This window comes from Dysgonomonas sp. 25 (genome assembly GCF_010501075.1).
GTDB lineage: Bacteria > Bacteroidota > Bacteroidia > Bacteroidales > Dysgonomonadaceae > Dysgonomonas.
On the sequence record NZ_QVMN01000005.1, the window covers coordinates 67385 to 125055 of the forward strand.

The 57671-nt window shown below is 44.8% G+C and carries 61 protein-coding genes, 1 pseudogene and 1 CRISPR repeat array (2 of these 63 running past the window's edge); of the genes and pseudogenes, 44 read left to right on the plus strand and 18 right to left on the minus strand.

Translation table 11 applies throughout. The annotated features are described in order from the left end of the window. The 3 genes from rpoC to D0T66_RS09325 form a co-directional block, all read left to right on the plus strand. Positions 1 to 882, plus strand: partial view of a DNA-directed RNA polymerase subunit beta' gene (gene rpoC, locus D0T66_RS09315; protein ID WP_163357013.1) — the end only. 3402 nt of this gene lie to the left of the window's left edge; the window shows 882 of its 4284 coding nt (coding positions 3403-4284); the start codon falls outside the window, past its left edge; its stop codon occupies positions 880 to 882. Positions 883 to 1071: 189 nt separating this feature from the next. Beyond that, entirely contained in the window at positions 1072 to 2340 is a 1269-nt protein-coding gene (locus tag D0T66_RS09320; protein WP_163357014.1) for a hypothetical protein, read from the plus strand. A 50-nt stretch (positions 2341 to 2390) separates the two neighbouring features. After that, a complete protein-coding gene (locus D0T66_RS09325; protein WP_221412203.1) occupies positions 2391 to 2759 on the plus strand; it encodes a TM2 domain-containing protein in 369 nt (122 codons plus the stop codon). 61 nt (positions 2760 to 2820) lie between these two features. On the opposite strand, the gene D0T66_RS09330 is transcribed toward D0T66_RS09325, so the two are convergent. After that, positions 2821 to 3702 carry a CPBP family intramembrane glutamic endopeptidase gene (locus D0T66_RS09330; RefSeq protein ID WP_255489784.1) on the minus strand — a complete coding sequence of 294 codons (882 nt, stop codon included), beginning with the start codon at positions 3700 to 3702 and terminating at the stop codon, positions 2821 to 2823. Positions 3703 to 3800: 98 nt separating this feature from the next. After that, positions 3801 to 4793, minus strand: a complete 993-nt coding sequence (gene trpS, locus D0T66_RS09335; protein ID WP_163357015.1) for a tryptophan--tRNA ligase — start codon at positions 4791 to 4793, stop codon at positions 3801 to 3803. Between the two features lie 224 nt (positions 4794 to 5017). Here trpS and ybeY point away from each other — a divergent pair, with 224 nt between their 5' ends. From ybeY to D0T66_RS09395, 12 genes are all read left to right on the plus strand, one after another. Then, positions 5018 to 5446: an rRNA maturation RNase YbeY gene (gene ybeY / locus D0T66_RS09340; protein ID WP_163357016.1), complete on the plus strand. Its 429-nt coding sequence runs from the start codon at positions 5018 to 5020 to the stop codon at positions 5444 to 5446. Positions 5447 to 5457: 11 nt separating this feature from the next. After that, positions 5458 to 6324 (plus strand): tetratricopeptide repeat protein, encoded by an 867-nt coding sequence (locus D0T66_RS09345; RefSeq protein ID WP_163357017.1) that lies wholly within the window; start codon positions 5458 to 5460, stop codon positions 6322 to 6324. Between the two features lie 14 nt (positions 6325 to 6338). Further along, a complete protein-coding gene (locus D0T66_RS09350; protein WP_163357018.1) occupies positions 6339 to 6665 on the plus strand; it encodes a hypothetical protein in 327 nt (108 codons plus the stop codon). Between the two features lie 199 nt (positions 6666 to 6864). Then, on the plus strand, positions 6865 to 7647 hold the full coding sequence (locus D0T66_RS09355; protein ID WP_163357019.1) for a sulfide/dihydroorotate dehydrogenase-like FAD/NAD-binding protein: 783 nt from the start codon (positions 6865 to 6867) through the stop codon (positions 7645 to 7647). 18 nt (positions 7648 to 7665) lie between these two features. Continuing rightward, positions 7666 to 9144 (plus strand): NADPH-dependent glutamate synthase, encoded by a 1479-nt coding sequence (gene gltA, locus D0T66_RS09360; RefSeq protein WP_163357020.1) that lies wholly within the window; start codon positions 7666 to 7668, stop codon positions 9142 to 9144. 99 nt (positions 9145 to 9243) lie between these two features. Further along, on the plus strand, positions 9244 to 10938 hold the full coding sequence (locus D0T66_RS09365; protein ID WP_163357021.1) for a glycosyltransferase family 39 protein: 1695 nt from the start codon (positions 9244 to 9246) through the stop codon (positions 10936 to 10938). A 100-nt stretch (positions 10939 to 11038) separates the two neighbouring features. Continuing rightward, entirely contained in the window at positions 11039 to 11374 is a 336-nt protein-coding gene (locus D0T66_RS09370) for a carboxypeptidase-like regulatory domain-containing protein (RefSeq protein WP_163357022.1), read from the plus strand. Positions 11375 to 11494: 120 nt separating this feature from the next. Then, a CRISPR array of direct repeats spans positions 11495 to 11858; the repeat unit is 36 nt; unit sequence GTTGTATATCCTCACAGGATGAAAGCTAATTACAAC. Between the two features lie 180 nt (positions 11859 to 12038). Next, a complete protein-coding gene (locus D0T66_RS09375) occupies positions 12039 to 12731 on the plus strand; it encodes a hypothetical protein (protein ID WP_163357023.1) in 693 nt (230 codons plus the stop codon). Positions 12732 to 12990: 259 nt separating this feature from the next. Next, positions 12991 to 14775, plus strand: a complete 1785-nt coding sequence (locus D0T66_RS09380; RefSeq protein WP_163357024.1) for a biotin/lipoyl-containing protein — start codon at positions 12991 to 12993, stop codon at positions 14773 to 14775. Between the two features lie 182 nt (positions 14776 to 14957). Then, a complete protein-coding gene (locus D0T66_RS09385) occupies positions 14958 to 15509 on the plus strand; it encodes a lipocalin family protein (protein ID WP_163357025.1) in 552 nt (183 codons plus the stop codon). Between the two features lie 93 nt (positions 15510 to 15602). Continuing rightward, positions 15603 to 16637, plus strand: coding sequence for a hypothetical protein (locus tag D0T66_RS09390; RefSeq protein WP_163357026.1), 1035 nt, complete (start codon positions 15603 to 15605; stop codon positions 16635 to 16637). Between the two features lie 93 nt (positions 16638 to 16730). Next, positions 16731 to 17354 (plus strand): 4'-phosphopantetheinyl transferase superfamily protein, encoded by a 624-nt coding sequence (locus D0T66_RS09395; protein ID WP_163357027.1) that lies wholly within the window; start codon positions 16731 to 16733, stop codon positions 17352 to 17354. Here D0T66_RS09395 and D0T66_RS09400 read toward each other — a convergent pair whose 3' ends face one another. The 4 genes from D0T66_RS09400 to D0T66_RS09415 form a co-directional block, all read right to left on the minus strand. Next, on the minus strand, positions 17355 to 18023 hold the full coding sequence (locus D0T66_RS09400) for a DNA alkylation repair protein (RefSeq protein WP_163357028.1): 669 nt from the start codon (positions 18021 to 18023) through the stop codon (positions 17355 to 17357). Continuing rightward, a complete protein-coding gene (locus tag D0T66_RS09405; protein WP_163357029.1) occupies positions 18020 to 18319 on the minus strand; it encodes a Dabb family protein in 300 nt (99 codons plus the stop codon). The genes D0T66_RS09400 and D0T66_RS09405 overlap by 4 nt, the downstream gene beginning before the upstream one ends. Before the next feature lie 79 nt (positions 18320 to 18398). Further along, the gene (gene gap, locus D0T66_RS09410; protein ID WP_163357030.1) at positions 18399 to 19403 is read right to left on the minus strand and encodes a type I glyceraldehyde-3-phosphate dehydrogenase; all 1005 of its coding nucleotides are present in this window, start codon (positions 19401 to 19403) and stop codon (positions 18399 to 18401) included. A 295-nt stretch (positions 19404 to 19698) separates the two neighbouring features. Further along, on the minus strand, positions 19699 to 20718 hold the full coding sequence (locus D0T66_RS09415; RefSeq protein ID WP_163357031.1) for an NAD(P)-dependent oxidoreductase: 1020 nt from the start codon (positions 20716 to 20718) through the stop codon (positions 19699 to 19701). 231 nt (positions 20719 to 20949) lie between these two features. Here D0T66_RS09415 and rpmB point away from each other — a divergent pair, with 231 nt between their 5' ends. From rpmB to D0T66_RS09455, 8 genes are all read left to right on the plus strand, one after another. Next, entirely contained in the window at positions 20950 to 21201 is a 252-nt protein-coding gene (gene rpmB / locus D0T66_RS09420) for a 50S ribosomal protein L28 (protein WP_163357032.1), read from the plus strand. A gap of 20 nt (positions 21202 to 21221) precedes the next feature. Then, positions 21222 to 21410, plus strand: a complete 189-nt coding sequence (gene rpmG, locus D0T66_RS09425) for a 50S ribosomal protein L33 (RefSeq protein ID WP_163357033.1) — start codon at positions 21222 to 21224, stop codon at positions 21408 to 21410. A gap of 15 nt (positions 21411 to 21425) precedes the next feature. Beyond that, positions 21426 to 21587: a DUF4295 domain-containing protein gene (locus tag D0T66_RS09430; RefSeq protein ID WP_163357034.1), complete on the plus strand. Its 162-nt coding sequence runs from the start codon at positions 21426 to 21428 to the stop codon at positions 21585 to 21587. Between the two features lie 164 nt (positions 21588 to 21751). Next, entirely contained in the window at positions 21752 to 22705 is a 954-nt protein-coding gene (gene ftsY, locus D0T66_RS09435) for a signal recognition particle-docking protein FtsY (protein WP_163357035.1), read from the plus strand. Positions 22706 to 22713: 8 nt separating this feature from the next. Continuing rightward, positions 22714 to 24018: a 30S ribosomal protein S12 methylthiotransferase RimO gene (gene rimO / locus D0T66_RS09440; RefSeq protein ID WP_163357036.1), complete on the plus strand. Its 1305-nt coding sequence runs from the start codon at positions 22714 to 22716 to the stop codon at positions 24016 to 24018. Positions 24019 to 24042: 24 nt separating this feature from the next. Then, complete coding sequence (locus tag D0T66_RS09445; protein ID WP_163357037.1) at positions 24043 to 24333, plus strand: HU family DNA-binding protein; 291 nt, start codon at positions 24043 to 24045, stop codon at positions 24331 to 24333. Continuing rightward, entirely contained in the window at positions 24326 to 25516 is a 1191-nt protein-coding gene (locus tag D0T66_RS09450; protein WP_163357038.1) for an HU family DNA-binding protein, read from the plus strand. Before D0T66_RS09445 ends, D0T66_RS09450 begins: the two co-directional genes overlap by 8 nt. Positions 25517 to 25522: 6 nt before the next feature. After that, entirely contained in the window at positions 25523 to 25747 is a 225-nt protein-coding gene (locus D0T66_RS09455) for a hypothetical protein (protein WP_163357039.1), read from the plus strand. Between the two features lie 6 nt (positions 25748 to 25753). Here the strand turns inward: D0T66_RS09455 and D0T66_RS09460 are convergent, their stop codons facing one another. The 3 genes from D0T66_RS09460 to D0T66_RS09470 are packed head-to-tail and all read right to left on the minus strand — an operon-like array spanning position 25754 to position 29014. Next, the gene (locus D0T66_RS09460; RefSeq protein WP_163357040.1) at positions 25754 to 26566 is read right to left on the minus strand and encodes a phosphorylcholine transferase LicD; all 813 of its coding nucleotides are present in this window, start codon (positions 26564 to 26566) and stop codon (positions 25754 to 25756) included. Positions 26567 to 26570: 4 nt separating this feature from the next. After that, the gene (locus tag D0T66_RS09465; protein ID WP_163357041.1) at positions 26571 to 27551 is read right to left on the minus strand and encodes a glycosyltransferase family A protein; all 981 of its coding nucleotides are present in this window, start codon (positions 27549 to 27551) and stop codon (positions 26571 to 26573) included. After that, a complete protein-coding gene (locus tag D0T66_RS09470; protein WP_163357042.1) occupies positions 27548 to 29014 on the minus strand; it encodes a lipopolysaccharide biosynthesis protein in 1467 nt (488 codons plus the stop codon). Before D0T66_RS09470 ends, D0T66_RS09465 begins: the two co-directional genes overlap by 4 nt. A gap of 261 nt (positions 29015 to 29275) precedes the next feature. On the opposite strand from D0T66_RS09470, the gene D0T66_RS09475 reads away from it, so the two are divergent. Together D0T66_RS09475 and D0T66_RS09480 are read left to right on the plus strand one after the other, a co-directional pair. Next, positions 29276 to 30511 (plus strand): MFS transporter, encoded by a 1236-nt coding sequence (locus D0T66_RS09475; protein WP_163357043.1) that lies wholly within the window; start codon positions 29276 to 29278, stop codon positions 30509 to 30511. 36 nt (positions 30512 to 30547) lie between these two features. Beyond that, positions 30548 to 30838 carry a DUF4884 domain-containing protein gene (locus D0T66_RS09480; RefSeq protein WP_163357044.1) on the plus strand — a complete coding sequence of 97 codons (291 nt, stop codon included), beginning with the start codon at positions 30548 to 30550 and terminating at the stop codon, positions 30836 to 30838. A gap of 51 nt (positions 30839 to 30889) precedes the next feature. On the opposite strand, the gene D0T66_RS09485 is transcribed toward D0T66_RS09480, so the two are convergent. From D0T66_RS09485 to D0T66_RS09500, 4 genes are all read right to left on the minus strand, one after another. Continuing rightward, positions 30890 to 31285: a hypothetical protein gene (locus tag D0T66_RS09485; RefSeq protein WP_163357045.1), complete on the minus strand. Its 396-nt coding sequence runs from the start codon at positions 31283 to 31285 to the stop codon at positions 30890 to 30892. Beyond that, the gene (locus D0T66_RS09490) at positions 31272 to 31655 is read right to left on the minus strand and encodes a hypothetical protein (RefSeq protein ID WP_163357046.1); all 384 of its coding nucleotides are present in this window, start codon (positions 31653 to 31655) and stop codon (positions 31272 to 31274) included. Before D0T66_RS09490 ends, D0T66_RS09485 begins: the two co-directional genes overlap by 14 nt. After that, positions 31642 to 31878, minus strand: a complete 237-nt coding sequence (locus D0T66_RS09495) for a YtxH domain-containing protein (RefSeq protein WP_163357047.1) — start codon at positions 31876 to 31878, stop codon at positions 31642 to 31644. Before D0T66_RS09495 ends, D0T66_RS09490 begins: the two co-directional genes overlap by 14 nt. A gap of 151 nt (positions 31879 to 32029) precedes the next feature. Continuing rightward, positions 32030 to 33283, minus strand: coding sequence for a DUF1080 domain-containing protein (locus D0T66_RS09500; RefSeq protein WP_370520789.1), 1254 nt, complete (start codon positions 33281 to 33283; stop codon positions 32030 to 32032). Between the two features lie 640 nt (positions 33284 to 33923). Between D0T66_RS09500 and D0T66_RS09505 the strand changes: the two genes are divergently transcribed. Continuing rightward, positions 33924 to 36083, plus strand: a complete 2160-nt coding sequence (locus D0T66_RS09505; protein WP_163357049.1) for a translation factor GTPase family protein — start codon at positions 33924 to 33926, stop codon at positions 36081 to 36083. A gap of 288 nt (positions 36084 to 36371) precedes the next feature. Here D0T66_RS09505 and D0T66_RS09510 read toward each other — a convergent pair whose 3' ends face one another. Continuing rightward, a complete protein-coding gene (locus D0T66_RS09510) occupies positions 36372 to 37031 on the minus strand; it encodes a DUF4328 domain-containing protein (protein ID WP_163357050.1) in 660 nt (219 codons plus the stop codon). Positions 37032 to 37259: 228 nt separating this feature from the next. On the opposite strand from D0T66_RS09510, the gene D0T66_RS09515 reads away from it, so the two are divergent. The 11 genes and pseudogenes from D0T66_RS09515 (at position 37260) to D0T66_RS09565 (ending at position 47712) form a co-directional block, all read left to right on the plus strand. Further along, positions 37260 to 38252 (plus strand): MoxR family ATPase, encoded by a 993-nt coding sequence (locus D0T66_RS09515; protein ID WP_221412204.1) that lies wholly within the window; start codon positions 37260 to 37262, stop codon positions 38250 to 38252. A gap of 180 nt (positions 38253 to 38432) precedes the next feature. Further along, positions 38433 to 38729 (plus strand): annotated as a pseudogene (locus tag D0T66_RS09520) (four helix bundle protein); the annotation flags it as partial. Between the two features lie 23 nt (positions 38730 to 38752). Then, on the plus strand, positions 38753 to 39622 hold the full coding sequence (locus D0T66_RS09525) for a DUF58 domain-containing protein (RefSeq protein WP_163357051.1): 870 nt from the start codon (positions 38753 to 38755) through the stop codon (positions 39620 to 39622). An 86-nt stretch (positions 39623 to 39708) separates the two neighbouring features. Further along, entirely contained in the window at positions 39709 to 40791 is a 1083-nt protein-coding gene (locus tag D0T66_RS09530) for a hypothetical protein (RefSeq protein ID WP_163357052.1), read from the plus strand. Then, positions 40792 to 41769, plus strand: a complete 978-nt coding sequence (locus tag D0T66_RS09535; protein WP_163357053.1) for a VWA domain-containing protein — start codon at positions 40792 to 40794, stop codon at positions 41767 to 41769. A 138-nt stretch (positions 41770 to 41907) separates the two neighbouring features. Continuing rightward, positions 41908 to 42930, plus strand: a complete 1023-nt coding sequence (locus D0T66_RS09540; protein ID WP_163357054.1) for a VWA domain-containing protein — start codon at positions 41908 to 41910, stop codon at positions 42928 to 42930. A 19-nt stretch (positions 42931 to 42949) separates the two neighbouring features. Beyond that, complete coding sequence (locus D0T66_RS09545) at positions 42950 to 43822, plus strand: tetratricopeptide repeat protein (RefSeq protein WP_221412205.1); 873 nt, start codon at positions 42950 to 42952, stop codon at positions 43820 to 43822. Positions 43823 to 43826: 4 nt separating this feature from the next. Next, on the plus strand, positions 43827 to 44729 hold the full coding sequence (locus D0T66_RS09550) for a BatD family protein (RefSeq protein ID WP_163357055.1): 903 nt from the start codon (positions 43827 to 43829) through the stop codon (positions 44727 to 44729). 25 nt (positions 44730 to 44754) lie between these two features. After that, positions 44755 to 45366 (plus strand): PASTA domain-containing protein, encoded by a 612-nt coding sequence (locus D0T66_RS09555; protein ID WP_163357056.1) that lies wholly within the window; start codon positions 44755 to 44757, stop codon positions 45364 to 45366. Next, complete coding sequence (locus D0T66_RS09560; RefSeq protein WP_163357057.1) at positions 45367 to 46449, plus strand: RluA family pseudouridine synthase; 1083 nt, start codon at positions 45367 to 45369, stop codon at positions 46447 to 46449. It abuts the gene before it with no gap. A gap of 96 nt (positions 46450 to 46545) precedes the next feature. Continuing rightward, the gene (locus D0T66_RS09565; RefSeq protein WP_163357058.1) at positions 46546 to 47712 is read left to right on the plus strand and encodes a 1-acyl-sn-glycerol-3-phosphate acyltransferase; all 1167 of its coding nucleotides are present in this window, start codon (positions 46546 to 46548) and stop codon (positions 47710 to 47712) included. Between the two features lie 71 nt (positions 47713 to 47783). On the opposite strand, the gene D0T66_RS09570 is transcribed toward D0T66_RS09565, so the two are convergent. The 4 genes from D0T66_RS09570 to D0T66_RS09585 all read right to left on the minus strand — a co-directional run bounded on the left by D0T66_RS09570 (position 47784) and on the right by D0T66_RS09585 (position 50699). Continuing rightward, on the minus strand, positions 47784 to 48362 hold the full coding sequence (locus D0T66_RS09570; RefSeq protein ID WP_163357059.1) for a DNA-3-methyladenine glycosylase I: 579 nt from the start codon (positions 48360 to 48362) through the stop codon (positions 47784 to 47786). A 106-nt stretch (positions 48363 to 48468) separates the two neighbouring features. Beyond that, positions 48469 to 48933 carry an Lrp/AsnC family transcriptional regulator gene (locus D0T66_RS09575; protein ID WP_163357060.1) on the minus strand — a complete coding sequence of 155 codons (465 nt, stop codon included), beginning with the start codon at positions 48931 to 48933 and terminating at the stop codon, positions 48469 to 48471. A gap of 120 nt (positions 48934 to 49053) precedes the next feature. Next, on the minus strand, positions 49054 to 50073 hold the full coding sequence (locus D0T66_RS09580; protein WP_163357061.1) for an FKBP-type peptidyl-prolyl cis-trans isomerase: 1020 nt from the start codon (positions 50071 to 50073) through the stop codon (positions 49054 to 49056). A gap of 41 nt (positions 50074 to 50114) precedes the next feature. Then, complete coding sequence (locus tag D0T66_RS09585; RefSeq protein WP_163357062.1) at positions 50115 to 50699, minus strand: FKBP-type peptidyl-prolyl cis-trans isomerase; 585 nt, start codon at positions 50697 to 50699, stop codon at positions 50115 to 50117. A gap of 128 nt (positions 50700 to 50827) precedes the next feature. Between D0T66_RS09585 and D0T66_RS09590 the strand changes: the two genes are divergently transcribed. The 7 genes from D0T66_RS09590 to D0T66_RS09620 form a co-directional block, all read left to right on the plus strand. Further along, a complete protein-coding gene (locus D0T66_RS09590; protein WP_163357063.1) occupies positions 50828 to 51520 on the plus strand; it encodes an NAD-dependent deacylase in 693 nt (230 codons plus the stop codon). Between the two features lie 163 nt (positions 51521 to 51683). After that, positions 51684 to 52262 carry an imm11 family protein gene (locus tag D0T66_RS09595; protein WP_163357064.1) on the plus strand — a complete coding sequence of 193 codons (579 nt, stop codon included), beginning with the start codon at positions 51684 to 51686 and terminating at the stop codon, positions 52260 to 52262. A gap of 450 nt (positions 52263 to 52712) precedes the next feature. Then, positions 52713 to 53870 carry a hypothetical protein gene (locus tag D0T66_RS09600; protein WP_163357065.1) on the plus strand — a complete coding sequence of 386 codons (1158 nt, stop codon included), beginning with the start codon at positions 52713 to 52715 and terminating at the stop codon, positions 53868 to 53870. 7 nt (positions 53871 to 53877) lie between these two features. Next, positions 53878 to 54057 (plus strand): hypothetical protein, encoded by a 180-nt coding sequence (locus D0T66_RS09605; protein WP_163357066.1) that lies wholly within the window; start codon positions 53878 to 53880, stop codon positions 54055 to 54057. Positions 54058 to 54212: 155 nt separating this feature from the next. After that, positions 54213 to 56516, plus strand: a complete 2304-nt coding sequence (locus tag D0T66_RS09610) for a transglycosylase domain-containing protein (RefSeq protein ID WP_255489799.1) — start codon at positions 54213 to 54215, stop codon at positions 56514 to 56516. Positions 56517 to 56534: 18 nt separating this feature from the next. Then, a complete protein-coding gene (locus D0T66_RS09615) occupies positions 56535 to 57296 on the plus strand; it encodes a hypothetical protein (protein ID WP_163357068.1) in 762 nt (253 codons plus the stop codon). A gap of 42 nt (positions 57297 to 57338) precedes the next feature. After that, positions 57339 to 57671 carry the start of an SGNH/GDSL hydrolase family protein gene (locus D0T66_RS09620; RefSeq protein WP_163357069.1) on the plus strand. The gene runs 354 nt beyond the window's last position, so 333 of the gene's 687 nt are visible here — the first part of the coding sequence; the start codon lies at positions 57339 to 57341; its stop codon lies beyond the right edge, outside the window.

Below are 57671 nucleotides of genomic sequence, written 5' to 3' on the forward strand. Positions count from 1 at the left end.
ACCGAGTTGTTCGAAGCTCGTAACCCGTCTAACCCTGCTGTAGTATCTGAAATAGATGGTGAGGTATCATTTGGCAAAATCAAACGTGGTAACCGCGAAATCATTGTTACCTCGAAATTGGGTGAAGTGAAGAAATACCTTGTTCCGCTATCGAAGCAAATCCTTGTACAGGAAAACGACTTTGTGCGTGCCGGTATGCCGCTTTCGGACGGAGCTATCACGCCATCGGATATTCTTGCTATCATGGGGCCTACTGCGGTTCAGGAATATATCGTGAACGAAGTTCAGGATGTATACCGCCTGCAAGGGGTGAAAATCAACGACAAGCACTTCGAAGTAATTGTACGTCAGATGATGCGCAAGGTAGAAGTGATCGATCCGGGAGACACTCGCTTCCTGGAACAGCAAATCGTTGACAAATACGATGTGATGGAAGAAAACGACCGTATCTGGGGTAAAAAGGTTGTTATCGATGCCGGAGATTCTGCCGTGTTCGAAGCCGGACAGATTGTTACTGCCCGCAAACTGCGCGACGAAAACTCTATGCTGAAACGTAGAGACTTGCGTCCTGTTGAAGTGCGCGATGCAGTTCCTGCAACAGCCAACCAGATATTGCAAGGTATCACCCGTGCAGCATTGCAGACAACAAGCTTCATGTCGGCAGCTTCGTTCCAGGAAACAACGAAAGTGTTGAACGATGCAGCTATCAACGCGAAATCAGACAGATTGGAAGGTTTGAAAGAGAACGTTATTTGCGGTCACTTGATACCTGCCGGTACAGGTCAGCGCGATTTCGACAAAATCATCGTCGGTACGAAAGAAGATTTTGAACGAATGAATGCGAATCGCCGTACAGTAGTCGATTTCGACGCAGTTGAGTAAGATTGAACTTATATAATTTGGTAAAGGGAGTAAATGATTATTTGCTCCCTTTATTTTTGTTTGTTAACTATTAGTTAATACCTTTGCGAATAATTAAAATAGCAACCAGCTTAGCACAAAGTAATACACTCACATATTTAATTCTTTGTCGGTTGATTCTGTTAATACTCACTTGATTACAAAATGATTATGAAAAAAGCAACACTTCTTTTGACATTTTTTGCCTGTATGGCAATGTTATTTACCGCCTGTTCGGATGATGATAAAACATCTGAATATGCTATTACCCTAACTGCAAATAATGATGGCACCGTTTCAACGAATATTGGCGGAACTGTAGATGCAGAAAAAGCTAAGGCAGGGGACGCTATAACCCTTACTGCGACAGCGGCTGATGGTTACAAATTTTCCCGTTGGGTAGTGACCAGTGCTAATCTGACATTGGAAGATGCAACGGCTAACCCGTTAACTTTTACCATGCCTGCTTCGGATGTAGCTATCCGTGCCGAATTTGCTGAAGAAAATTATACAGTATATATAGCCGGATCGGATTATGATGGCTCTAAACATTATCCATGTATATGGGTGGATGGCGTGAAACAAAGACTGCCTTCTGCCGGCATTTCTACAGCAGCTTATGCTGTTTATGTGTCGGATAATAAGGTCTATGTAGCAGGAGACGACCGTGAAGCAACAGGTAAGGTTGCCTGTTTGTGGGTCGATGGCGTTAAACAGGTTTTACCGTCGAATGGTACTGATGCAACAGCCAATTCGGTTTTTGTTTCAGACGGAAAGGTTTATGTTGCCGGTTGTGACCTTGGTCAGCCATGTCTGTGGGTGGATGGCGTGAAGCAAACGCTTCCTTCTACAGTGGCGATGTTTGGTAGCCAGGCTTATAAAGTGTCTGTTCTGGACGGAAAAGTTTATGTAGTCGGAGACGCTTATGACGGAGCCGTTTGGAGAGCATGCCTTTGGGTAGATGGTGTGGCGCAAGTACTTCCTTCATCATCTGCATTGTCTGCTTCTGCTATTTCTGTATCTGTTGTAGATGGCAAAGTATATGTAGTAGGAGAAGAAAGTGATATGTATACAGCTATTGCCTGCTTGTGGGTAGATGGCGTGAAAGAGGACCTTGACTCGGATGGTTGGGCAGTAGCTTATTCAGGTTATGCTTCTAACAATAAGTTCTATATAGCAGGTGGAACTACTTCTACTTCGGGGTATAATCCATGCTTATGGGTTGATGGTGTGAGACAGATGCTTCCTGTAGAGGGAACTTTTTACAGTGCAGTCGCAACAGATGTTTGCGTTGCCGGAGGAAAAGTTTATGCGGTGGGAGATGTAGAAGTAAATTCCCATTCGGTATCAGCTTGTCTATGGGTCGACGGAGTGAAGCAAGATCTTCCTTCGGAGCAAAGAGCGTATGCTTATTCTATATTTGTAACTCCTGCACAATAAGATATATGAATTTTCTTTATCTTTGAACATTACTAAATTCAAAGAAGAAAATGGAAACGAATACCCCCAATACGAAGATGTGTCCTCGCTGCGGAGAGGAAGTGGATTTGAACGCTCAGTTTTGTCCTAAGTGCGGATTTGCTTTTTATCAACAACAATATCAGCAACCGCAGCAACCTCCTTATGCGCCGCCCTACGATCCTACGAGATCGGACAAGGACTTCCTCACAACGTTGCTCTTAGCTATATTTCTGGGGTATCTGGGTGTCCATCGCTTCTATACCAACAATACGGCTATCGGGGTTATCCAGTTGGTGACCTTGGGCGGTTGTGGAGTATGGGTGCTTATAGATATTATCATGCTTGTCACCGGCAGCTATAAAGACGGTGACGGCAAAATTGTGAAAAACGACAGGTAAGATATAGACTGAAATATAATAGAAACCCCGAGAGCCTGAACAGCTTTCGGGGTTTTCTTCTTTATAGTGGCGATAGCATTGCTTCTTTCGGCTTTTTCTTTTCGTAATAGGCAATTATAGCCAATGTGCCTATGATGCAAAGGACGGAGCAGATAACCGAGCCTTCGAACCCGAAAGCGCCTCCGTTGAGGATATTATTCTCGGGATAAGAGAGGCTCAGGATAGGCGTATTTTGTGTCCCGCTCACATTGTAACCCAATACCGGCCCTTGAACGAAGTTCCAGAACAGGTGCATACCCACCGGCAGCCACAGGTTGCGTGTGTACATATATGCCGCACCCAATAGCAATCCGGCTAAGAATAAATTAAGCATAGGCAGCATTCCTAAATTCGGATTAAACAAGTGCATGGCTGCGAAGAATGCAGAGCTAATAATCAACGCAGTAAATTTGTTGGTTACCTTCATCAGGCTGCCGAGCATATAGCCGCGACATAAGATTTCTTCCGATAGCGATACCAGAATGAACAAGATAAAATAACCTATAAACTCGGAGGGTACGAACTGTGTAGATTCTATGACGATGTTGTTTGTCAATAAAAGCACTACGAAGCCGATTCCCATTACGGCGGCAGCAATCAGGCTGCCTGCCCAGAACTCCGAAATATGGCCTTTCAGCTTGAAGCCGAGCGATAGCATACTCTGCTTATCCCAAAGCCTCCAGAAGAGGAACACCAGGGCCAAAGTAGTTAGCAATGATGCGGCGGTCATTGCGATATGCAGCCATACAGATTCGGTACTGGTATTTAAAGCAGCCAGATCTACAGTTCCGGTGGTAATAACTGAATGTAATATATATATCCCCCCTTGGATAAAAGAGGAAATAATAATGAACCCGATAAGAAACAGGATAATTTTTCCAAGTGCGATTAATAGCTTTTTCATAGTCATAATAATTGAATGTTGTTAAATCATGTTTATTCTATATGACGACAAGTGATCGCTAAAAATCACACAAAAGATTAAAATATGTAAAAAAAAAATTAGAACGGTTTGAATCCCATAATCTGACGCACCTCTTTCACTATCTTAGACGCACTCTCGCGAGCTTTTTCCGCACCCATCTTAGTTACCTTATGCAAGTATGCTTCGTCGTTCTGAATGTCGATAATGCGTTCGCGGATAGGGTTCGTCGTCTTAATCATATCCTCGGCAAGCTGTTTTTTGAGGTCGCCGTAGCGGATTTCGCACGTATTCCATTTCTCTTCGAAGTGGTCGACAACTTCTTGCGTAGAAACAACCTTTAGCAAGGTGAACAGGTTTTCGATATAATCGGGCTTTTCCGAATTAGGAGCTTTCGGCCCTTCGTCGGTCAGTGCGCGCTTTACTTTCTTTTCTATTGTTTTGGGATCGTCAATCAGGTAGATACAGTTTCCTTCCGATTTTCCCATTTTGCCGCTTCCGTCCAATCCGGGTATCTTGATCAATTCCTGTCCTTCTTCCACGTACACCTTCGGCTCTTTGAAAAGCTCCACATTGTACAGGTTGTTGAAACGGCGTGCAAATTTGCGCGTCATCTCCAAGTGTTGCTCCTGGTCTTTTCCCACTGGCACGCGGTCGGCATTGTGCATCAGTATGTCGGCAGCCATCAGTGTAGGGTAGGTGAGCAGCCCGGCATTGACATTTTCCGGATTCTTACGTGCCTTATCTTTGAACGAAGCCGTTTTCGACAACTCGCCCATATAAGCATGCATATTCAACAGCAGGTAGAGTTCGCACACCTCAGGCACGTCGCTTTGCACATAGATGGTCGATATTTCGGGATCGATTCCGGCAGCCAGATACTCGGTCAGTACATTCTTAACGTTCCCGTGAAGCATTTTCGGATCAGGATGCGTCGTAAGCGAATGATAATCGGCAATGAAGAAGAAGCAATTGTTCTCCTTTTGCATCTTAACGAAATTGCGCAAAGCTCCGTAATAATTTCCCAAGTGAAGGTTTCCTGTCGAGCGGATACCGCTAACTACTGTTTCCATATGTTGTTTTCTTTATTATTCAGTTGTCTAAAAAATTGAAGAACAAAGATAATGAAAAATACACGAAAGCATGGAAACGGAAGTTTTTAATATATATAACATGCTAAATTGACATTTGCATTGTATATGGAATAATATTTAGACTAATTAATGCAATAATCTCGGTATTTCTTACAAAGAATAAACTATCTTTGTACTCCGGTACCATTACTCAACTAAATATCATGGCAATTATCTATCAGGCGGAAGACGTAAAGATGCCGCCATTGAAAAAACGCGAAACAACTAACTGGATAAAATCCGTCGCTGCTTCTTATGGCAAGAAAGTAGGCGACGTAGCTTACATATTCTGTTCCGATGCCAAGATATTGGAAGTAAATAACCAGTATTTGCAGCACGATTATTATACCGATATCATTACGTTCGACTATACGGAAGGCGATACCATTTCGGGCGATATTTTCATCAGCCTCGATACGGTGAAGAGCAATTCCGAACAGTTCAATACGGATTATATCGACGAACTGCATCGCATCATCATCCACGGAGTCCTGCACCTGTGCGGTATAAATGACAAATCTGCCGGCGAGCGCAAACAGATGACCGAATGCGAAAATAAGGCGCTGGCGATGTTAGGCGGTTTAGCTAAATAAAATAACAATAGATGAAAGTGTTGCGTATTTTTTATATGGCTTTTTCCTTTCTGCTTGCCGTCCTTGTATCGGCATGCAGCACGACGGCTTCGTTCAAAGGGCATGCATATAGAGGCGACAATGCCGCGTCTGTTAAAGAGGCAATGCGAGCCTCCTTACGTAATACTTCTCTGTCCGAAGGGTTCGGGATTCTTGGGGAATGGCAGGAATATATAGAAACGACCGGAACGATTAAACCGGAATATAAACCTTTCATTCAATCGGAGGTTTTCCGCTATCGGGGAGATTTATATACAGCCGGAGCGGATTATATGCAGGCGTGGGACAATTATAATACGGCAATCTCGTTGGATGCGAATAATATAAATGCCCTCAGCAACAGGGTAGCCTTATATGCCAACAACCTGAAAGAATATGAATGGGCAAAGGAGGGTTTGAAGGATATTTTGAAAAAAAGGCCGGATTTTGCTGATGCTTATTTTGCTATGGGGCAGATTCATGACGAACAGAAACAATATAAGGAGGCTATATCTTATTACCATAAGGCAATAGCCCTCGATGGCAAGAATGAGCAATATAAAGCCAATAAGAGTGGAGCTTATGCCCGTTTATACCAATTCGAAACCGTAAGGGAAGATGCGGAAGAGCTTGTAGGGAAATATCCCGGAGACATAGATGCTTATAAGCTCAGGGCTACTTTTTATTATACGGATGGAAAGTATCAGGAAGCTATCGACGATTATACCGAGGCGATAAATGTCTTCAAGCTTCCGGAATATTATGAGAAGCGCGCCGGAGCATATCGCAAATCAGGAGACGAAGAAAAAGCAGCAGAAGATGAGAAGCTTGCTGTTGCAGAGAGAGATAAGATGAAATGATACATTCCTTGTTCGTGGAAGAAAAAGAGATAAAAAAGAAGGTAGATTATGATGTCGTTGCGATTCTGAAAACAGCAGGTATTTTGTTTTTAGTACTTGTGGTAGAATTTATATGTATCAGTTTTATCACTTCGCGTAGTTCCGAACTTTGGTTTTATGGCTGGCTATTTGCCGTTCCGAGCATTTTATTACTTATGATTATCATTTCCTTTTTTGCCCAAAAAGGTACCGGTTATCGTATTTTTTATAGATGGGCAGGTTTTATCTTATTGCTGTTATATCTAATAACTCTGCCGGTTACTTTCATCATGCTCGTCATGGCTTCTCCTCCCTATCGTTGATAGGCAGGTTGGTGGCTTTTCAGTGAAATAATAATGGAAAATAGAATAATTGTATCAACTAATAAAAACGCAAGAGATATATCGAAATATGGACATAAAGGCTAAGGAAAGCATAAATGTTGTAGTTTTTGCTTACTTTTGTTTTTTTGGTTGTATTATGTTAGAAAATTTCAGATTGCAGGAGAAATTTATTAAGTAAATGAATAAAATTGTAGACAAAGAGTACTTTTCGGCGAATGTGGTGAAATTCGAAGTAGAAGCGCCGCTAATAGCCAAAAGCCGTAAGGCCGGGCACTTTGTGATTGTCCGTGTCGGTCAGAAGGGAGAACGTATCCCGTTGACGATTGCGTCATCCAATATCGAAAAAGGGACGATAACCATCGTTATACAGGCAGTTGGAGCTTCATCGAAGAAGATTTGCGACCTCAACATCGGCGATTACATCGACGATGTTGTCGGCCCGTTGGGACAAGCCACGCATATCGAAAAATACGGAACTGTTATCTGTGCCGGCGGAGGGGTGGGCGTTGCGCCCATGTTGCCTATCATCGAAGCGATGAAGAAAGCCGGAAACCGTGTGATTTCCGTATTGGCCGCCCGTACCAAGGATTTGGTCATACTCGAAGAGCAGGTAGCCGAATATTCGGATGAGGTGGTAGTGATGACCGACGACGGTTCGTACGGCAAGCAAGGCTTGATAACAAACGGTATAGAAGACGTTATTAACCGCGAGAAGGTAGACCTTTGCGTGACCATAGGGCCTGCCATTATGATGAAATTCGTATCTATCCTGACGAAGAAATACAATATCCCTACAATGGCATCCCTCAACACCATCATGGTAGACGGAACGGGGATGTGCGGCGCATGCCGCATAACCGTAGGCGGACAAACAAAATTCGTTTGTGTAGACGGGCCTGAATTCAATGCCCACGAAGTGGACTTCGACGAAATGTTGATGAGATTGAAGGCATACAACTAACCAGCTAAAGAAAGAACAATGGAAGAACAAGATAAAATCAAAGAACGCCGCAACGAGGCTTGGCGCGACGAATTGCGCCGCAGCATGAAGGCGAAAGAGCGTACCGACCGCCCCCGGGTGCATATGCCGGAATTAGACCCCGAATACCGTAGCCACGAGCTGAAAAAAGAGGTGAATCTGGGATTGAGCGACGAGCAGGCTGTTTACGAGGCTGCCCGCTGTCTGGATTGCCCTACGCCGACGTGTATGAGCGGTTGCCCGGTGAGCATTAATATTCCGACGTTTATCAAAAATATCGAGCGAGGCGAATTCCTCGAAGCAGCTAAGGTATTGAAGGAAACAAGCGCATTGCCTGCCGTGTGTGGACGTGTTTGCCCACAGGAGAAACAGTGCGAAGCGCAATGTATTTATACCTTGAAAATGAAGAAAGAGCCGGTAGCTATCGGCTATCTCGAACGCTTTGCTGCCGACTACGAACGCTTATCGGGAAATGTTTCTATCCCCGAATTAGCTCCTGCCAACGGTATCAAAATTGCTGTTGTGGGTTCAGGCCCAGCCGGATTGACTTTTGCAGTGGATATGGCTAAAAAAGGCTATGATATTACCGTTTTCGAAGCATTGCACGAAATAGGCGGTGTGTTGAAATATGGTATTCCCGAATTCCGTTTGCCAAACGAAATCGTAGAAACTGAAATCGACGTCCTTCGCAAGATGGGTGTGAAATTCGAAAAAGATTGTATCGTCGGTAAAACCATTTCGCAGGAAGACTTGCACGAAGAAGGCTTCAAAGGCATCTTTGTTGCCAGCGGAGCAGGATTGCCGAACTTTATGAATATACCGGGCGAAAACCTGATAGGGGTCATGTCCTGCAACGAATTCCTGACACGTGTCAACCTGATGGATGCTGCAAGCGACGACAGCGATACGCCTGTTCAGAAAGGGAAGAAAGTAGCCGTTATCGGTGCCGGAAATACCGCTATGGATGCTGTGCGTACTGCCCGCCGTCTGGGTGCGGAAAAAGCGATTATCGTTTACCGCCGCTCCGAAGAAGAAATGCCTGCCCGTATCGAAGAAGTGAAACATGCCAAAGAAGAAGGTGTCGACTTCCTTACATTGCATAACCCGCTGAAATATGAAGGCGACGAAAACGGACGTGTACAGCGTATGCTCCTCCAGAAGATGGAATTGGGAGAACCTGATGCTTCGGGGCGTCGCAAGCCGGTGCCTATCGAAGGTGCTACCGAATGGGTAGACGTCGATCAGGTGATTGTCAGTGTGGGCGTGTCGCCGAATCCGCTTATCCCTTCATCCTTCAACGGGTTGCAGGTAAGCAAATGGGGTACGATTATCGTCAACCAAGATACAATGCAAAGCGATTTGCCGGAAGTTTACGCCGGGGGAGACATTGTGCGCGGAGGTGCAACGGTTATTCTCGCCATGGGTGACGGACGCCGTGCTGCCGCTGCTATGGACAAGGCATTGCAAGAGAATAAATAATCTACTATATGATTTTAGGAAAGAGGTGTCGTTAGCGATGCCTCTTTTTGTATATTTGCGGTAGACAACGAATCGGATTATCGGAAAAGGCTGATACCAATGAATAAAAGAATAACCGTAAGTATCTTAAAATACGGGCTGATACTTATCTGCCTTTTGCTGTTTGTGGCAATCGGCGGATTGCTGATTGTCGGCTATGATACATTCTTTGGCTCACTGATAAATAAGATAGCCCTCCCCGAAAGCAAACATGTCGATTTGAAGCTCTTATTATCTCCCGAACGGAAATTGGCTGTCTGGGGAATCCTCATTGCTTCATTTGCAGCTTCTGCTATTGCCTTGTATTTCAGGGATAAATTGAGTGACTTTTTAATTCGTTTCGGGCGTGATGTGAAGCAGGCATTCCGGCATATATTCTCCGACGTCTGCACCGCTAAGGGGTTGGCTATTATGCTGATATCGTTTTCCTTGTCGGTCTATCTCGGCTTGACGGTTCCCGTCTCGTACGACGAAGCGTATACCTATCTGACCTTTGTCAACAAGCCGTTTTATTACAGTGCTACGTTCTACCCGAGCCCGAATAATCATGTCTTGTATTCCCTTCTCGCCAACGCAACAGAAATGCTTCCGTTCTTATCCGAACTGTTTTGTTTGCGTTTGCCTGCTATCCTGCTCTCTCTATTGAGTTGGATAGTTATCTATTCTTTTATAAAGCGAGATTTCGCCGAATCGTTGTCGGTGTTGGCGACTGGTATTGTTTCCGTCCTGTTCATGTCTGTTTATTATAGCTTTATGGCGAGGGGCTACAGCTGCGTAGTCTTGCTATTCGTCGTGTGCTTCTGGGCATCGTATAATATTATAAACAAAGGCAGCCGGACGAAAGACTGGATGTTTTTTATGATAAGCAGCATATTGGGCGTTTACACAGTACCCTCGTTCGTCTATCCGTTAATATCGCTCAATGCCCTGATTCTGATATGTAATTATCGGAATATCAGGCAGCAAATAGCCTATAATCTGGTGGCAGTTGCGAGTGTAGGTATGCTCTATGCCCCTATAATCCTATTGCAGAAACAAGGATTGGCCGCCATTACGAATAATCGCTTTGTTGCGCCTATTGACAGGTTCGAGGTAATTGAGAGGCTTCCGTCTTTTATCGCTAATACCATTTTCGAGATATTCGGCATACCGTCTCTCATCATTGGTGGAGTTGTTATCGTAGCTTTTGTGATGACATGCATACGGAAAAATAAGCAACTGATACTGACATGGATTGTATTCCTTGCCTCGCCCGTGTTATTGTTAATATTACATTCGGTAATACCTTTCCCTCGGACTTTTATTTACTACGGCTTTGTGTTGGTCTTTTTAATATGCCTATCGTTTCGCCCTTATATCGAGAAGCTGAAAACTACTTATCTACTTATTGCTGTCATTATTATACAGGTGGCTGCTGCGATAAATTTTACGAACAAAATAGATGCATACGAGGGGTATAATACGGCAGCCAAGCAAGTGAATGAATATGTATTGAAAGGGGAAGGTAAAAAATATTATCTGGCAAATTCTTTGTGTAACATTCATTTCGAATACGAATACTCGATTCGAGGCTACGATTCTGCAAATGTTAAATATGACAGCTATACTGTTATCAATGCCGACACTATCTCGGGTTATGATTATGTTATCATTGACAAAGGCAACGATGCAACGATGCATAAAACCCCTCTATACGAGAATGCATATCAGGTTGTTTACTCCGGCGAGGTGGCAGTAACCGAGACCGTCCGTTAACCAGTGTATCCCCTCCGCAAATGAAAGCTAATCACAACTTAATTCTTCTCATATCAATAATTTATTTTATTGATATTTTCATTAACTTTACAAAAAAAGCATGAAGAAAAATATAATAATATATTTAGTGTTGGCTGTTGCTATTTTTAGTTTTCCATCGTGTGATGTTTGGTTGGGAGTACGGGGTACAGTTGTTGATTCTGAAACAAGCGAACCCCTAAAAGGTGTAAAAGTTTTTATAAATAATGAGAAAGGATTTACTACCACTGATTCAATTGGAAACTTTTATATTTTAAGTGAAAAAAATTATGCTTTTAAAAAGGTAAAGAATGCTTCTTTAGAACTTAGATTTGAGTTAGATGATTATAAACTTTTAGATAGGAATATGTTTGTAAATAAAAAAGATAGTATTTTTTATCTCGAAAAAATAAAATAAAAGCAGGTAATGAATCTGCTTAACTTCTTCAATATTTATGTATGATATTCAATTATAATCTATAATGGTTGTACCTCACACATAGTGTTCGGACATCTTGATGTCCTTCCCATATCCGCTGTTGTATATCCTCACAGGATGAAAGCTAATTACAACGTCTATTTGAAGTGAATCTATTTGATACGAGTTGTATATCCTCACAGGATGAAAGCTAATTACAACTCGAGCTGTGAGCCTTGTAGCCTGTTGTCGGTTGTATATCCTCACAGGATGAAAGCTAATTACAACGTCGTTGCGGAGAATGTTCGCGGACTTATTGTTGTATATCCTCACAGGATGCAAGCTAATCACAACGTCTATTTGAAGTGAATCTATTTGATACGGTTGTATATCCTCACAGGATGCAAGCTAATCACAACTCGCACGAGAATGACGCCGCAGAAGACTAGTTGTATATCCTCACAGAATGAAAGTTGCCCATAACGGCTCGCTTGCCGTCCGATACGACAAATACCTGTCTCTCGCTGCTAATATACAAATTTAGAATGGAGAATTATATAATCTTCCCGAAGGATTTTTATCTATAATCCTGCTTTATTCGGATATAAAGTTTAAATTTACAAGTAATAAAAGTAGTATACAAACACATTAAAACACACACAAAATGAAAGCAATGAATTTATTAAAGGCTTCACTCGCCCTTTTTTCTGCATTTCTTATCGCTTGCGGAGGGAATGATTCTCACCAGAAAGTAGATACGCCGAAGGTTTCGGAGCCGCTTGCAGAAACAAAAACAACACAAGAGACACAAGAAACACCGCCGCCTGCTTCTGTTAATGGCGTTGTAAACTATCTCGGCGCGCAAGCATCTATCACTTTCGACGGAGTAGCCTATAAACTGGCTTGGAGTAATCCGCCACAGATGAAAGGAATGTATTATATTCAGGAGTATATGCCTGCCGGACAGACGATAGAGCAGTACGAAGATATCTTTATACTCGATCTGTATAGAAATCCGGAAACGACGATAGTAGATGAGGTAAAAAAAAAGGTTACCTTTCTCCAAAACCGCAAAAAGACAGACCCTACTACAACTTATAAAGTTTTTCAGAATGAAGAAGTTAACGAATATATGGTAGACATTATCGTAAGTGACGGGAATGTTGTCGAATGGAATGTTATCCGCTATACTGCTTACGAAGAGGATGGTCAATTTGCCGGCGTTAAGTCATTCACAATGAGTAAGCGAGGGTATAACGGCATGAGTGCTTTTGTAGATAAAATGCACCCAGTTAAATCCAAATTGAAAAAAGAATTTTTGTCACTTCCTTTTCCAGAGGTTAAGCCGCAAAAATAAAAGCTGTATTTGGACGGTAAAATTGCTCACTTTTCGTCTGAATGTGCAGTATTTAGGCGAATGAATCATAAAAAAAACGAACTTATTTTTTTTTATGTCAAAATGCTATTTTTTCCTGTAGGAATATTCTGTTTTTTCGAATTTAAAAGGCTAAATTTGTGAGGAAATAGAATAAATTATTGACGAAATTAACCGATTTGCAAAATGTGAGGGGGCGAAAAACCCTTATTTTTTGAGACTTACAAGATACAATTAAACTATGGGAAAAGAAATTAAATTTAGCCTTGTCTACCGTGATATGTGGCAATCTTCGGGTAAATACCAGCCGCGTGTTGACCAGTTAGTCCGGATTGCACCTGTTATCGTCGATATGGGATGTTTTGCCCGCGTCGAGACAAACGGAGGTGCTTTTGAGCAGGTAAACCTAATGTACGGAGAAAATCCGAACGCATCGGTACGCCAATGGACTGATCCTTTTAATAAGGTGGGTATTCAGACACATATGCTCGAACGAGGCTTGAATGCATTGCGTATGTTCCCCGTGCCGAAGGATGTGCGCCAATTGATGTTTAAAGTGAAGAAGGCACAAGGGACAGATATTTCCCGCTCGTTCGACGGATTGAACGATGCCCGCAACCTCGAGTTGTCGGTTAAATACGCCAAAGAGGCCGGTATGATTTCCCAGACAGCCCTTTGTATAACACATTCGCCAATCCACACCGTAGATTATTATGTGAACTTTGCAGACAAGTTGGTCGATTTCGGTGCCGACGAATTTTGCTTGAAAGATATGGCGGGTATCGGCCGTCCGGCTTTCTTAGGTAAGCTGGTAAAAGCCCTGAAAGACCGTCACCCGAATATACCGGTTGAATATCACGGACATACAGGACCGGGATTTTCGGTAGCTTCTATGCTGGAAGTTGCCCGTGCCGGAGCCGACTACCTCGATGCGGCCATCGAACCGCTGGCGTGGGGTATGGTGCATCCCGATATTATCACGTTGCAGGCTATGCTCAAAGACGCAGGCTTCAGCGTGCCGGACATCAACATGAAAGCTTATATGGAAGCCCGTGCGCTGACACAGGAGTTTATAGACGACTTCCTGGGCTACTTTATCGACCCGTCCAACAAATTCCTGAACTCGCTGCTTGTCGGTTGCGGATTACCGGGAGGTATGATGGGGTCGATGATGGCCGACTTGCGCACCATGCATCCGGCTATCAATATGGCGCTTCGCAATAACGGAAAAGCGGAAGTTTCGCTGGATGAGTTAGTCGTTCAATTGTTCGAAGAAGTAGAATATATCTGGCCTAAGCTCGGTTATCCACCATTGGTGACGCCGTTCAGCCAGTATACGAAAAATATCGCCTTGATGAATATCTTTGCTATGGCGCAGGGACAACCTCGCTTCTCGAATATCGACAAGGACAGCTGGGGTATGATTCTCGGCCGTTCGGGACAATTGCCGGGTAAACTGGATGACGAAATTATCGAACTGGCTAAATCGAAAGGCTTCGAATTCTATACAGGTAACCCGCAAGACGAATATCCTGATGCCCTCGACCAATACCGTAAGGAAATGGACGAGCTCGGATGGGAGTATGGCGAAGATGACGAAGAACTCTTCGAATTTGCTATGCACGACCGTCAGTATCGCGACTATAAATCGGGCTTGGCGAAAGAGCGCTTCAATAAAGAACTGGAAGCAGCTAAAGAAAAGGCGGGAGCACCTATCATCGTTCAACGCGAAATAGTTGAAGTTCCGCGCTTCGATGCAGAGGCTATCCAGCAGAAATATCCTGATGCATTGTCATTGCAGGCTACTGTCAGCGGGCAGTTAATATGGCAGATAGATGTAGCAGACCCTTCTACGGCACCGGTTATCGGTACGAAAGTCGAAGAAGGTGATGTAATATGTCACATCCAGACATACTACGGCATCGAGGATGTGAAAGCGCTTGCTTCGGGAACAATTGTTCAGACCGAAGTGAAACAAGGCGAAATGGTTCAGAAGAATCAGGTATTAGCTTATATAAACAAATAAGATCAGCTATTTATTATATGTGAAAGGGAAAGGGGTTTGTATACTCTTTCCCTTTTTGCTATGCTTTGGAGTCTTATTGAAGGAAAAGGCGGATAAAATAATTTGTGGATGTTAATTATTCTGTTATCTTTGCGGCAGATTAACTTATTTTTAATTTTATTAATCAACAAACTTTAAAACTTATGAAATTAAACAAACTTTTCTTTATTCTTTTATCAGTAGCCTTGATGGCAGGTTTTTCTTCTTGTAGTGATGATGATGATTATTCAGCAAATGATTTAGTAGGTACATGGAAATGTATAGAAAATGCAGAAAGAGTTACAACAAGTAATAGTAAGGCGACAGCATTAGTTAATGCTCTACTTATGGTTGATGATAACGATGATGATGATCGTATTACATTTAATGAAGATCTTACCTTTGTAGATGAAGAGTCTTCTACATATCAAAGTGGAGGAACATATCGCGTAAGTGGGAATAAAATATATTTGAAATATACAGGAGAGTCAGAAGGAGAGCCAGTTAAGATTACTTCTCTTTCTAAAACGAATTTTAGCATTCTGTTTACTGCAGACTTGAATGAGACTCTTGTTGATTATTTGAATTACAATTTTTCATCAAGAGTAGTTGATGAATTAACGGCTTCATTACAGGCTGTAGGAGTAGATATTACTACTATTACTGTGAAAAGTGTGAAATACACTTCTACTTACACCAAAGTAACTGCTCAATAATATTTTTTGCAGAAATATAAAGAAAGCAAACTCCATCGTGGGTTTGCTTTTCTTAGCATATTGAATACTATTTAAAAACAAAATCAAACCCTTATGAAATTAAACAAACTTTTCTTTATTCTTTTGTCCGTAGCCTTGATGGCTGGTTTTGCATCTTGTAGTAGCGACGATGATGATCTTTCACAAGAATCGATTGTTGGAGCTTGGATAGAAACTTCTTCCGAAGTGGAATACAAAACAAGCAACAGCACAATAACATCGCTTATAAACGATTTCTTCAAAGAAAATGGAGGTGTAGAAGAAGGCGATGAAGAGATTTATAAATTTGATGTGAATGGTACTTATATAAAAGCATATGGGGTTGACGACATTTATCCCGGAAGTGGTATTTATACGATTTCAGGAAGCAAACTTACATTAACCGACGATGATGGAGATGTAAATATTGTTACAGCTTCTGTTTCCGGTGATAAGTTAACATTTAAAGGCTCTGTAAATATAGATGAAACAGTTCAAACATACTTTGGTTCTACTCTGCTTACATATCTCAGAACTAAGTTAGCAGAAAAAGGACAAACGATAGACCTTTCAACTGTAACGCTGAAAAGTGTTTCGGGAAAGCGAACTTTTAGAAGAACTAATTGGGAACCTATTACCAAAGCACAATTGATCGTTGGTGCATGGACAGAACAGTATTGGGCATTGGAAGGAACAACTGATAATGAAACTGCAACAACTATCCTCAATAGTTACCTGAGCGAATTGAGCTATCAAAGTTTAGACACTTATACATTTTATTCAAATGGTAGAATGAATTCTGTAGAATATGCAACAGGCCTTGAAAATATGACAGCTACTTATCGCATTTCGGGAGATATGCTGTATGTTTTGCCTACAGGAGAATCTACGGAAAGCCCAGTGTTGATAGACTATCTCACAAACTATTCGATGAGCCTGTCGGCTACTCAAACACAAGGTGTTTCATGTTTAAGTTATTTGACTTCGCTTGGCCTTGGTTCATCTTTTATCTCGCGCGTTGCAGCAGACTTCACGGCAGAGGGATTGGATATTTCGACTGTACAGGTAAATGAGTCAACGGTAACTACTCACTTCTCAAAAGCAGACTGATAATTTATTTGTCATAATCTGGTAAATATACACGATTGGGCTCCTTATTCTGGAGCCCTTTCTTTATTCCCTATTTTTTTGTTTCTTTGCACTATGCTTTACCTCACCCAACAGATAGGAGAGACCATTTTAGGACTTTGGAAGATTGAAGAATCCAAAGACGCACTGCTTGCCATGTTGCAGCAACGGGCTTGGTTGGAGAATATTCTCCCTATTAAGGCACAAAACCGTCTGATTGAGAAACTGGCAGTCCGTGTCCTGCTGAAAGAATTGGCCGGTGAAGAAAAAGAAGTCCTTTACCGTCCGTCGGGATGTCCTTATCTGCCCGATAAATCCTATTATATCAGCGTTTCGCATACCGAAGGATATGCCGCCGTTGCATTGAATAGGCGGTCGCCGGTGGGGGTAGATGTGGAGTATTTTTCGGATAGGGTGAAGCGTGTGCGCTCGCGGCTGATGAGGGAGGACGAATATGTCGACCCCAAAGACGAAATAACCCATCTGCTATTGCATTTCTCGGCAAAGGAGTCCATGTTCAAGTATTTAGGCTACGAAGGAGTAGACTTCTTGAAGCACTTGCAAGTGCAACCTTTCGATGTATCGGACGAGGGTTTCTTCCGTATGTCGGAAACAAAAACCGAACGTCGGCAGAATCTGGAAGTGTATTACAAAGTTGGGCCGGATTTTGTATTGACCTGTCTGACCGGCGAAGAGTAGCTATCCGAAGAAGAATTCAAATTCGAATGTAATGTTGTTATATGCTTCCTGTTTCAGCGGGTTTGCACTTCCCTTAAAATCAACAATCTTCGCTAAAATATTATCTGCCTCCTGCTTCGATTGCCTTCCCGTATGCTTCAATACAAGTAGTGCTGCATTCCGCAAAAATAAATCATCCGCATATATGTCGTCCCATACAAACGGAAACCGGTTTACATCCAGCGTTTCTTTTATTCCCTTGCGAAGGATCAATCGTGCCAACAGCCAATACCCTGTGATGCGGGTTTCGGGCGAGGAACTACCTACCCATTCCATCGCTTTGTTTTCGGCAAAGGGAAGCCGTTGGAAAAGATTGATACAAACCTGTTCGCGTATCTCCTGATTCGGTATTTCTGCAAGCCAGCGATCGGCCGTCTCTTCTGTAAATTTTTCGGTCGGGTAGAGGAGTGTCGCAAAGATTTTCAACTCACGGGTTTCTTCCTGCCAAAGCAATTCGGCAAGTTGGCTGTCGGGTGCATACTCTCCTGCAATGCGCTTGATTTGCTCCTGCATCAGTCCGAAATTGAGTTTGTATGTTAATCCCTTTTCGCGCATGCTCGACGAAGCTACGCCATTCATCGCAAGGCGACATTCCTTGCGGATTTGTTGTATGGTCTCTTGTAAGGTCATATTTCGAAATCTACGGCTTTGCGGTCTGTTACGGCTTCGCGGATAAAAGGTAAGGTTGCCTGATGTAGCGGATGATTCTGGTAAGTGTCGAGCGCTTCGCGGGAGGATAGTTCGGAATACAGAACGACATCGAAGTTGCCGTTTCCCAGAAAGTCGATTCCTACTTCTATTTTTACTACCCCGTCGATTTTGCCATTTAGGTTCTCGAGGCTCTTCTTGATAAGCTTGGCGTTTGTAGCCTTATCGTTTCCGTGGGCCGACTCTTTCAGCTTCCACATCACTATATGTTTTACCATTGTTCTTTATTAATAATAAAAGATAAAATAGGAGCTATCCTTTTGAGACAGCTCCTTTCTATATTTGGTTGAAGGATGATTATCCGTTCACTTTCTTCATTGCAGCGATAAGTTCGAGCACTTTGTTTGAATATCCCCACTCGTTGTCGTACCAAGATACAACTTTAACGAATGTAGGGCTCAATTGGATACCTGCTTTCGCGTCGAAGATAGATGTGCGTGGGTCGCCGATGAAGTCAGAAGATACAACTTCGTCTTCAGTGTATCCGAGGATACCTTTCAATGGACCTGCAGCAGCTTCTTTCATAGCAGCACAGATTTCTGCGTAAGTAGTTTCTTTAGCCAAACGAGCTGTACAGTCAACCACTGAAACGTCCAATGTAGGAACGCGGAATGACATACCTGTCAATTTTCCGTTCAATTCAGGGATAACTTTACCTACAGCTTTAGCAGCACCTGTTGATGAAGGGATGATGTTGCCGGCAGCAGCGCGTCCGCCTCTCCAATCTTTAGCCGATGGGCCGTCAACTGTTTTCTGAGTAGCAGTAGTAGCGTGTACTGTTGTCATCAACGCTTCGAGGATACCGAATTTGTCGTGTAATACTTTAGCGATAGGAGCAAGACAGTTAGTTGTACAAGATGCGTTAGAAACGATTTGAGTTCCTTTTACATATTTATCATCGTTCACTCCGCAAACGAACATAGGAGTATCGTCTTTAGAAGGAGCAGACATTACTACATATTTCGCACCAGCTTCGATGTGAGCCTGAGCTTTTGATTTTTCGAGGAAAAGGCCGGTAGATTCTACTACGTATTCAGCGCCTACATCACCCCATTTAAGGTCAGCAGGATTTCTTTCGGCAGTTACGCGGATAGCTTTTCCGTTTACAACCAATTTACCGTCTTTGATTTCAACTGTTCCGTCGAAACGACCGTGAATTGTATCGTAACGCAACATGTAAGCCATGTATTCTACGTCGATAAGGTCATTGATACCTACTACTTCGATGTCATTTCTGGTTTGAGCAGCACGGAAAACCAAACGTCCGATACGTCCAAAACCGTTAATACCTACTTTAATCATTTTTTTTAATTTTATTAGTTAGAAAATTGAGTTAGTTGTTGTTGTCTTAATCTTTATTCGCACTCAAAAGCCGGAGATATGTTGCATAACATATAAATCGAACTCTTTTTTTGAGCCACACAAAGATAGCAAAAAATATAATCAACAACTTTATAGCGAGGGTTATTTTATGACAAATTAGCTGATTTTTATATAAATAATCCTCATTTTGCGCATTTTGTAAACTGTAGTTTACGTTTTGTCGTTTTTTGATGGGAAGGCTATTTTTCTAATTGGTATGCTATCGAATACTTTGTTATTTTATCCACCTCTTCTTCCGGTACCATTTCACCGATTCTTCCAAGCCTTTTCTTAAATTATAGCGCGGCGAAAAGTTAAAGTCTTCCTTTAGCGGAGCAATGTCGCATTCCCAGTTACGCTGGCTCATTATTTTGTACTTATCGCGGTTGAGGGTCGAAGGCTTCCCTGTTGCTTTAGCTAAAAGTTCGGCAGCAACCGATACCCCTTTGAGCAGCCAGAGCGGTATTTTTATATTGATTGTACGCTTCTTGCCGAGTACCTCTTTGGCTATTTGCGTATATTCGCTGTCGGTGTGTACGTCGCCATCGGCAACAAAGTATGTCTTGTCCTTTATCGGGCTTTCTATCGCGTCGAAGATTATGTCTGCCAAGTCCTTCACATAAATAAAGGTGAGGTGTTGCGCACGGAATCCCGCGCCCGCATTCAGCCCCGATTGAATCGTTTTCAGCATCAGCAGATAATCCTTTTCGCGCGGGCCATATACCCCCGTCGGACGAAAAATAAGGTAAGGAACGTTCTCCTGCGAACGGATATACTCCTCCGCCTGCCACTTGCTCTTCCCGTAAGCCGTATCCGGGTGGGGTGTATCGGTTGTGGCAAACGGCGTGTAGCTCTTCTCATCGCCTTTCCCCATCACGCTGAGGCTGCTCATGAAAATGAATTTCTCGGGGATACAATCCGCTTCGCGAAGCGCCTCGACGAAGTTGACGGTATTCCCGTAGTTTATCCTCTCAAAATCTTGTTGGTCGAGACACTTCGTAACGCCTGCATTGTGGATGATGTAGTCAAATTTTCCGTGCTCCTTCGCAAAAACGCTCAATTGCTCCGTAAGTTTTTCTTTGTCGGCAAAACAGAGGTCTATAAACCGGATTTGCTCATCCTGCAAAAATTCGCGGCTACTGCTTTTGCGTATTCCCGCCCATGTATCGTATCCCTTCGCCAGCGCTTTCTCTGTCAGGAAGCTTCCGATAAAGCCGCTGGCACCTGTTATAAGGATTGATTTTGCTTTGCACATATTCTTGTTTTGCTGTTTTTCGAAGACATGTTTTCTCGTAACCCGTAACTCCCCGCAGGGCAAGGTAACGCGTAACTATTATATCATACAAAGATAGCCATTAACTTAAAAAGAAAATAAATTAGCACTTTAATCATATAAATATTTGTTCTTTCAAAAAATATCTCTAAATTTGCAACCCAATTTGCGGATGAAATAACTAAAAATAAACATATATAAAGCGATATAGCAATGTCCAAGATTTGTGAAATAACAGGAAAAAAGACAATGGTTGGTAACAATGTTTCTCACTCGAACAAGAAAACGAAGAGAACATTCGATGTTAACCTGTTCAGAAAAAAATTCTACTGGGTAGAAGAAGATTGCTGGATTACGTTACGTATCTCGGCTGCCGGTTTGCGTACGATTAATAAAATCGGATTAGATGCCGCCATCAAAAAAGCAGCAGACGCCGGACACCTTTCAATGATAAAAGTATTATAATTTAAGGAGGACCTTGAGAAATGGCAAAGAAAGCAAAAGGAAACAGAATTCAGGTGATATTGGAATGCACCGAACACAAAGAAAGTGGTATGCCGGGTACTTCTCGTTACATCACAACGAAAAATAGAAAAAATACAACTGAGCGTCTCGAGTTGAAAAAATACAACCCGGTACTCAGAAGAATGACAGTTCATAAAGAAATTAAGTAAAAAAACATATAAACCATGGCAAAGAAAACAGTCGCAGGTTATCGTGACCCATCTTCGAAAGACGGTCGTAACTATGCTAAAGTAATCAAAATGGAGAAATCACCTAAGACAGGTGCTTACACATTTAAAGAAGAAATGGTTCCTAACGAATCTGTAAAAGAATACTTAGCTAAGTAATTCTGTTAAAAATATTTAAAAGACCTCCAGCATTCCCATGTGTGGAGGTTTTTTGTTATCCATTTTGTAGCTTTGCAGAGAGGCTCTAATTGTCAGTTAAATAGTTTTTTGCTTTGGATCCCGTAACAAATTTTTAATAATTAAGCACACACTAATTGTAAGATATGGCACTCTTCGGATTATTCTCAAAACAGAAAAAAGAAACATTAGATAAAGGTTTGGAGAAAACAAAGGAATCGATGTTTTCCAAACTATCGCGTGCAGTAGCAGGGAAATCGAAAGTCGACGACGATGTACTCGACGAACTGGAAGAAATACTGATAACTTCCGATGTAGGTGTAGATACGACGTTGAAAGTTATCGAGCGCATCGAGAAACGTGCTGCCAGAGACAAATATGTCAACTCAGCCGAGTTGAACCGTATCCTGCGCGAAGAGATAACCGACCTGTTGACCGAAAACAATACGCATGATACCGAAAACTTCGACCTGCCTGCCGATCGCAAACCCTATGTTATCATGGTGGTTGGCGTAAACGGGGTGGGGAAGACGACCACCATAGGCAAACTTGCCAACCAGTTCAAAAAAGCAGGCAAAAAAGTATATCTCGGGGCGGCCGATACATTCCGTGCCGCAGCCGTCGAGCAACTTGTTATCTGGGGCGAGCGCGTAGGCGTGCCCGTTATCAAGCAGTCGATGGGTTCCGATCCCGCTTCGGTGGCTTACGATACACTAAGTTCCGCCAAGGCGAACGAAGCCGATGTGGTTATCATCGACACAGCAGGACGCTTGCACAATAAAATCGGACTGATGAACGAGTTGACCAAGATAAAAAAAGTAATGGAAAAAATCGTTCCCGGAGCGCCGGACGAAGTGTTGCTCGTCTTAGATGGCTCGACAGGGCAAAATGCCTTCGAACAGGCTAAGCAATTCACGGCGGCAACGGACGTAACGGCATTGGCTGTGACAAAGCTCGACGGGACGGCTAAAGGCGGCGTCGTAATCGGTATATCCGACCAATTCAAGATTCCGGTGAAATATATCGGGCTGGGTGAAGGTATAGACGATTTCCAGCTTTTCCGCCGCAAAGAATTTGTCGATAGTTTGTTTGGGGAGTAAGTACATAAATGAAGAAAAACAGAATAGACGTCATTACACTCGGATGCTCCAAAAATCTGGTCGATTCCGAGATGCTGATGAAGCAACTTTTAGCGAACGGCTACACCGTAAAGCACGATCCCGAAAAGCCGGAGGGTGAAATTGCCGTTATCAATACCTGCGGATTCATCGGCGATGCCAAAGAAGAATCCATCAATATGATTCTCGAATTTGCCGAAGCAAAGAAAGACCGCAAGCTCAATAAACTTTTTGTAATGGGTTGCCTCACAGAACGCTACATGGAGGAGCTACGCATGGAGATCCCCGAAGTAGATGCTTTCTATGGCAAATTCAACTGGAAACAACTGATAACCGATTTAGGCAAATCTTATCAGCAGGATTTGGCGCTGGAGCGTAGCATTACGACTCCCGCTCACTATGCCTATCTCAAGATATCCGAAGGCTGCAACCGCACGTGCTCCTACTGTTCCATCCCTATTATGACGGGCAAACATCAATCCCGCGCGATAGAGGAAATAGAGGACGAAGTGCGGGGCTTAGTCGCTTCGGGCGTAAAAGAATTTCAGTTGATAGCGCAAGATTTATCTTTCTATGGATTAGATAAATACAAAGCGATGAAATTGCCCGAACTTGTCGAGCGCCTTGCCCGGATAGAAGGAGTAGAATGGCTTCGCCTGCATTATGCCTATCCCGCCAATTTTCCATTTGATTTATTGCGCGTTATGCGCGAAAACGATAATGTCTGCAACTACCTCGATATTGCTTTGCAGCATGTCAGCGATAATATGCTGAAAATGATGCGCCGCAACATCACTAAAGCGCAAACCCTCGAACTGATACGCCGTATCAGGGAAGAAGTTCCCGGCATTCATTTGCGCACCACACTGATGGTGGGGCATCCGGGTGAAACGGAGCAGGATTTTGAGGAGCTGATGGATTTCGTCCGCGAAGCGCGTTTCGAGCGTATGGGAGCATTCCCGTATTCGCACGAGGACGGTACGTATGCTTACGAAAACTACGAAGACAGCATCGACGACGAAGTAAAGCAAGCGCGTATGGACGAGCTGATGTCCTTGCAGGAACGCATTGCGCTGGAAACAAATGAGGCCAAAATAGGCAAAGTTTTGCGCGTAATCCTTGATAAAGAGGAAGAAGATTACTATATTGGCAGGTCGGAATTCGATTCTCCCGAGGTCGATCCGGAAGTTTTGATTGAAAAAGCACAAAAATTGAAAATAGGAGAGTTCTATCAGGTAGAAGTGACAGGTGCCCAGCCGTTCGATTTATACGGACGGGTTATCTTATCTGAATAACCGGCTCTTTCAAAAATAAAATATATGACAAATCAGGAACTTATAGCAGCATTGGCCAAGAGGCTCGATTGGACGCAGCGCCAGACAGCAGACCTGCTCGAAGGGTTCGTCGGGTTGCTGAATAGCCGCTTAGAAGCCGGCGATACGGTGAACGTTCAAGGGTTCGGCTTGTTCGAAACGAAGAAGAAGAACGAACGCGTATCCGTGAATCCTACGACAAAGCAGCGCTTTTTGGTGCCCCCTAAAATTACTATATCGTTCCGTCCGGGACAGACTGTGAAAGATAACCTGAAAAAAATAGAAGTCGATGAGTGAACGATTGAGCTTACAGGATTTGACTGACCTGCTTGCCGAAAAGCAAGGGTTGACGAAGAAAGATGCCGAACTTTTCCTGCGGGAGCTGTTCGATTTGATAATGCAGACAATCGAGCAAAAAGACTCGGTGAAGATAAAGGAATTCGGTACGTTCAAACTCGTTAAAGTCAACAGCCGCAAGAGCGTGGATGTGAATACGGGCGAGGATATCGAGATTCCTGCCCATTACAAATTGTCGTTTACGCCCGACAAAACACTCAAAGACCTTATAAACGCCCCTTTTGCACACTTCGAAAGTGTTGTGTTGGAAGATGGTGTTTCGTTCGAAAATATTACCTTTGATGCAGAAAACGAATCGGAGGATCAGGATACGGAAGAAGAAGCTGTTCCTGAGACCATTATAACAGAAATCGAAATGAAAGAAGAACAGGAAGAAAATATCGAAAAAGAAATAAACGATGCGGTGGAGCATCCCGAAGAATTATCGGCTGAAATCGAGCCTGCCGAAGTTGAATTGACAGAGGAAACTGAATCTGTTGCCGATGCGCCGGTTTCTGTCGCCGAAGAAGCGGCAGATGAAACAGAGGAAGACGACGACGACGACGACGATGATGACGACGAATATGAGCCCGAATTGGAAGAGAGCAAAACAACGCGGAATGTAATCATTGTCCTTGCCATTCTTTTACTCGTGATTCTTGGCTACCTTTTCAAAGACGATATAATGGGAGCCTTCAATGGTGGAAGCGGAAGCGATACAACGCCGGTTACTACCGAACAGGTAGATCAGCCGGATGAAGATGCACTTCCGTCCGATTCGCTCATGGTAGAGAATGATAGCATTGCAGAGGAAAGTGTAGAGAATGTTTCTGCTTTGCCGGAGCAAAATACGACTACCCCATCCACAGCGACAACCACTCCGGCGAAGGAATACAAGCCTAAAGCGACTATCACCCTCAAGAGTGGCGATACGTTGCGCAAACTGGCTCTGACGCATTACGGCGATAAAACCTTCTGGGTGTATATCTATCAGGAGAATATAGATAAGATAAAGAATTTCAATAACATCCCTATCGGTACGAAGTTGGTTATTCCTGCTCCTGAAAAATATGATATAGATGTGAAAAATGCCCAATCGCTTTCCAAAGCAAAAGCGTTGGAGGATAAATATTTTGCAAAATAACGACGTATGGCATTTAATCTGAATGACTTTCTCTCCAAAAAGCTTGCGCTTGTGGTGGTTGCCTTGCTGATAGCAGCGGCTGTGATTACCTATAAACTATATAAAGAAGGGGTATTATTTTCCAGTGCCCCTCCCATAGACAATATCTACCAGAACAATGACGGCTTGATTATCTCGGATACGATAGCCGTAGGAGATACGGCGAATGTTATCGAACCCGGTAACTTGTAGAAGAAATCAGAGATAAGTCACTTTCATAAAGTGTGTCGCCCTTTTGTCTTTGGGCGGAATGTGCATATAATCCCCATATTGTTTGCTCAGGTAAGTTTCCGGCTCTTTCGGGGCTGAAAACGATCGGCCTTCGAAGGTTACTTTCGACGTCGGGAACATATACGATGCGTTGTGATTGGTCGTATTCCCTATGCCGTAGCTGTGCAGGATATTATCCGGCTTAGTGATGGCGCATAAGGCGCGAGCCATGTATTTCAGCGCGATGCCGATGGGGTAGAGGAATAAAGAAATCGTGTATTCGTAGAAATAGCGGAACGAGTGGAAAGGATGCCCCCGCTTTAGCCGTCTGAAAGCCCGCCCATAAAAGAAATCGACAAAGCTTTTCAGCCATTTGTAGCTTCTTTCCTCCACAAAGAGGTCGATATATACCCCTTTCTCCGTATACCTTGCCATATTATCCTCTTCCGAATCGATGCGCGAATTTCTGTCCCTCACCTTCGAGAAAAGCATGCGGTAACTCTTCTCCTTCGGCGTTTGCAGGTACATATCCGCAGGCAGTTCCTTGGGGAGTATCTTGAGCAATTTCTTGTAGTCGCTCCACATCAGTTCTATATCCACATCGTCGTCCCACGGGATAAACCCGCCGTGGCGGATAGCCCCGAGCAGCGTTCCCCCGCTCAACCAATACTGTATGCCGTGTTTGTCGCAAATATCGGTGACCTTGATGAGTATGTCGAGCATCTTCATTTGTAGGTTGCGAAGCTCCGAACCTTCGGGGTTGTATTCTTTTCGTAATTCTTCGGTCTGTGGATGTATCATAATCTTATATTCTGGAAACCAGTATCTTTGTTAATTTGACGAAAGCCTTGAAGCTTAACGCGACAGGAAAAGACAATACCTTGCCGTATGCCTTTCGGGCGGTGCAGGCAAATATCCAGCGAAAGCCGGAGACAGCCTTCCACGTATCGGCGTCGTATCTGCCCGATGCAATCGCATGTTCGGCAAGCTTCTTCATCCAGACGCGCAATTTGGCAAAATAGTCAGCATCCGGGATGGTACAAGCCTCTTTGTTGGTGATGCCAGCATGGATGTACAATTCTTCGTCGGTAGGCTCTATGCCTATATATCGCAGTTCGCGGCGGTGTATCTCGTTTACGAGGTCTTCCAAAGCCGCTTTCTTCGATTGGCTTATGTTCGTCCCGTGATAACGGTATTCCGTCAGTTTGCGGGGGATGTTGTATAGCTTGTATTCTCTCGACAAACGGCACCACAACTCATAATCCTCAGCAAGCGGGAAGTCCTTGTCATACGGATGCTCCTTCAGTACTTTCTTGCGAATCATAACACTCGACTGGATGAAGGTGTTGGTATAGAGCAATGTGCATTTTATCTCCTCGTCGCCAACCGAGAGGTTCATCTTTCTCAACACCCTTTCGTCGTCTATCGTGCGTCCCCATGTGCCGCACATGGCATAATCGGGATGCTTGTCCAGAAAGTTGACTTGCGCCTCGAGGCGCTTGGGTGCTGCCAAATCGTCGCAGTCGAGAAAAGCGATATATTCGCCCGAAGCTAACTCTATCAGCCGGTTGCGCGTATATATCAGTCCTTCGTTCTTCGCATTTTTCAGGTAGTAGATGCGGTTGTCGCGATAGCGTGCTGCAATTTCGCGGCTGCTGTCGGTGGAGCCGTCGTCGACGATAATCAACTCCCAATCGGTAAACGACTGGAAACCGATGCTTTCGATGGCTTGCGCCAGATACTTCTCGCCGTTATAGACGGGCATTAATACCGAAACTTTCGTCATGCTTCCTTCTCCTTTCCCCGTTTAGTAAACCGTTTGGCAAAATCGATAGCTTCCTGCAGAATAACTGCCCCGGATAGCTTTATTATCAGTAAATATAAGATTCCTCCTGCAAGGAGTTGCAATATCCCCGCAAGATAAATATGTATATCCGGCAACAAGTAAGGGATGAGTGCGGTCGGGGCGAAAGCTATAAACGCTATTCCGAGGAAAGGGATAATATCGACAAATAACTCTTTTGCTGTGTAGCCGATTTTTCGTCCGACAACGATTAACTCGATGGAGTAGAAAAGCATATTTACGGCGGATAGTCCCCATATCAGCCCTTCTACGCCCCAATGCACCGACAGGAGGATGGAGGCAAGGATGCCGAAATTCTGGCATGCCGCCAATGTGAGTATCATTTGGGATTTGCCCAATGCCTGCAATAAAGGGCTTGTCATCGTGTGCAGCGGATATAAGACCGCTCCGGCTGCAAGTATCTGCAAGAGGGGAATCACACCCACCCATTTGTCGGATAAAGCAAAGATGATGATGGGCTCGGCTAACAAGATAAGTATCATCGTCACGGGAAAACTAATAAAGCCGGTGATACGCATTATCTTACGGAAAGCCCTTTTGCGGCGCTCGTGGTCTTCGTTTACCTGCGAGAGCATCGGCAGGGCGACATTCTTTATTCCGTCGCTGATGACAACTTGCGGTATATCGTTGAATTTCTTTGCCTGCGAATAATAGCCGGCTTGCGAGAATCCGAACAATTTACTGATAATGGTGGGGTAAATATTTCCGCAAATCTGATTCAGGATATTGGTTGCCATTAGCTTGGCACTGTACGAATACATCCCCCGCAGGTCGGATAGCCTGAATTGCGGAATCGGTTTCCACCGAACGAATACCCATAAGAGGACGTTGCGGACAAAGCTAAGCACTACTATCTGCGATGCAATAGCCCATACTTTCAGCCCGAAACAGGCCAAAATGATGGCAACAATACCGGATATAATACCGGCGATAAGGGTAATCCTCGTGTTGGTCTTGAAGTTGAGTGTGCGTACCAGATTGATATTCTGTATGATGCCGAATGCATTGAAAACGAATGCGAGAAACACAAACCGCGATAGATTGGTCAGTACAGGCTTCTCGTAAAACCACCCTAACAATGGCGCGCTAAAGAAGAAGATAAGGTAAATCAGGAGGCTTACGGAGATATTGAAGTAGAAAACAGACGACTGCTCGGACGGGATTGCCTCTTTCCGGCGTATCAGGACGGACGAAAACCCGCTCTCCTGCATGATGCTCGCAATGGCCGAGAAAATGGATAATACGGCAACCGTACCCATTTCGTCGGGTTCGACCAATCGTGCCATGACAAACATAATCAGCAATTGGATGAACTGCTGCCCGCCTTTGTCTATCAGGCTCCAGAAGAAAGCTATGCCTGTCTTATGTTTTAGATTGTCTGTCATTCAGGATATAAAGGTACAATTTTTATTTTGACTCTTGCATTATTCATTCTCATACCTATTCTTAGGAGGCTTTACTGCGCGGAATAGGGTAAGCACAAGACAATAAAACAACCCTCGTAACTTGTAACTGTGCGAAGCACGAAGTAACTTGTAATATAATTAACATCAATTATAGATGAGGATAACAACAATTCATAACTCATAATTCTTCATTCATTATTAATATATTATCTTTGCAGCCCTCAAAATCCCGAAAGTGGTATGAATAACTGGAAAAAGACATTTGCGATTATCTGGACAGGGCAGCTGTTTTCTACGCTCAGTAGTTCGGTTGCCGGCTATGCCGTTGTCTTCTGGCTCAGTCTCAAGACCGAGTCGGCAGAGGTATTGGCCTATGCGATGATAGCGACACTTCTTCCGCAAATTGTTCTGGGACTATTCACAGGGGTGTTTGTCGACCGTTGGAACCGGAAACAGGTGATGATTGCCGCCGATACCTTTATCGCCCTTATTACGGGGATGCTGTGTCTGATGTTTTACTTCGACATGGTAGCAATATGGCAGATATATATCCTGCTTGCTTTGCGGTCGGTGGGGAGCGCTTTCCATGTTCCCGCTATGCAGGCGAGTATCCCGCTGCTCGCCCCCGAGTCGCAGCTGATGCGCGTGGCAGGTGTCAACCAGATGATACAGGCTATCAGTAATATTGCGGGGCCTGCGCTGGCGGCTTTGCTTATCAGCCTCTTGGAGATGACCTATGTGCTGATGTTCGACATTCTGGGAGCGGTTATCGCATGTGTTTCCCTTTTGTTCGTGACCATTCCGAATCCGGAGAGGAAGACCGAAGAACGCCATGTCTTCAGGGAGATGAAAGAAGGATTGAAGGCTATTTTCGGGCAACGGGGACTGGGCTGGCTGCTTACGTTCGATATCATCGTGCTGTTCTTTATCATCCCTGTATCGGCGCTTTTCCCGCTGATGACGATTAAATACTTCCTTGGCGAGGCTTTCCACATGAGCGTAGTCGAAATAGCTTGGGGTGTGGGTACCCTGCTCGGAGGGGTAATTATCGGAACTTCGGCGATGAACCGCTTCGATAAAATCATCCTTATCATTATTACCAACTCGATTATCGGGCTGACTTTCCTTTTCTCGGGAGTATTGCCTCAATCGGGTCTTATGTGGTTTGCCATTTTCACGGGGATTGGCGGGCTTGCGGGTTCCATCTGGAACAGCTCGTTTGTGGTTATCCTGCAAACGAAGATAGACAATTCCGTCCTCGGGCGCGCTTTCTCTACCTACGACAGCCTTATCCTGCTGCCTTCTATACCCGGATTGCTGGCGACGGGCTATATTGCCGATGTGATAGGGCTTTCCGATGCTTTTGTTATTGCGGGAGGGGCTATTTGCCTGTGCAGCATCTTGTTGCTGCTTATTCCTTCGGTGAGGGAGCTGGGTAAGAGTACAAAAGGCGTTGGCAGTAAGGATATCTTCTGATTTTTTTATTACCTTTCCTTTCTAAATAGTACTATTATGAGAAAACTATTCTATTTATTCCCTGTTTTACTCTGTCTTTGTGCGTTTTATTCCTGTTTTGGATTAAGTGGAGGAACATATTATGGGCAAGCATTGAGAGAGGAGCGGCCGGGAGATAATCCGTCTTATAGAGTGGAATATTTGTTCGAACACGATGGTTGCAAGGTTTATCGTTTCTATGATAGGGGCAATTATGTCTATTTCACTAATTGCAAAGGGAATATAACCGCTATCGCTAATGATTCTACACAAACGCGCATCCAGACAGTAACTAATGTAGAAGATTGAAAAAGCGGACAACAACCGTTATCCGCTTAGTATATAAAGCATTGCGAGAAATTACTTCTTCTTACCGCCTTCTATCTTTTTCTTCGGCGAGAACATCGACCGCAGTTTGCCGACAATAACCCCTACAACAATCGGTTGCACAAACTCCTTGATGTAAGGATAGGTTATCTGCAATCCGTTCATTACGGTTTGTTTGATAGTCGACGATGGAGGCGTTTCAGCGTCGGCGTCTTGCGTAGTCTGCGATTTGGGCTTCTGGGTAACAAACCCGAAGCGTTTGGTTATATCATGCAAAAGGGCGCTTCCGATAATGGCTCCCAGATTCTCATATATATACGAGAACCGCGAAGTCATCTCTTTCTCCTGAACCGCACATTCCTCCTTTAGTTCGGCTTTCTCGATACGTAGTTTCTCGAGTGGAGATAATTTTTTGTCAGAAGTCTTCATTCGCCTCTATTTTGCGTAATATAACAATCACCTTATTCATAATAAAGGCTCTTAGCCGGCGGTGGAAAATCATTATCAGGATTAGGACAACCATGATGAAGCCGAACAGGATGCCAAAGCCTCCTGCGAACGAGCCGAGCATTTCGCCAAGGAAAAATGCTGCGCCAAACAGCCCGAAAAACAAAAGCCCCACGGCCAGCACCAGTACGATGGTGGCATAAGCGATGAGCGAAAAGATAAACGATATCTTCTCGTATGCTTCGAGCTTGAAATAGCGGAACTTCTTATCGGCATAAGCCATCACTTCCACTTTCAACGACTCGAAGAGCTCGCCCAGGTCTTTGTCTTTCAGATTGTTATTGTTTTGCATTCATTTTTTCTGTTACACCTTCTACAACTTCTTCTACTACTTCTTTCAACTCTTCTTTTCTTTCCTCGGCTATGCCTTGCACGCTGTCTTTGATTTTGTATGCATAATCAACGATATCCTGCAACAATTCGTTGCGTTTGTCATATGCTGCAATGTAGCCTACAGCAGCTCCGATGGCTGCGCCTACGGCCAAGAATACTAAGTTTGAACTTGCCTTACTCATAATCGTATTTTTTAGTGTTAGTAATCTGTTTTGGGTATGCTAAGCACTATATCGTTCGATACAGTCTTTATAACAACCACATAAATGTAATTGTTTTCGACCATACGAGCAAAAAAATGAAATCTTTTTTAACAAATAAAGCCGGCAGGCATTACAATGTTTTCAATTTCAGATTGCGCCACAATACTTTGATACCTCCGCCATCGTGTATCTGCAAGGCGATGCGTCCCTGACCTTTGCCGATGATTTCGTCTTTCAGGTCGACCATCTGTTCGCCGTTGAGCCATGTGGTTACCTGATCGCCTTTCACGAGGATGCGCATTGTATTCCATTCCCTTTCTTTGAGGAACTTCTCTTTTTCTTTCGGAATTTCTATCAGCCATCCGCGACCATACGATTCGTAGATGCCGCCTGTGCCTTTGCCTTTAGGCGCTACCTCTACCTGCCAGCCGTTCACCTTTACGCCTTCCTCGATGAATGAGCGGATGAACACGCCCGAATTGCCGTCGGCTTCCTGCTTAAATTCCACGGTCAGGTCGAAATCGTCGTAATACTCGCGCGTAGCCAGATAGCCATATCCTTTGTCGGGGCCGCTTTCGCAAATCAATAATCCGTCTTTTACATACCATTTCTCTGTTCCGTACACTTCCCATCCGTGTAAGTCGTTGCTGTTGAATAGGTTTACTTCCTGCTCTTTGCGTGGCAATTCTTTTATTTTGATGTTGCGGAACGAAGCCGGATAGCCATGATCCTGCAAACAGATTACCCCTTTGTGTGCCAATCCGTATTCAGGGGCATTCTCCCATTTGCCGCTGTTTTTGCGTTTGAACCAATCGTCGGTCCATGCCTCAAATTCGAGTATCTTCACCCCATTCAGCCAATGCTCGACATGCCCGTTGTCGAAAACGATTTTCGAGTTGTTCCATTCGCCCTGAGGGTTCACTTTCATCACACTCTTGTCGGGAATGTACATCGCATAATCGGCTCCCATATCCTGCCAATCGTGCAGTTTTTCGGGGAAGTTGGGCGTATCTATCAACTGATATTCAGGCCCTGTGATATATGGAACGGCAAATTGCGGACGTTCGACCACATGATACAACATGCCGCTGTTGCCACCCTTCGATAGCTTCCAGTTCCACGACAATTCGAAGTTTTCGAACTGGCGGTCGGTCACGATGTAGCCGCTGGCATCGTTGCCGTCGCCTTTGGCCTGTATGCATCCGTCGACTACGTGCCACGGCTGCGTGAGCGTTGCGCCATTATAGTCGCGCCATCCGTCGAGAGTTTTTCCGTCGAAGAGGAGTTGCCATCCTTCGGCTTTCTCCGTTTCAGTCAAGACGTTTTGTTGTGCGCTTTCGCACGAAGAAAATAAAGTTGCCGCTGCCAATAATGATGCGAGCATACCTTTTCCAACTGTTTTCATGTTATTCGATTCTTTTGGTTTATAGATTGCTTAGATTTACTTTCTGGTAATTGATTTTCTGACAGATAAAGATAGTAAAAATCAATAAGTTCGGGCGATCTTTTACCAAATTCTTACAACTGTCAAGTTCTGTTAAAAACCTTACTTTGTTGATAATCAATCGAAATTTAGTTAAAACTTGACACTCTTGACAGATTTGACGCGATACAGTGTTTTTTTGTCTTGTCATTTTTTGTCATGCCGAGCAAAGCGAAGCATCTCGCCCCCGACTATGAACAGCGCAAGGCGCAACGAGCTCCCTCACTGCGTTTCGGGATGACAAAGTTGTTGACTGCTCACTGTTGACCATATCACTTCTCCCTGTATAGATAAATTAGTAGATAACTGTTGATTGATTATGTTATTTGTATTCAATTCCCCCAAAAATAGATATAGCAAAAAAGAATATCCGAAAAACATATTTTAAAACATAAAAAATATTTTTGCAGGTAAATTGTCTTTTATTTCCGTAAAAGATTTTTTATATTTGAGAATCATGGACTTTAGAGGCAGCCCGTGATGTTGACCAGACGAGATAAGAAACCCATATATCTTTAAATTCTTAAAAAATCTAAGTATCATGAAAACGTATCAAAACAGCGAAATCAGGAACATTGCTATTGTCGGTAGTTCCGGATCTGGGAAAACCACTCTTGCTGAAGCTATGCTTTACGAGAGTGGAGTTATAAAACGCCGCGGACGTGTAGAAGACGGAAATACGGTTTCGGACTATTTCCCGGTGGAAAAGGAGTACGGATACTCGGTCTTTTCGAGCATTATCTCGGTAGAGTGGAAAGACCGCAAACTGAATCTTATCGATTGCCCGGGAAGCGACGACTTTGCAGGTAATATAGTGACTGCCCTCAACGTGACCGATACGGCGCTGATGGTGTTGAATGCCCAATACGGGCTCGAAGTAGGCACAGTCAACCAGTTGAGGATTATCAACCGCCTCGAAAAGCCGGTTATATTCATCGTCAATCAACTCGATCATCCTAAGGCTAATTTCGACAATGTGGTATCGCAACTGCAATCGAAGTACGGAAGTAAAGCTGTTTTGGTACAATATCCCGTTAATGTGGGCGAAGGATTTAATGCCGTAGTAGACGTATTAATGAATAAAATGTTCCGTTGGAAAGCCGAAGGAGGAACGCCCGAGGTGTTAGATATCCCTGATGATCAGAAAGAAAAAGCAGCCGAATTGCATCAGAAACTGGTGGAAGCTGCAGCCGAAAACGAAGAATCGCTGATGGAAAAATTCTTCGAACAAGGCACTCTCACACAAGACGAAATGCGTATGGGAATCCGTTGGGGATTGGTGCATCACGATATATACCCTGTTTTTTGCGTCAGCGCCGGAAAGGATATGTGCGTGCGCCGTACGATGGAGTTCCTTGGCAATGTGGTGCCCTATGTGCGCGACATGCCTGCGCCTAAAAATACCGAAGGTAAAGAGGTGAAACCCGAAGCCGATGGCCCTACCAGCCTGTTCTTCTTCAAAACGTCGATGGAGCCGCACGTAGGCGAAGTTTCCTACTTCAAGGTGATGAGCGGAAAGGTACGTGTAGGCGACGACTTGCTGAATGCCGATCGCGGATCAAAAGAGCGTATCGGGCAGCTTTTCTGTGTGGCCGGACAGCAACGCACGCCGGTGGAAGAACTCGTAGCGGGCGACATCGGTGCAACCGTCAAGCTGAAAGATGTGCGCACAGGGAATACCCTCAACGGGAAAGGCACGGATAACCGTTTCGACTTTATCCGTTATCCCGAACCGAAATTCCGTCGCGCCATAAAGGCAGTGAACGAGAAAGACAGCGAAAAGCTGAGCGAAATCCTGCAACGCATGCACGAGGAAGATCCTACGTGGCAGATAGAGAACTCGAAAGAATTGAAGCAAATTATCGTCTCGGGGCAAGGAGAATTCCACCTGAAAACACTTAGGTGGCGCATCGAGAATAATGACAAGATACAAATAGAATACATCGAACCGAAAATACCGTATCGCGAAACGATTACCCGTGCTTCCCGTGCCGACTACCGCCACAAGAAACAATCGGGTGGGGCAGGACAATTCGGCGAGGTGCACATGATTGTAGAGCCTTATATGGAGGGGATGGAAATGCCTTCTTCGTACCGCTTCGATGGGCAGGAGTATAAGGTGCAGGCACGTGATGTGCAGACGTTCGACCTCGAATGGGGCGGCAAGCTCGTCTTTGTGAACAGTATCGTGGGCGGTTCTATCGATGCCCGCTTTATGCCGGCTATTATCAAAGGAATCATGTCGCGCCTCGAGCAAGGCCCTCTGACCGGTTCGTATGCCCGCGACGTGCGCGTAGTGGTGTACGATGGCAAGATGCACCCGGTAGATTCGAACGAAATTTCGTTTATGCTGGCAGGGCGTAACGCATTCAGCCAAGCCTTCAAGAATGCAGGGCCGAAAATCCTCGAACCTATCTATGATGTTACGGTTTACGTGCCGAGCGACAAGATGGGTGACGTGATGAGCGATCTGCAAAACCGTCGCGGAATGATTCTCGGTATGGAGAGCGACCGCGATATCGATGTGCTGAAAGCCAAAGTGCCGCTAAAAGAAATGTCGAGCTACTCCATCAGTCTCAGTTCTATGACGGGCGGAAGGGCATCGTTCTCGATGAAATTCGCCGGCTACGAATTGGTGCCTTCGGATGTACAGGACAAACTATTGAAAGAATATGCTGCCAGCCAGTCCGAAGAGGATTGATTGCAGCATAGTATGGAAGTTTTTTTTTGTTAATGATGAAAAAAATATTATTTTTGCCTTGGTTAAAAAAAAGTTTTTTTCATAAATAAATACTTTGGGTCATTCAATTTGAACTTTTTAAATTAAAATTTGGGTCTCACAATTAAAATTTTAGTTTTAAGTTTTTTAGAAAATTGAATTTGGGTCTTTTAATTGAAGTTTTTTAATTAATACTGAAGAGGACACCTTGCGATAAGGCGTCCTCTTTTTTTATTTATCTGGTTGGGTTGTTGCTTTCTTGTTGATATCTTACAGCTTTTTCTTCCCTATTTCTCTGAAAAAATGCTCTGCTACTGTGTATTCGCGGATAAGCCCCACGGTGATGACGGCTCCCCAGATGAGCAATGCCGAGAGCAATAATATAAAGACCGAGCTGGTTATCGTTTCGGGCAGAAAGAAATTGAAAAGTACCGCTTCCAGTGCTGCGATAGAGCAAAGCAGCCAGTATGCCCACCAGCGTTTGAGCCGGCCCGTATCTAACCGGATATGCCTTGTAGACGAGTTGCGCGAGAAAAGGATGTTCGTCTCCTCAAAAAGCTCCCGCCATATACGGTAAGGGATAAACCAGTTGGCAAAAGGAATGAACCAGCACCACACCGCCCATGTGTGCGTGTACACCAGGTCGGGATTGTAATCGTGCAGATTGCGGTAGAGCGGCCAGAACCACCGGATGAATGTGACAGCCGAAATAAGGAACACCGTGCAGACGCCTGCTATCGAAAATAACCGGAAGTAAACCAGAAAGATTTCCCAATTCCCATTCCAGTCGGCATCGGGAGCATTATAATCGATAAAGCCCAGCAAGCCCAATACCTCCGAAAGAAGCAGTGCTGATGCGAAAAATGCTACTATCCATATCATCGTAATCGCCGTTCTTGCCTTTTTCGAAGTTGGATATAGTGTATTCATAATAACTTACGTTTGTTTGTTTCGGATTAAAAGATTAACAACTATTTATCGTATCTTGCAGCAAATATAAGAACTTAATTTTTTTTAACGCCTATTTATAGCAATTACGATTTAACATTTTTATTTTTGTCTACCACTTTAGACTGTCGAAGTCTCTGTGTGTATGAAAATACTGAATAAAATAAAACAATATAAATAACAAACTTTTAGTAGACTAATAAAAAAATTATGAGTCAAGTAGATATTCGTGAATTAACTGAGAAAATTCAGAACAAAAGCACCTTTGTAGAGGCGCTTACGATGGGAATGGACAAAATAATCGTAGGGCAAAAGCACCTCGTAGAATCGTTACTCATCGGTTTGCTTGCCGACGGGCATATCCTCCTCGAAGGGGTTCCCGGATTGGCAAAAACATTGGCTATTAAAACATTGGCTTCGCTTATCGATGCCGATTACAGCCGCATACAATTTACGCCCGACCTCTTGCCTGCCGACGTCATCGGTACGATGATTTACAGCCAGAAGAATGAAGAATTTCAGGTAAAACACGGTCCTATCTTCGCCAACTTCGTATTGGCGGACGAAATCAACCGTGCTCCGGCAAAGGTACAGAGTGCCCTGCTCGAAGCCATGCAGGAACGTCAGGTGACCATCGGCGAAAAGACTTACAAGCTGCCGGCACCATTCCTCGTGATGGCAACGCAGAACCCGGTGGAGCAGGAAGGTACATACCCGCTGCCCGAAGCACAGGTCGACCGTTTCATGCTGAAAGTCGTTATCAACTACCCACGCAAGGACGAGGAACAGCAAATCCTCCGCGACAACCTGAAAGGGGCTTATCCGAAACTCGATCCGGTGATGAAAGCCGAAGAGATTATCGCTGCCCGCGATGTGGTGCGCGAAGTATATTTGGACGAAAAAATAGAGAAATACATTGTCGACATCGTATTTGCATCCCGTTTCCCGGAAGAAAACGGACTGGCTAACCTGCAAGGCATGATTGGATTCGGGGCATCGCCTCGTGCCACTATCAGCTTGGCATTGGCATCGCGTGCTTACGCCTTTATCAAACGTCGCGGATATGTTATACCGGAAGATGTGCGTGCTGTTTGCCACGATGTTATGCGCCACCGTATCGGCTTGACTTACGAAGCGGAAGCTACGAATACGACTTCGGACGAAATCATCAGCGAAATACTTAATAAAGTAGAAGTACCGTAAATACAGTCAACAGTGAGCAGTCAACAGTCAACAACTGCAATGCTCACAATCAAGATTGTAAGAGGATTAATTGGCGATAAGATGATAACAAAAAGTAAAGTTTACGAAAAAGCATATTCCTTTTCTATCAGAATAATCAATGCTTATAAATATTTGAGAGAAAAATAGGAATTCGTCTTATCGAAGCAATTATTACGAAGCGGAACCTCAATAGGTGCTAACATTGCCGAAGCAAACGGTGCGATATCCGAACCTGATTTTACAGCGCGTCTAAGCATTGCTTATAAAGAAGTTCTGGAAACGAAGTACTGGCTTTCATTGTTGAAAGATACCGGATATATAGAAGAGGATATCTATGTTAGTATATACAACGATGCTGATGAGTTGGCAAAAATGCTTTATGCGATTATTAAGAAAGTAAGAATAGATAAAACGAATGTCGATGGAAAACAGGAAACAAAAAATGTTGACTGTTGACTGTTGACTGATGACTGAACGAAGTGGAGACATCTGAATTATTAAAAAAAGTCCGTCATATTGAAATCAAAGCGCGGGGACTGTCGAGCAATATCTTTGCCGGGCAATACCATTCGGCTTTCAAGGGGCGCGGTATGTCCTTTGCCGAAGTACGCAGCTATCAATTTGGCGACGATATACGCGACATCGACTGGAACGTGACAGCGCGCTACAATGCACCGTTCGTCAAGGTGTTCGAAGAAGAACGCGAACTGACCGTGATGCTGCTTGTCGATATGTCGGGCAGTCAGGACACCGGTACACACGTGAACATGAAGCGTGATATGGTGACCGAGATGGCGGCAACCATTGCCTTTTCGGCTATCCAGAATAACGATAAAATCGGTGTCATTTTCTTCTCGGACAAGATAGAGAAATTCATCCCTCCCAAGAAAGGGAAAAAGCATATCCTCTACATCATCCGCGAACTGATTAGTTTTCAGCCCGAAAGTGACAAAACCGACATCAGTATGGCATTGAAGTACCTGACAAACGTCATCAAAAAGCGTTGCACAACCTTTATGATTTCGGACTTTGTAGACAAAAACGACTACAAAAACGCACTGACCATCGCCAACCGCAAGCACGACGTAGTAGCTCTGCAAGTCTACGATTCGCTGGAAGTGATGCTGCCGAAAGTGGGGCTGATGAAGATACGCGATGCCGAAACAGGCCACGAGCAATGGATAGACACCTCCTCGAAGAAACTGCGCGATGCATACCATCGCTATTGGGACGAACGGCAGGTGCGCATGAAGGATACCTTCAACCGCAGCCGTGTCGACAGCGTTTCGGTGCGTACCGATGAGGACTATGTAAAAGCATTGATGACTATCTTTAAGATGCGCAGCTGATAATTAATGCGTTAATGAGATAATATGCTAATGTGCTAATTGAAAATACTTGTAACTCGTAACTCGTTTACTTGTAACTGAATAATATGGTAAAACTTAAACAACTTATACTCTTTACGCTGCTTTTCGCCGCCGGCCTATCGCTGTACGGGCAGAAAGCATCGGTGAGGGCGACTATCGAACCGGCAGATATACTTATCGGCGAACAAGCTGTCATAAGCGTCTATGTTACTGCGCCGAAGGATATGAACGTCTTCTTCCCCGTCTTTAACGATTCCATCGTGAAAGGCGTCGAAGTATTAGGCATGATTCAGCCCGATACTACCATGACCGAAGTGATGACCATCCGCCAACAATACGTCATTACCTCCTTCGATTCCACCCTGTATCACATACCGGGGCTGCCCGTGCTGGCCGACAACGACACCCTCTACACCAACACACTGGGCTTGAAGGTGACAGCGCCCGACCTGAACGACAGTACACTCGTCTATCTCGAAGTGATAAAGAATGGACAAGCCGCCAATATCGACTTCAACAAGCTGGGAGTAAACGACATCAAAGACATACAGGCCGTCAAATGGTCGTTTTTGGATATGGTTGTGGACTTCGTAATCACCTTCTATCCATACGTGCTGCTGTTTATCGGGCTGGTTATCGTAGCCGGATTGGTTATCTTCTTCCTCTATCGCAAGAAGAAGAAAGGCTATTACTTCAAAGCCGAAGTAATAAAACCGCCGCACGTTATTGCCCTGAATGAACTCGATAAGCTGAAAAACAGTAAGATATGGCAGAAAGGACAGACCAAGGAATACTATACCCGCCTGACCGACATCCTGCGTAACTATATCGACGGACGTTTCGGTATCGACGCACCCGAAATGACTTCGGACGAGATAATCGAAGCCGTACACCGCGTGACCGATACAGCCTCGTCGACTGTCAATCTGGAGCAGATACTACGCCTTGCCGACCTTGTCAAGTTTGCCCGGTATACCCCGCTCACCGACGAGGACGACCTGAGCATGATGAACGCCTACCTCTTTGTTAACCAGACGAAAATAGAAGAAGTGGTAACAACTAAAGAAGGTGAAATCTATCAGCCCGTTCAGGCAAGTGAAGAAGTGAATACTAACAATGACGCTAACAGCAAAAAAGAAATACAATAAATGGAATACGCTAATCCGCATTATTTATATTTTCTACTCTTACTCATCCCCCTCATCGGGTGGTACATATATAAATTGAGGAGAATGCAGGCAAGCTTCAAAATGTCGTCGGCAGAACCGTTTCGCGGCATATCGCCGGGCATACGCACCTACCTGCGCCATTTCCCTTTTGTCCTGAGGCTTGCAGCTATAACATTGCTTATTATCGTACTGGCGCGCCCACAGAGTGTAGACTCTTCCGAAATCTCCAAGACCGAAGGTATCGATATCATGCTGGCGCTCGACGTATCGGGTTCCATGCTCGGGCAGGACTTCAAACCTACCCGTCTGGAAGCTGCCAAAAAAGTAGCTGCCGAGTTTATCAACAGCCGCCCCAACGACAAGATAGGATTGGTCGTTTTTGCTGGCGAAAGCTTTACGCAATGCCCGCTGACCACCGACCACCGTATACTGCTCAACCTGTTGAACGAAGTTCAGTTCGGGCTGATAGAAGACGGTACAGCCATCGGGATGGGATTGGCAAACTGCGTCAACCGGCTGAAAGACAGCGATTCCAAGTCGCGTGTTGTTATCCTGCTGACGGATGGCGAAAACAACGCCGGACAGATAGCCCCCCAGACGGCAGCCGAAACGGCCGAATCGTACGGCATACGCGTGCATACGATTGCTGTCGGTTCCAAAGGGCGGATACCATTCCGCAACCCTTACACGGGAAGAACCGACTATCAGGAATTTTCGATGGATACAAAAATTCTCGAAAAAATAGCCGAAATGACAGGCGGCGAGTTCTTCGAAGCGACGAACAATGCTAAGCTGAAAGAAGTTTACGACGAGATAGATAAAATGGAAAAATACAATATCAGCACCAATACCGTGACGCGGCGCAAGGAATTATATTTCCCCTTTGCACTGGCTGCGCTTTGTGTAGTGGCGTTCGAATTGTTTTTGAGGCGGACGATGTTCCGTACCATTCCATAAGGTCACCTCTCCCCAGCCCTCTCCTTCAGAGAGGGGGTATGAAAGAGAAGGCTATATTATTGATAATAAAAATACAAACCTCTTGCTCCTCCCCCTTGTGGGGGAGGTCGGGAGGGGGTAGTTAACTAATAAAAAACTATGTTTAGATTCGCAAACCCTGAATATTTATACCTGTTTCTGGCAGCGCCCGTATTCATCATCGGCTTCATCCTGTTGAATATAGCCAAGAAACGCAACGTGCTGAAACTGGGCGACCTGAAATTGGTGAAACTGATGATGCCCGCATTGTCGCTTAAACGGTCGTACCTCAAATTCTGGTTGACGCTCGCGGCACTCGGATTCGGCGTCATTGTGCTTGCCCGTCCGCAATTCGGGACGAAACCCGAAAAGATAGAACGCAAAGGAATCGAACTGGCCATCGCCATCGACGTATCCAACTCGATGATGGCAAACGATGTAGCTCCGAACCGGCTGGAAAAGGCAAAACAGATATTGACACGCATCATCAACGAAAGACGAGACGATAAAGTCGCGATTGTGGTCTTTGCCGGAGACGCCTACGTACAGATGCCGATGACTGCCGACAACATGTCCGCCAAGCTCTTCCTCGAAACGATAGACCCTTCGCTCGTACCTGTGCAGGGAACGGCGATAGGGACTGCCATAGATATGTGTATGCGTTGCTTCTCGAGCGACGAAACATCCGATAAAGCCATCGTCCTCATTACCGACGGCGAAGGGCACGAAGGCAGCGCGGAAGATGCCGCCAAGCGTGCTGCCGATAAAGGGATACACGTCAATGTGGTAGGTATCGGTTCCACGCAGGGCTCGTTTATTCCTCTGGGGCGAAAACTGAACAATGTGAAGCACGACAGTCAGGGAAACCCTGTGGTGACGAAGCTCAACGAAGATATGTGCCGTAAGATAGCCGAGGCAGGACGCGGGCTTTATACGCACGCCGACAACTCCAATAGCGCGCTGAAAGACCTTCAGAACGAATTGGAAAAATTAGAAAAAGGAGAAGTAGAAGGCATGGTATTCTCCGATTACGACGAAAAGTTCGAATGGTTTGCATGGGCTATGCTCCTGCTTATTCTGATTGAAGTATGCGTATTCGATAAGAAAAACAAACTATTCAAAAATGTCAGACTTTTTAAATAGAAAGCACTAAAACAGGATTATGAAAAGATTCATTATCATACTTATATGTTCCGTCGTATGTGTTTCAGCCGTACAAGCTCAGCGCAAAGTCCGCAAAGAAACGCATAAGGGCGACAATAACTATGGCGGCCAGCAATACGGAAAAGCCGAAGAACGCTACAAGAAAGCCATAGAATTGTATAACGAGGCCGAAACTAAAGACCGCAAAAAAGAGGTGAAAGAAGAAGATAAGAACAAAGAAGCCTTCTTCAATCTGGCGAATACCTATTACCGTCAGAATCGCTGGGACGAGGCAATCAAGGCCTATCAGGACTACAACATCATCGAAGCCGACGAAGCCAGGCAAAGCCGCTCGTGGAGCAATATAGGCAATAGCTATCTGCACAAAGCCATCGAGCCGAAACAGGAAGATCCGTCTAAAGCGTCGAGCCAGAAACAACCCGACAAGCTTCCGCGCATGGAGGATCTGAACAAGTCGATGGATGCTTACAAAAATGCCCTTCGCCGCAATCCGTTGGATGACGAAGCACGCTATAATCTGGCTGTGGTACAGAAAATGATACAAGACCAGAAAGACAACGAAGGCGATGGCGGCGGACAGGATAACCAGCAGAAGGATCAACAAAAAGATCAAGAAGAACAACAAAAAGATCAGCAGGATAAAAACGAGAATGATCAGAACGACAACCAAGAAAATCAGGATAAACAGGATCAGAATCAGGATCCGCAGGATCAGCGCAACGAAAACCAGATGTCGCGCGAAAGTATCGAACAGATTCTGAAAGCCTTGGAGCAGGAAGAAAAAGAAACTCAAGCCCGCGTTCAGCAGCAGAAAGCGAATGAACAAAAGCGTAAGAACAGCCAGAACAGACAACAAGATAAGGACTGGTAATGCGATGAAACATTTACAAAACACATTGAAACACACATTGTTGATTCTCGCTTTGATGGCAATAGTTATCGGGGCGAAAGGGCAGGGCGTGACGCTGAAAGTAGACGCGCCCGACAAAGTAGAGGTAGGCGAAATATTCTATGTCAGATATGTTGCAAAAACAAGCGAGAACATCGACCTGAAAATAGAAGTGCCCGAGGATTTTGGGAAATTAGAGGTCAGGTATGGCCCTTCTATCGCTAATTCGACGAGCATGATAACCAAGGAGGGGAAGACTACGACCGAAAAAGCGGTCACTTATTCCTACTCCGTAGTAGCCAATAAGGGAGGGAAATATACGCTCCCGATTGGGAAAGTCACAGTAGGCGGAAAGGTCTACAAATCGGATAAAAAGACGATTGAGGCCGAAGGCGGCGACGACGAGCAGGTGATGAAAAGCCCTGCCAAAACACAGAAAAAAGATACTCCGGCCAAATCGGAAAAAGTAGACGCCTTTGTGCGGACAATCGTTTCGAAGGACAAAGCCGCTACCACCGATACGCTGACGTTAACCTACCGCCTATATACCACCGCCCCGTCCGTAAATGCCGTGACGGATGTCAATTACCCTTATCTGAAGGGCGATTTTTACTCGCGCAACATCACGCCGAAGCAGATTGATGTCAAAACAGAGACATATAAAGGCAAAAAATACCATGTTTTTGATATTTATAAGTTAATTTTGCAACCACGTACCGAGGGGACGAAAAAAATAGCAGAAGGATCGATAGTAGTCGGCTTTCAGATTCCGACAGGGGAGAAAGTACGCGATCCGTTCTGGGGTGAGTATGATGCTTATAAAACCGAGAACCATACGCTCAAGCTCGAAGGGGTGACCATCGAGGTGATGAATCTGGTAGGCATATAGAATGAAATAAACGAAAGGCAGTTAAATGGCTGAAAAGAAAAAAAAGAATATCCGGCGCCTGTTGCCCATATTGTTGAATGCATTGATAATAATCGGCGTATTCCTGATATTGGTTTTTATTACACTTTTTGCGTTGGACAGATATACCCGCCACAACGAATCGGTGGCAGTGCCTGCTTTGCAGGGCTTTCAGGTGGAAGATGCCGCCCGGGTATTGAAGACAAAAGAACTATCTTACGAAGTAATAGACTCCGTTTATTACACCAATGCCCTTCCCGGGGCGATTATCGATCAGGTGCCGAAGGATGGTTCGCACGTGAAAAAAGGGCGTACGATTTACCTGACGATAAAAGCCAAAGGCAAGGAAATGGTTACTATCCCGTCGCTCAAGGACTATTCGCGCCGTCAGGCCGAAGCGCAATTGCAGGCGTTGGGCTTCGACAAGATAACCATCACCGAAGTGCCTTCGCGCTTCAAAGGGTTGGTCGTGAGATTAGAATATCAAGGGAAAGAACTGGAGCCGGGCAAACGTTTGCCCAAAGGTACTCCTATCCGTATGGTGATTGGTGCAGGAGGCGCTCTGTACGATGCTGATGAAGCGCCCGAAGCAGAAGTAGACCAAACCTTTTTCGAATAGATGACAGAAGATATTTTTGAAGAAATAGACGACGATATAGTCGGTGAAGAAATAGAGCAGGGCGATAGTGAGGGCGGGGAACTGCACGAGCATTATCGTTTTGTCGCAGATAAGGGGCAAAGCCTCATCCGTGTGGATAAGTACCTCACGATGCATATCGTGGGCATCTCGCGGAACCGCATACAACAAGCTGCCGATGCGGGAAACATCTTTGTGAACGACACCCCCGTAAAATCCAATTACAAGGTGAAGCCCAACGATGTGGTGACGGTGATGATGGAACGCCCGCGCCGCGAGCTGGAAATTATCCCCGAAGATATTCCGTTGGATATAATATACGAAGACGACGACCTGATGGTTATCAATAAACAGCCGGGGTTGGTTGTCCATCCGGGCTTCGGCAACTGGCAGGGTACGCTGGTCAATGCCATTGCTTTCCGCCTGAAAGATACGCCGGGCTACGATCCCAAAGATCCGCGATTCGGGTTGGTACACCGCATCGACAAAGACACATCGGGACTGCTTGTCATTGCCAAGAACGAATTGACGAAGGCACATTTAGCCTCCCAATTTTTCCATAAAACATCCAAACGCGAATACATAGCTCTCGTTTGGGGGCAGGTAGCCGAAGATAGTGGCCGCATAGAAGGGAATATCGGGCGCAGCCTGAAAGATCGCCTGCAAATGGTTGTCTTCCCCGAAGGCGATTATGGCAAAGCTGCCGTCACCAACTACGAGGTTGTGGAGCGGCTGGGCTATGTCACACTGGTTCGCTGTCGTTTGGAGACGGGACGTACGCACCAGATACGCGTACACATGAAATATATAGGGCATACCCTTTTCAACGATGCCCGTTATGGCGGGAACGAGATACTGAAAGGTACACGTTTTACGAAATACAAACAGTTTGTACAGAACTGTTTCGCTATATGTCCCCGTCAGGCACTACACGCGCGCACATTGGGTTTTGTGCATCCGCGCACAGGCGAGGAAATGCTTTTCGAATCGCCTCTGGCAGAGGATATGGTGCAGCTCGTTGATAAATGGAGGGGCTATATTGCCAGCCGCGATACGAACAGTTAACATTTGCTTAACTTGCAATATTAATTTTTATAGTTAACTTAGTAAAGCAATAGCTGGCTTAATTTGAATATGGAATGAAATTATAATAAGATATACATGAGTGATAAGAATGCTTATTTTGATGACATCAGGCCTCTTTACGACAGTGAGGTGCGCGAGGCCATACAGACATTGTTAGCTGACCCCGGCTTTCAGCATGCGGTGGGTTATATCCTGCCGGATGTAGACTGGGAACAATTTTCGGCAGTGATGTCGGGCTATAAAACACGTTCCGAATTTCAACACGAAATGGTGTTTCAGACGGTGACACTCTTGGCAAGCCGTGTTACGGCAGGCCTCCGTGGCGATAACTGGGAGAATATAGACAAGGATAAATCACATGTATTCCTTTCTAACCATCGCGATATTGTGCTGGATGCTTCTTTCCTGAATATCCTTCTTTCGGGCAACGGCTTCGATACGACCGAGATTGCCATCGGCGACAACCTTCTCATTCATCCGTGGATAGATACGCTTGTGAGGCTCAACAAGAGCTTTATCGTACGCCGTGGAGTTTCGGTGCGGCAGATGCTGATGGTGTCGAAACATCTGTCCGAATATGTGCACTATGCCATTACGCAGAAGCACGAATCCATCTGGATGGCACAACGCGAAGGGCGCGCCAAAGATGGCAACGACCGTACGCAAGACAGCCTTTTGAAGATGCTTGCCCTTGCGCCGGAGGATAAATCGTTCATCGAAAGCCTGAAAGAGTTGAACCTCATACCGTTGGCTATATCGTACGAATTTGATCCGTGCGACTACCTCAAAGCAAGAGAGTTCCAATTGAAGCGCGACAATCCGGATCATAAAAAAATTCCGTGGGATGACCTGATAAGCATGGAGACGGGAATGCTCGGGCAGAAGGGACATGTCGTTTTCCGTTTCGGGACATGTATAAATCCCGAATTGGACAAGATTGCCGCAGCCGAGCCGGACAAGCGTCTGCAGGTGGATATGGTTACGTCATGCATCGATAATCAAATCTACCGCAATTATGAGATATATCCGTGCAATTACATTGCTTACGACTTAGTGGAGGCGGGCAACCGTTTTGCTGATAAATATACGAAAGAGCAGCAAACTGCTTTCGAACAATACGTTACGGGGCAGATAGCAAAGATAACCGATGTGCCTGACAAGGATGAGGCGTACTTGCGTACGAAGATATACGAAATGTATTGCAATCCGCTGAAAAACCATCTGGAGGCAACAGGGAAATAGATAATGTACAGATGATATATAAGAATGAGGCTGAACCATTGCGGGGTAGCCTCATTTCTATTTTGTTGTAGCTATATTTTCTTCTCTCGGCACAAACAGCCTTCCAAGTGGTCATTCACAAACCCTGCGGCCTGCAAATGGGCATAGCAAATGGTAGAGCCGAAGAATTTGAATCCTCGTTTTTTCATATCCTTGCTCATGGCATCCGATTCGGGCGATGTGGCAGGAATCTCGCTTAGCGATTTAAAGTTGTTTACGATTGGTTGCTGTCCGGGGAAGAATGATAGCGTATACTGGTAGAAGCTGCCGAATTCCTTCTGAATTGCTATAAAGCATCGGGCATTGGTGATGGTGGATGCGATTTTCAGCCGGTTTCTGACAATTCCTTCAAACTGCATCAGCCGGTCGATATCCTCCGGCGTCATTGCGGCCACTTTCTCAATATCGAAGTTGCAGAAAGCTTCTCTGTATCCTTCGCGCTTGCGAAGAATCGTAATCCATGCTAATCCGGCCTGAGCGCTTTCGAGCACCAGAAATTCGAATAATGTTTTATCATCGGTGACCAATCGTCCCCATTCTTCGTCGTGATACTTCACATACAAATCGTCCGTTCCGGCCCAACCACAGCGTTTGTTTATAATGCTTTCCATACTGATCTGGTATTTATTGTTTTTTTGGAAGTGATGAATACACAAAGAGGCCATCTAAGCATTTTTAGACAGCCTCTTTGTTTTATACATTTAGTCTGCGGGGAGCTTACTCTCCTTTGACAATCGGTATCTGGCGTTTCACACCTTGGCTGAGCGAAATCATCGTTTCGGTAGCCACTACACCCGGTATATCCTGAATCTTGTTGTTCAGCAAATCCATGAGGTGTTCGTTGTCGCGGGCATATAGTTTTACCAGAATGGTATAAGGCCCTGTTGTAAAGTGAGACTCTACAATTTCAGGAATCTTGTCCAGTTCGGGTATCACTTCTTTATACATCGAGCCTCTTTCGAGTTTTATCCCGATATAAGTGCAAGTGTTATAGCCCAATACCTTAGGGTTGATGAAATATCCCGAGCCCACAATTACGTTCATCTCTATCATCCGTTGCACGCGCTGATGGATAGCTGCGCGCGATACGCCACACTCAAGCGCTACGTCTTTGAAAGGGATGCGTGCGTTCTGTGAGATTATCTCAAGAATTTTCTTGTCAAGTTTATCAATTTTCTGCATAACTTACAGTTTTTCTGTTATTATGAATCAAATATAATATTTTATTTGAAAAAAACCTCTATATGGCTCCGAAAAATAAATATTATATATCAAAATAACAGATGTAAGGGTATTATTCCTTTAGTTTATTTTCAATAACTCTATTTCGAATATCAATGTCGAGTTGCCCGGTATACGTGCATTTCCGTGAGAGCCGTATGCCAATTCCGAAGGAATATACAATTCCCATTTAGAACCTTCTGGCATCAATTGCAAAGCTTCCGTCCAACCTTTGATTACCTGCGTAACGCCGAATGTAGCCGGATTGTCGGCATTTTCGGCACTGTCGAATACGCTTCCGTCGAGGAGTGTACCTTTATACAACACGCTCACCCGGTCGGTCGATTTCGGTTTTGCGCCGTTTCCTTGTGTCAGCACTTTATATTGCAATCCGCTCGGGAGTGTCACAACGCCGCTTTTTTTAGCATTCTCGGCAAGGAAAACTTTTTCTTCTTCCGCACGTTTCACCGCCTGAGCTTGTCTTTCGGCTTCTTCTGCTTCTCTTTTCGCAGCTTGTGCTTTTTGAAGCTTATCCATTTTAGAGTTCATATAAATAGGAGCATTCGGCATAGCAGGTTTTGCATGTGTCATACCTGTTGCCACACCCGATGCAATCAGCTCTCTGCTGAGTTTGCCTTCGGGAGTACCCTCGAATAGCTGATCTTCCAGACGTGGCAGCATTTGATCTGCAATCTGCTTACCTATGGCTACCCCTTGAACATATGGTTCTTTTGCTTTGTTGTCATCCAGTCCTTCATGTAATCCGCGAATAAATTCGGCAACATTTTTGCGTCCGGCAATCTGTGCAGAATCCACCGCAGCTTCCATTTGTTTCTGTAGCTTAGCTTTAGCGGCCTCATCCTTTTCGTTTGCGATTTTGTACAAGTATGGACTTTTTACCGCATTCGTATCGGCTACGATGCCTGCTCTTTTCAGGTAGTCACCCAATCCCGATTCGTAGAGGTTGACCCCATAAGCGTAAGACAATGAATCGCTTTCTGTAGCCAGTGAAGGGCGTGTAGAAACCGCGTTTTCGCACGATGTGAATAGTGCTCCGGCCGAAATAAGTACGCCAAGTGAAAAAATACAAAGTTTCTTCATTTTTCTCAATGTTTTTTACGTTGTTATATTAAATTGTTTAGTTACACAATCTCTATTAATTCTACTTCGAAAATGAGCGTCGAATTAGGTTCGATGGAATTGCCTGCACCCTGTGTGCCGTATGCCAGTTCCGAAGGGATGAATAGTTTCCATTTAGAGCCGACAGGCATCAGCTGTAGGGCTTCTGTCCATCCTTTGATAACCTGCGTAACGCCGAATTGGGCAGGTGTTCCGCGTTGGATAGAGCTGTCGAATACGTGTCCGTCTATCAATGTACCTTCGTAATGCACTTTTACCGTATCGGTAGCAGCAGGGATTTTACCTTCTCCTTTTTGCAGAATCAGGTATTGCAATCCGCTTGGCAGTGTCACAACTCCGGGTTTGTTCTTGTTGATTTCGAGGAATTCTTCTCCGGCAAGCTTATTGATTTTCAACCGTTCGTCTTGCAACTGCCCGAAGAAATCGTTCAGTACCTGTTGTGCTTCGTCGTATTCTAATTCGGGCTTTTGACCTTCCAATACCGCCGAAATAGCATCTGTAAACGATTTGACGTCTAACTTATTAATACCCGATGCTTTGAAGTTGTTACCAATGCTTAGTCCTAATGCATAACTGATTTTATCCATAGTTGCTTTTTCTTGTTTTTTGATTGTTTTCGAATTGCACAAAAGTAATTCTTTTCGCTTGAATAACACTGTTTTTAGCCTCGAAAAAACTATATTTGTATCATACGTACCATTTAAAAAGTGTAAAAATGAAACATGTTGTCGTACTTACCGGTGCCGGCATGAGTGCCGAAAGCGGAATTGCCACTTTCCGGGATTCGGGAGGATTGTGGGAGCAGTATAAGATAGAAGATGTTGCGACGCCCGAAGGGTTTGCCCGTAATCCGCAATTAGTGCTCGATTTTTACAATCAGCGGCGAAAGGACGCTTTCGTTGCCCGCCCCAACGAGGGGCATATAGGGCTTGCACAGATGGAGGCGGAGTATAAAATGAGCATCATCACGCAGAATGTGGATGACTTGCACGAACGTGCCGGAAGCAGCCGCGTATTGCATTTGCATGGCGAACTGGCAAAGGTGCGCTCGACCGCTAATCCGGGCTTAATTTACGAGTTGACGCCCGATAAGGCGGAAATCCATCTGGGAGATAAGGCCGAGGACGGTTCGCAGTTGCGTCCGCATATTGTCTGGTTCGGCGAGGCTGTGCCGATGATAGAGGAAGCGATGAACATAGTGCAGACGGCCGACATTCTGGTGGTGATAGGCACTTCGCTGAATGTTTATCCGGCGGCGGGATTGCTGCAATATGCTCCTACGCGTACGCCTGTGTACCTGATAGACCCGAATGAGGTGAGGACTTCGCAGTCTTACGTGCATTTTATTCGCAAGGGGGCGTCGGAAGGGGTGCGCGAGCTAAGGCGGTTGCTGCGGAATGCGTTGTGAGGGAGATGGTGCAATAGGCTGACTTTGTCATATGGAGTAAAACGAACTATTCCCCTCTCCGCTAAATTGTCGGCCTTTTTGCAGATTCATTTTGGCTATTTAGGCAAAACGACTTACCTTTGTCCGAGTTGAAGACGAACAATGCTTTTTTTAGGAATAACTTATGGAAACAAATTTATTGTATTATATTATACAACCGGAAGACAGTAATTTTTATCCGCGGTTGAGGGCCGAAAAGAATGAAGATTATGAGTACGAAAATGCCTTTATCGAGAAAGCCGGAACAATCGAATATTCATTGGACAAACCCGCACCCAATCAGCCGATAATGGTTGATTATCACGCATCGCCTTATTCCGTATTTTCGGATAAAGTGGCCGATGTGCTGAAAGCGATGAAGATAGCAGGTACGCAGCTGATTCCTGCCAAAGTCGTCTGGGAAGACGGCACAGAATTTGCGCATTACAGGCTTCTGAATGTTTATAACATCCTGTCCGTTTTGGATATGGATAAGTCGCATTACAGGTGGCACAGAGCCTCCAAAGTGGCCAATCCTCTCTTGGATATCGTGCTGAAGGAAGATTGCCTTTCTGCCATACCACTCGAAAAGCGGCTTATTTTCCGTCTTGCCGAAAACTCTACATTCGAACTCTATCACCAATCGGTAGTCGATGCCATCCGCGCAACGAAGCCCGACGGAATAGAATTTATCAAGGTAGAGGACTGGGACTACAGGCCATAAAAAAAAATCTCCGGCCCGCCGGCAAGAGATTTTAATTGTTTGCGCTAATTTGTTCAAACTTAAACTAATTAACATGAGTTATGAAAAAAGCTATTTGCCATTGCAAACAGTATCGTCGTCATCTAACACCTCGGCGTGTCTGCAAGAGAAAAACAGCGCTGCTGCATAGATGATATATCCTATTATTGCTATTATATATTTTGCTTCCATTTTTCTTCTTCTTTGTGTTCTTGTTACACATTGTATATCAAAGTTACGTAATTCTCTGTGAAACAACAAGAAAAGTAGGTCTTATTTAGGATTAATTGACGTGCTTTAGGATATATGTGTATATTTTACACAAAAGAATCTTTCTATACTGAATTTATGTTTATAAATCGGAAAGAAAAAAAATGCTTATATTTATAAACGATATTTACATACACACACCGAATTTATACTTAATACATCATGAAAAGCCCGTTGCTGATAGCTTTATTAATGCTGCTGCCACTCCTCGTCCCGGCGCAAAGCGAAGGTATGCCCTATACGGTAGAAGGTAAGAAGAAAGACGATGGCTATTTTTACCTCTATGCAAAGAGGAAGAAAAGCAAAACTATCGAGCTCGATAAATTAGGCTTACCTGCGAGAAAAGTAAGTAGCAATCTTCTGCAACAGCCCCTTCCCGAACGCATGGAATTGGAAGAGAATATGTGGGCACCGCCGATACAATACGATCTGATTGGTTATTATAGTCAGGATAGTGTGATATATGCGCTGGTCGCTTTTGCCGGGGAGATTGCATTGTATGAGTTCCAAGTCGGGAAAAACAACGTAAAAGATAAAAAGACTTATTTTGTCGACCACCATCATTTGATTTCCCAAGCGAATGGGGCAGGGGTAGCGTATAGTAGCAAGATGGAAAGAATAGACGACACCTTGTATCTATATATCAATGGCGGGCAGCTGTATGGCGGAAAGGTAGATGCCCTATACACATTCGGTCTGTTGCCGGAAGACGAAAAACAGCTATATAAAGTCATAATCGGCGAACCTCGCCGACGGATATGGATGTATCATGTAGCAGAAAAGGATAGAAACTACTACAAGCAAGAAAAAGGAGAGCTGGCATGGTATGAACAGAAAATAGAAGACGAAAAACGGAAGAAAAAAAAGAAGTCGTTGGAAGAAAGCCTGTCGCGGAAAAAGGAATGGGTGTCTGTTGTCGAAGAACATTTAGCTCAGCCATACTATTATCTGGAAGTGAGCAATGACAAAGAAGAACGGGAAGTCGAAAAACGACGGTGGCTGCATAATCGTCTCACACCTTACAATCCTTTTGATGGGTGCGACTTTAGTCTTTCCGTCGATAATCCGTTCGATTTCGATAGCATCCGTCCCTATCTGAAAGAAGTATTAGCCTATGCCGAAAGTATCTATGACGCCGAACCGATAACTTATTTTCTGCTTGGCAACCGCTCGGAAATCGGATTCTTCTACAAACACAATGGCGAACTGAAACTGCTGAAATACCATCTGGGGCAGCAGGAATGGCATCTGCTCGATTACACGCAGGAAGTCTCCCAACCCCGTCAATTGTGGTTCAAAGCGAGTGATAAGAAAAAATAAATGCCGAATGAAAACGATAATATATATACTCCTTTTTGCAGTGATTGCCTTGCAGGCATCCTGCTCGGGGAAAGAAGAACCCGAAATGCATACCAAGCTGCACTATATCATCACAGGCGACGAAAAGGACGATGCCTTTCTCTCCCTCTTATTAAGGTATTTAAAGTTTTTTATTATAGAACATTAAAACGTTTTATTTAAATTTGCAGATTATACAATAATCCATGCCTGAGAATTATCTCGCCACAAAGCTATAATATGACAAAGAATACGGAAGAAAAGAAAAATAAGTCGAAGAAGAAGAAAAAGAAGAAAATCAATGTGAAAAAGGTTGTCCGCGTCATGTGGATGACGTTTCTGGGAGGGATAGTCGCGCTTATCCTCATCTTTGTGCTTATCGCCAATGGCATTATAGGATACATGCCCGACCTGAAAGACATGGAAAACCCTATCGACAAATACGCTTCGCAGGTCTATTCCGCCGATGGCGAGTTGCTGGGAACTTTTTCGCAGGCCAAGAACAACCGTATATATTCCGATTATAGCGATTTGCCCCAACATATAGTAGATGCCTTGGTATCCACCGAAGATGTGCGCTATTACAGTCACTCCGGCGTCGATGGCTATGCTTTGGGACGTGTTCTGGGAAAAACTATCCTGACCGGCAAATCCAGCGGAGGGGGTAGTACCATCTCGCAACAGTTGGCAAAACTGCTCTACACCAAAGAAAGGGCTTCTAATATTATCGAAAGGGGATTGCAAAAACCTATCGAATGGGTGATTGCCGTCCGCCTCGAACGCAGTTATACCAAAGAAGAAATTATCAACTTCTATTTCAATCAGTTCGACTTCCTCAACAATGCCGTAGGCATCAAGTCGGCAGCGCAAGTCTATTTCGGGAAAGAACCGAAAGACCTGACGATAGAAGAAGCCGCTACGCTGGTCGGTATGTGCCAGAATCCGGCGATGCATAACCCCGCAAGTAAAAATCCGAAACGTGTGGAGGCTGCCCTTACACGTCGCAATGTGGTCATGTTTCAGATGTTCAACAATGGCAAACTCACCCGTCAGGAATACGATTCGTTGAAACAGATTCCGATGAAGCTGAATTTCAGGCGCGTCGACCATAAAGACGGATTAGCACCTTACTTCCGCGAATACCTGCGCACCACGATGCAGGCTTCCAAACCCGACAAATCGCGCTATGGCGACTGGCAGGCAGAGCAATACGTGCGCGATTCGGCACGCTGGGAGGGCGACCCGCTATATGGCTGGTGCAACAAAAACGTAAAACCCGACGGAACGAAATACAACCTGACAACAGACGGGCTGAAGATATATACCACTATCGATTCGCGCATGCAACGCTATGCCGAGGAATCGCTCGTAGAGCATATGAGCAAGACGGTGCAGCCGCAATTCGATAAGGAGAAGAAAGGACGCGACTACGCTCCGTTTGCCTACCGTGCCCGCAAAGATGTGGACAAAATCCTTGCGCGTGCCATGAAGCAGACCGACCGCTACCGCAACATGAAAAAAGCCGGTCACTCCGAAAAGGAAATAGAAAAAGCCTTCAAAGAGCCGGTGGAAATGAAAGTCTTTTCATACGCCGGACAAATAGATACTACCATGACGCCGATGGACTCGATACGCTACCATATGAAGTTTATGCGTTCGGGCTTTATGGCGATGGATACCTACACGGGGCACGTCAAGTCCTATGTGGGCGGAATAGATTTCTCTTACTTCCAATACGATATGGTCAACCGCGGACGCCGTCAGGTGGGTTCCACTATCAAGCCGTTCCTCTACTCCCTGTCGATGGAAGAAGGGGCTACCCCTTGCGACGAAATGCTGTATCAGCAGCAAACCATCATCACCGAAACAGGCGAACCATGGACGCCGCGAGGCATTAAAGAAGCTAAAGTTGGCGAGATGGTTTCTATCAAATGGGGCTTGCAAAACTCCGACAATATGGTCACCGTCTACCTGATGGGGCGCACCTCGCCTTATTCCTTTGCGCGCCTGCTGCGCTCGTTCGGAATCACAGGACATATCGACCCCGTTCCGTCTATGGCATTGGGAGCGACCGACGTGACGGTTGCCGAAATGGCTGCCGCATACACCGCTTTTGCCAATAAAGGAATCCGCTCGAAACCGCTATACGTCACCCGCGTCGAAAATTCGCACGGGAATGTTATCACCGATTTCACGCCCGAAACACATGAAGTATTCAGCGAAAAAACATACGTCAAAATGCTCGATATGCTTCGCGCCGTAGTGGACGGAGGTACAGGCTACCGCATGCGCCGCTTAGGTGTGGAAGGGCCGATGGGCGGTAAAACGGGTACGACCAACTACAATGCCGACGGATGGTTTATGGCCTTCTCGCCGCGCTTGTCTACTGCTTGCTGGGTAGGTGGCGAAGACATCAATATCCATTTCGACCGCATGGCCGAAGGGCAGGGAGCAGCTATGGCGCTGCCTATTACGGGCAACTTCTTCAAGAAAGTATATGCCGATAAACAGACAGGCTACAGTCCCGAAGATGAGTTCGAGAAAGTAGAAGGATTCAACAACCCTTGCGCCGAGAAGAATGCCGAAGAGCCGACTTCGACGGTCACTATCGACAACATGTTCAACTAATATTCAGGGGTGGGCAGTATGAAAAAATATTCTGTTATAGCTTTCTTACTTGCTTTCACTTGGGGATTACTCCCTCTCTCGGCACAAGAAGGAGAGCCGGAGTTGAAATCTTTCGTCCTCAGCGATACTACTTTTCTGTACAGGGAACATTCCACTGCGTGCGGTTGGCATCGCATCTATATAGAGCACAACCGAAAGAATGACAATTACGAGGCGTTGGAGGAATATAGCATATCCGGATACCGGAAGGACGGATATGACAGGCAGATAGAAGACATAAAAGAAGGATACCCTAATCGCCTGAAAAAGTTCGCTTTGGGAGACTTGCCACGCGATTGGCTACCTTTGCGTCTGTTCGAAGGCAAATATTATATTTATGCCCCTTCGGAATGGACATACGCAGACCATAGGGTTATTACTGATGTTGCATTTGTAGAGCAGATGATGGACGGACCATGGCCTTCAGCTCTTAAAAGCTTCAAAAAAACGGGTGACCGCTATGATATCGAATACTATACTTATGCTGATGGGGTTCGCTCGTTGGCCATCCACATGATTGACACGGTCAACAAAATAGCCGTGTGGGAATATAAAAACAATGAAGGGGAGCCTGTGGGCTACGAATTGCGTGTTGCTTCCTCCAATGTCCGCCTTTTTCCTCTGGTTGTGAACGACTGGGGGTGCCGTGCACTATTCGAAGTTGTCTTCGACAGGCCGGATTGTAAAGCTATTCTGGCAGGAACTCAAAAACCGGTTTTTATTTGCAAAAACAAGGAATAACCTATAAACTTTAATATAAAAAACCTCAAAAACCTCTTAATCATGAAAAAAGCTATTTTAATCCTCCTTTTTTTTACAACTATGATTGCATGCATAAATGCCCAGTTCAATAAAGAAATCAACTTGCAGAAATATGCGCAGGCGAATGCCGGACTTCCAGCCCCGGAGAAAAAGGAAAAACGGGTCGTTTTCATCGGCAATTCCATCACCGAAGCATGGGTATCCAACAGCCCCGATTTTTTTGCGAAGAACAATTACGTAGGACGCGGTATCAGCGGACAGACTACGCTGCAGATGCTTTTGCGCTTCCGCCAGGATGTTATCAAACTGCAACCGAAAGCCGTCGTTATCTGCGCGGGCACAAACGATATAGCC

Bases quoted from the DNA above. Each gene is read 5' to 3' on its own strand.
- D0T66_RS09375 (WP_163357023.1), top strand. From the start codon at position 12,039: ATGAAAGCAATGAATTTATTAAAGGCTTCACTCGCCCTTTTTTCTGCA.
- D0T66_RS09540 (WP_163357054.1), top strand. From the start codon at position 41,908: ATGTTTAGATTCGCAAACCCTGAATATTTATACCTGTTTCTGGCAGCG.
- D0T66_RS09480 (WP_163357044.1), top strand. From the start codon at position 30,548: ATGAGAAAACTATTCTATTTATTCCCTGTTTTACTCTGTCTTTGTGCG.
- D0T66_RS09475 (WP_163357043.1), top strand. From the start codon at position 29,276: ATGAATAACTGGAAAAAGACATTTGCGATTATCTGGACAGGGCAGCTG.
- D0T66_RS09395 (WP_163357027.1), top strand. From the start codon at position 16,731: ATGCTTTACCTCACCCAACAGATAGGAGAGACCATTTTAGGACTTTGG.
- D0T66_RS09445 (WP_163357037.1), top strand. From the start codon at position 24,043: ATGACAAATCAGGAACTTATAGCAGCATTGGCCAAGAGGCTCGATTGG.
- D0T66_RS09565 (WP_163357058.1), top strand. From the start codon at position 46,546: ATGAGTGATAAGAATGCTTATTTTGATGACATCAGGCCTCTTTACGAC.
- D0T66_RS09455 (WP_163357039.1), top strand. From the start codon at position 25,523: ATGGCATTTAATCTGAATGACTTTCTCTCCAAAAAGCTTGCGCTTGTG.
- D0T66_RS09355 (WP_163357019.1), top strand. From the start codon at position 6,865: ATGAATAAAATTGTAGACAAAGAGTACTTTTCGGCGAATGTGGTGAAA.
- D0T66_RS09485 (WP_163357045.1), bottom strand. From the start codon at position 31,285: ATGAAGACTTCTGACAAAAAATTATCTCCACTCGAGAAACTACGTATC.
- D0T66_RS09570 (WP_163357059.1), bottom strand. From the start codon at position 48,362: ATGGAAAGCATTATAAACAAACGCTGTGGTTGGGCCGGAACGGACGAT.
- D0T66_RS09320 (WP_163357014.1), top strand. From the start codon at position 1,072: ATGAAAAAAGCAACACTTCTTTTGACATTTTTTGCCTGTATGGCAATG.
- D0T66_RS09450 (WP_163357038.1), top strand. From the start codon at position 24,326: ATGAGTGAACGATTGAGCTTACAGGATTTGACTGACCTGCTTGCCGAA.
- D0T66_RS09330 (WP_255489784.1), bottom strand. From the start codon at position 3,702: ATGAAAAAGCTATTAATCGCACTTGGAAAAATTATCCTGTTTCTTATC.
- gltA (WP_163357020.1), top strand. From the start codon at position 7,666: ATGGAAGAACAAGATAAAATCAAAGAACGCCGCAACGAGGCTTGGCGC.
- D0T66_RS09325 (WP_221412203.1), top strand. From the start codon at position 2,391: ATGGAAACGAATACCCCCAATACGAAGATGTGTCCTCGCTGCGGAGAG.
- D0T66_RS09430 (WP_163357034.1), top strand. From the start codon at position 21,426: ATGGCAAAGAAAACAGTCGCAGGTTATCGTGACCCATCTTCGAAAGAC.
- D0T66_RS09560 (WP_163357057.1), top strand. From the start codon at position 45,367: ATGACAGAAGATATTTTTGAAGAAATAGACGACGATATAGTCGGTGAA.
- ftsY (WP_163357035.1), top strand. From the start codon at position 21,752: ATGGCACTCTTCGGATTATTCTCAAAACAGAAAAAAGAAACATTAGAT.
- trpS (WP_163357015.1), bottom strand. From the start codon at position 4,793: ATGGAAACAGTAGTTAGCGGTATCCGCTCGACAGGAAACCTTCACTTG.
- ybeY (WP_163357016.1), top strand. From the start codon at position 5,018: ATGGCAATTATCTATCAGGCGGAAGACGTAAAGATGCCGCCATTGAAA.
- D0T66_RS09590 (WP_163357063.1), top strand. From the start codon at position 50,828: ATGAAACATGTTGTCGTACTTACCGGTGCCGGCATGAGTGCCGAAAGC.
- D0T66_RS09465 (WP_163357041.1), bottom strand. From the start codon at position 27,551: ATGACGAAAGTTTCGGTATTAATGCCCGTCTATAACGGCGAGAAGTAT.
- D0T66_RS09580 (WP_163357061.1), bottom strand. From the start codon at position 50,073: ATGAAGAAACTTTGTATTTTTTCACTTGGCGTACTTATTTCGGCCGGA.
- D0T66_RS09605 (WP_163357066.1), top strand. From the start codon at position 53,878: ATGAAAACGATAATATATATACTCCTTTTTGCAGTGATTGCCTTGCAG.
- D0T66_RS09400 (WP_163357028.1), bottom strand. From the start codon at position 18,023: ATGACCTTACAAGAGACCATACAACAAATCCGCAAGGAATGTCGCCTT.
- D0T66_RS09365 (WP_163357021.1), top strand. From the start codon at position 9,244: ATGAATAAAAGAATAACCGTAAGTATCTTAAAATACGGGCTGATACTT.
- gap (WP_163357030.1), bottom strand. From the start codon at position 19,403: ATGATTAAAGTAGGTATTAACGGTTTTGGACGTATCGGACGTTTGGTT.
- D0T66_RS09535 (WP_163357053.1), top strand. From the start codon at position 40,792: ATGGAATACGCTAATCCGCATTATTTATATTTTCTACTCTTACTCATC.
- D0T66_RS09510 (WP_163357050.1), bottom strand. From the start codon at position 37,031: ATGAATACACTATATCCAACTTCGAAAAAGGCAAGAACGGCGATTACG.
- D0T66_RS09385 (WP_163357025.1), top strand. From the start codon at position 14,958: ATGAAATTAAACAAACTTTTCTTTATTCTTTTATCAGTAGCCTTGATG.
- D0T66_RS09495 (WP_163357047.1), bottom strand. From the start codon at position 31,878: ATGAGTAAGGCAAGTTCAAACTTAGTATTCTTGGCCGTAGGCGCAGCC.
- D0T66_RS09370 (WP_163357022.1), top strand. From the start codon at position 11,039: ATGAAGAAAAATATAATAATATATTTAGTGTTGGCTGTTGCTATTTTT.
- D0T66_RS09345 (WP_163357017.1), top strand. From the start codon at position 5,458: ATGAAAGTGTTGCGTATTTTTTATATGGCTTTTTCCTTTCTGCTTGCC.
- D0T66_RS09460 (WP_163357040.1), bottom strand. From the start codon at position 26,566: ATGATACATCCACAGACCGAAGAATTACGAAAAGAATACAACCCCGAA.
- D0T66_RS09515 (WP_221412204.1), top strand. From the start codon at position 37,260: ATGAGTCAAGTAGATATTCGTGAATTAACTGAGAAAATTCAGAACAAA.
- D0T66_RS09550 (WP_163357055.1), top strand. From the start codon at position 43,827: ATGAAACATTTACAAAACACATTGAAACACACATTGTTGATTCTCGCT.
- D0T66_RS09500 (WP_370520789.1), bottom strand. From the start codon at position 33,283: ATGCTCGCATCATTATTGGCAGCGGCAACTTTATTTTCTTCGTGCGAA.
- D0T66_RS09575 (WP_163357060.1), bottom strand. From the start codon at position 48,933: ATGCAGAAAATTGATAAACTTGACAAGAAAATTCTTGAGATAATCTCA.
- rpmG (WP_163357033.1), top strand. From the start codon at position 21,222: ATGGCAAAGAAAGCAAAAGGAAACAGAATTCAGGTGATATTGGAATGC.
- D0T66_RS09405 (WP_163357029.1), bottom strand. From the start codon at position 18,319: ATGGTAAAACATATAGTGATGTGGAAGCTGAAAGAGTCGGCCCACGGA.
- D0T66_RS09490 (WP_163357046.1), bottom strand. From the start codon at position 31,655: ATGCAAAACAATAACAATCTGAAAGACAAAGACCTGGGCGAGCTCTTC.
- D0T66_RS09610 (WP_255489799.1), top strand. From the start codon at position 54,213: ATGTGGATGACGTTTCTGGGAGGGATAGTCGCGCTTATCCTCATCTTT.
- D0T66_RS09380 (WP_163357024.1), top strand. From the start codon at position 12,991: ATGGGAAAAGAAATTAAATTTAGCCTTGTCTACCGTGATATGTGGCAA.
- D0T66_RS09615 (WP_163357068.1), top strand. From the start codon at position 56,535: ATGAAAAAATATTCTGTTATAGCTTTCTTACTTGCTTTCACTTGGGGA.
- D0T66_RS09555 (WP_163357056.1), top strand. From the start codon at position 44,755: ATGGCTGAAAAGAAAAAAAAGAATATCCGGCGCCTGTTGCCCATATTG.
- D0T66_RS09530 (WP_163357052.1), top strand. From the start codon at position 39,709: ATGGTAAAACTTAAACAACTTATACTCTTTACGCTGCTTTTCGCCGCC.
- D0T66_RS09415 (WP_163357031.1), bottom strand. From the start codon at position 20,718: ATGTGCAAAGCAAAATCAATCCTTATAACAGGTGCCAGCGGCTTTATC.
- D0T66_RS09600 (WP_163357065.1), top strand. From the start codon at position 52,713: ATGAAAAGCCCGTTGCTGATAGCTTTATTAATGCTGCTGCCACTCCTC.
- D0T66_RS09595 (WP_163357064.1), top strand. From the start codon at position 51,684: ATGGAAACAAATTTATTGTATTATATTATACAACCGGAAGACAGTAAT.
- D0T66_RS09390 (WP_163357026.1), top strand. From the start codon at position 15,603: ATGAAATTAAACAAACTTTTCTTTATTCTTTTGTCCGTAGCCTTGATG.
- D0T66_RS09585 (WP_163357062.1), bottom strand. From the start codon at position 50,699: ATGGATAAAATCAGTTATGCATTAGGACTAAGCATTGGTAACAACTTC.
- rimO (WP_163357036.1), top strand. From the start codon at position 22,714: ATGAAGAAAAACAGAATAGACGTCATTACACTCGGATGCTCCAAAAAT.
- rpmB (WP_163357032.1), top strand. From the start codon at position 20,950: ATGTCCAAGATTTGTGAAATAACAGGAAAAAAGACAATGGTTGGTAAC.
- D0T66_RS09505 (WP_163357049.1), top strand. From the start codon at position 33,924: ATGAAAACGTATCAAAACAGCGAAATCAGGAACATTGCTATTGTCGGT.
- D0T66_RS09470 (WP_163357042.1), bottom strand. From the start codon at position 29,014: ATGACAGACAATCTAAAACATAAGACAGGCATAGCTTTCTTCTGGAGC.
- D0T66_RS09545 (WP_221412205.1), top strand. From the start codon at position 42,950: ATGAAAAGATTCATTATCATACTTATATGTTCCGTCGTATGTGTTTCA.